Origin of the sequence: Kitasatospora sp. NPDC051984, from assembly GCF_044593455.1 — a bacterium.
GTDB lineage: Bacteria > Actinomycetota > Actinomycetes > Streptomycetales > Streptomycetaceae > Kitasatospora.
In genome coordinates, this window is record NZ_JBIUCB010000016.1 from 1 (window position 1) to 55,826 (window position 55,826).

51 protein-coding genes and 1 pseudogene (1 of these 52 running past the window's edge) are annotated in these 55,826 nt (G+C 72.2%); 23 read left to right on the plus strand and 29 right to left on the minus strand.

From position 1 onward, the window contains the following. Positions 1–213 precede the first annotated feature (213 nt). Complete coding sequence (locus ACIHEI_RS26560) at positions 214–1,155, minus strand: nucleotidyl transferase AbiEii/AbiGii toxin family protein (RefSeq protein ID WP_396608355.1); 942 nt, start codon at positions 1,153–1,155, stop codon at positions 214–216. Between the two features lie 247 nt (positions 1,156–1,402). On the opposite strand from ACIHEI_RS26560, the gene ACIHEI_RS26565 reads away from it, so the two are divergent. The 5 genes from ACIHEI_RS26565 to ACIHEI_RS26585 all read left to right on the plus strand — a co-directional run bounded on the left by ACIHEI_RS26565 (position 1,403) and on the right by ACIHEI_RS26585 (position 6,763). Next, positions 1,403–1,558: a hypothetical protein gene (locus ACIHEI_RS26565; RefSeq protein WP_387641214.1), complete on the plus strand. Its 156-nt coding sequence runs from the start codon at positions 1,403–1,405 to the stop codon at positions 1,556–1,558. Between the two features lie 112 nt (positions 1,559–1,670). Continuing rightward, entirely contained in the window at positions 1,671–1,814 is a 144-nt protein-coding gene (locus tag ACIHEI_RS26570; protein WP_387641212.1) for a hypothetical protein, read from the plus strand. A 106-nt stretch (positions 1,815–1,920) separates the two neighbouring features. Beyond that, positions 1,921–4,290 carry a DUF4135 domain-containing protein gene (locus ACIHEI_RS26575; RefSeq protein WP_396608356.1) on the plus strand — a complete coding sequence of 790 codons (2,370 nt, stop codon included), beginning with the start codon at positions 1,921–1,923 and terminating at the stop codon, positions 4,288–4,290. Then, positions 4,287–5,483, plus strand: a complete 1,197-nt coding sequence (locus tag ACIHEI_RS26580; RefSeq protein WP_396608357.1) for a hypothetical protein — start codon at positions 4,287–4,289, stop codon at positions 5,481–5,483. Before ACIHEI_RS26575 ends, ACIHEI_RS26580 begins: the two co-directional genes overlap by 4 nt. Further along, complete coding sequence (locus tag ACIHEI_RS26585; protein WP_396608358.1) at positions 5,480–6,763, plus strand: JmjC domain-containing protein; 1,284 nt, start codon at positions 5,480–5,482, stop codon at positions 6,761–6,763. The genes ACIHEI_RS26580 and ACIHEI_RS26585 overlap by 4 nt, the downstream gene beginning before the upstream one ends. A 7-nt stretch (positions 6,764–6,770) precedes the next feature. Here the strand turns inward: ACIHEI_RS26585 and ACIHEI_RS26590 are convergent, their stop codons facing one another. The 7 genes from ACIHEI_RS26590 to ACIHEI_RS26620 all read right to left on the minus strand — a co-directional run bounded on the left by ACIHEI_RS26590 (position 6,771) and on the right by ACIHEI_RS26620 (position 14,299). Beyond that, complete coding sequence (locus ACIHEI_RS26590; protein ID WP_396608359.1) at positions 6,771–7,574, minus strand: hypothetical protein; 804 nt, start codon at positions 7,572–7,574, stop codon at positions 6,771–6,773. Positions 7,575–7,807: 233 nt separating this feature from the next. Then, positions 7,808–8,734, minus strand: a complete 927-nt coding sequence (locus ACIHEI_RS26595; RefSeq protein WP_392951488.1) for a Gfo/Idh/MocA family protein — start codon at positions 8,732–8,734, stop codon at positions 7,808–7,810. 103 nt (positions 8,735–8,837) lie between these two features. Then, positions 8,838–9,119: a hypothetical protein gene (locus tag ACIHEI_RS26600; protein WP_396608360.1), complete on the minus strand. Its 282-nt coding sequence runs from the start codon at positions 9,117–9,119 to the stop codon at positions 8,838–8,840. 95 nt (positions 9,120–9,214) lie between these two features. Then, the gene (locus ACIHEI_RS26605; protein ID WP_396608361.1) at positions 9,215–10,147 is read right to left on the minus strand and encodes a LysR family transcriptional regulator; all 933 of its coding nucleotides are present in this window, start codon (positions 10,145–10,147) and stop codon (positions 9,215–9,217) included. 254 nt (positions 10,148–10,401) lie between these two features. Further along, positions 10,402–11,592, minus strand: coding sequence for a glycine C-acetyltransferase (locus ACIHEI_RS26610; protein WP_396608362.1), 1,191 nt, complete (start codon positions 11,590–11,592; stop codon positions 10,402–10,404). Positions 11,593–11,639: 47 nt separating this feature from the next. Further along, positions 11,640–12,671: an L-threonine 3-dehydrogenase gene (tdh, locus tag ACIHEI_RS26615; protein ID WP_387641191.1), complete on the minus strand. Its 1,032-nt coding sequence runs from the start codon at positions 12,669–12,671 to the stop codon at positions 11,640–11,642. Positions 12,672–13,012: 341 nt separating this feature from the next. After that, positions 13,013–14,299: a hypothetical protein gene (locus ACIHEI_RS26620; protein WP_396608363.1), complete on the minus strand. Its 1,287-nt coding sequence runs from the start codon at positions 14,297–14,299 to the stop codon at positions 13,013–13,015. A 59-nt stretch (positions 14,300–14,358) separates the two neighbouring features. On the opposite strand from ACIHEI_RS26620, the gene ACIHEI_RS26625 reads away from it, so the two are divergent. Next, complete coding sequence (locus ACIHEI_RS26625; RefSeq protein ID WP_396608364.1) at positions 14,359–14,742, plus strand: hypothetical protein; 384 nt, start codon at positions 14,359–14,361, stop codon at positions 14,740–14,742. Between the two features lie 117 nt (positions 14,743–14,859). Here the strand turns inward: ACIHEI_RS26625 and ACIHEI_RS26630 are convergent, their stop codons facing one another. Beyond that, positions 14,860–16,077, minus strand: a complete 1,218-nt coding sequence (locus tag ACIHEI_RS26630) for an FAD-dependent monooxygenase (RefSeq protein WP_396608365.1) — start codon at positions 16,075–16,077, stop codon at positions 14,860–14,862. Positions 16,078–16,247: 170 nt separating this feature from the next. Between ACIHEI_RS26630 and ACIHEI_RS26635 the strand changes: the two genes are divergently transcribed. After that, positions 16,248–17,213, plus strand: a complete 966-nt coding sequence (locus tag ACIHEI_RS26635) for a TetR/AcrR family transcriptional regulator C-terminal domain-containing protein (protein WP_396608366.1) — start codon at positions 16,248–16,250, stop codon at positions 17,211–17,213. On the opposite strand, the gene ACIHEI_RS26640 is transcribed toward ACIHEI_RS26635, so the two are convergent. Then, positions 17,186–18,250 carry an ATP-dependent DNA ligase gene (locus ACIHEI_RS26640; protein ID WP_396608367.1) on the minus strand — a complete coding sequence of 355 codons (1,065 nt, stop codon included), beginning with the start codon at positions 18,248–18,250 and terminating at the stop codon, positions 17,186–17,188. The two genes, ACIHEI_RS26635 and ACIHEI_RS26640, sit on opposite strands and share 28 nt — an antisense overlap. 118 nt (positions 18,251–18,368) lie before the next feature. Here ACIHEI_RS26640 and ligD point away from each other — a divergent pair, with 118 nt between their 5' ends. Continuing rightward, entirely contained in the window at positions 18,369–19,361 is a 993-nt protein-coding gene (ligD, locus tag ACIHEI_RS26645; protein WP_396608368.1) for a non-homologous end-joining DNA ligase, read from the plus strand. A gap of 7 nt (positions 19,362–19,368) precedes the next feature. On the opposite strand, the gene ACIHEI_RS26650 is transcribed toward ligD, so the two are convergent. Continuing rightward, positions 19,369–20,163, minus strand: coding sequence for a class II aldolase/adducin family protein (locus tag ACIHEI_RS26650; protein WP_387641173.1), 795 nt, complete (start codon positions 20,161–20,163; stop codon positions 19,369–19,371). Positions 20,164–20,319: 156 nt separating this feature from the next. On the opposite strand from ACIHEI_RS26650, the gene ACIHEI_RS26655 reads away from it, so the two are divergent. After that, a complete protein-coding gene (locus tag ACIHEI_RS26655; protein WP_396608369.1) occupies positions 20,320–21,420 on the plus strand; it encodes a helix-turn-helix domain-containing protein in 1,101 nt (366 codons plus the stop codon). A 61-nt stretch (positions 21,421–21,481) separates the two neighbouring features. Here ACIHEI_RS26655 and ACIHEI_RS26660 read toward each other — a convergent pair whose 3' ends face one another. The 4 genes from ACIHEI_RS26660 to ACIHEI_RS26675 all read right to left on the minus strand — a co-directional run bounded on the left by ACIHEI_RS26660 (position 21,482) and on the right by ACIHEI_RS26675 (position 25,467). After that, on the minus strand, positions 21,482–21,718 hold the full coding sequence (locus ACIHEI_RS26660) for a chaplin (protein ID WP_392951463.1): 237 nt from the start codon (positions 21,716–21,718) through the stop codon (positions 21,482–21,484). 187 nt (positions 21,719–21,905) lie between these two features. After that, positions 21,906–22,634 (minus strand): succinate dehydrogenase/fumarate reductase iron-sulfur subunit, encoded by a 729-nt coding sequence (locus tag ACIHEI_RS26665; protein WP_387641164.1) that lies wholly within the window; start codon positions 22,632–22,634, stop codon positions 21,906–21,908. Then, entirely contained in the window at positions 22,631–24,574 is a 1,944-nt protein-coding gene (locus ACIHEI_RS26670; RefSeq protein ID WP_392951586.1) for a fumarate reductase/succinate dehydrogenase flavoprotein subunit, read from the minus strand. Before ACIHEI_RS26670 ends, ACIHEI_RS26665 begins: the two co-directional genes overlap by 4 nt. Positions 24,575–24,735: 161 nt before the next feature. Then, the gene (locus ACIHEI_RS26675; protein WP_396608370.1) at positions 24,736–25,467 is read right to left on the minus strand and encodes a succinate dehydrogenase cytochrome b subunit; all 732 of its coding nucleotides are present in this window, start codon (positions 25,465–25,467) and stop codon (positions 24,736–24,738) included. A gap of 84 nt (positions 25,468–25,551) precedes the next feature. Here ACIHEI_RS26675 and ACIHEI_RS26680 point away from each other — a divergent pair, with 84 nt between their 5' ends. The 3 genes from ACIHEI_RS26680 (at position 25,552) to ACIHEI_RS26690 (ending at position 27,660) form a co-directional block, all read left to right on the plus strand. Beyond that, on the plus strand, positions 25,552–26,475 hold the full coding sequence (locus ACIHEI_RS26680; RefSeq protein WP_392951459.1) for a LysR family transcriptional regulator: 924 nt from the start codon (positions 25,552–25,554) through the stop codon (positions 26,473–26,475). A 63-nt stretch (positions 26,476–26,538) separates the two neighbouring features. Further along, on the plus strand, positions 26,539–27,069 hold the full coding sequence (locus tag ACIHEI_RS26685) for an MOSC domain-containing protein (protein WP_392951583.1): 531 nt from the start codon (positions 26,539–26,541) through the stop codon (positions 27,067–27,069). 9 nt (positions 27,070–27,078) lie between these two features. Then, complete coding sequence (locus ACIHEI_RS26690) at positions 27,079–27,660, plus strand: hypothetical protein (RefSeq protein ID WP_396608371.1); 582 nt, start codon at positions 27,079–27,081, stop codon at positions 27,658–27,660. Positions 27,661–27,666: 6 nt separating this feature from the next. Here the strand turns inward: ACIHEI_RS26690 and ACIHEI_RS26695 are convergent, their stop codons facing one another. Next, positions 27,667–28,233, minus strand: coding sequence for a Uma2 family endonuclease (locus tag ACIHEI_RS26695; protein ID WP_387866362.1), 567 nt, complete (start codon positions 28,231–28,233; stop codon positions 27,667–27,669). Between the two features lie 107 nt (positions 28,234–28,340). Then, positions 28,341–29,102 carry a PP2C family protein-serine/threonine phosphatase gene (locus ACIHEI_RS26700; protein WP_396608372.1) on the minus strand — a complete coding sequence of 254 codons (762 nt, stop codon included), beginning with the start codon at positions 29,100–29,102 and terminating at the stop codon, positions 28,341–28,343. Positions 29,103–29,584: 482 nt separating this feature from the next. Here ACIHEI_RS26700 and ACIHEI_RS26705 point away from each other — a divergent pair, with 482 nt between their 5' ends. Continuing rightward, the gene (locus ACIHEI_RS26705; RefSeq protein WP_396608373.1) at positions 29,585–31,732 is read left to right on the plus strand and encodes a M4 family metallopeptidase; all 2,148 of its coding nucleotides are present in this window, start codon (positions 29,585–29,587) and stop codon (positions 31,730–31,732) included. 60 nt (positions 31,733–31,792) lie between these two features. On the opposite strand, the gene ACIHEI_RS26710 is transcribed toward ACIHEI_RS26705, so the two are convergent. From ACIHEI_RS26710 to ACIHEI_RS26730, 5 genes are all read right to left on the minus strand, one after another. Next, positions 31,793–32,455: an HD family hydrolase gene (locus ACIHEI_RS26710; protein WP_396608374.1), complete on the minus strand. Its 663-nt coding sequence runs from the start codon at positions 32,453–32,455 to the stop codon at positions 31,793–31,795. A gap of 143 nt (positions 32,456–32,598) precedes the next feature. Further along, positions 32,599–32,859: a hypothetical protein gene (locus ACIHEI_RS26715; RefSeq protein WP_396608375.1), complete on the minus strand. Its 261-nt coding sequence runs from the start codon at positions 32,857–32,859 to the stop codon at positions 32,599–32,601. 329 nt (positions 32,860–33,188) lie between these two features. Then, a complete protein-coding gene (locus ACIHEI_RS26720; protein ID WP_396608376.1) occupies positions 33,189–33,458 on the minus strand; it encodes a hypothetical protein in 270 nt (89 codons plus the stop codon). Between the two features lie 538 nt (positions 33,459–33,996). Then, positions 33,997–36,765 carry an AAA family ATPase gene (locus ACIHEI_RS26725; protein ID WP_396608377.1) on the minus strand — a complete coding sequence of 923 codons (2,769 nt, stop codon included), beginning with the start codon at positions 36,763–36,765 and terminating at the stop codon, positions 33,997–33,999. Positions 36,766–36,898: 133 nt separating this feature from the next. Further along, positions 36,899–39,052, minus strand: coding sequence for a M4 family metallopeptidase (locus tag ACIHEI_RS26730; RefSeq protein ID WP_396608378.1), 2,154 nt, complete (start codon positions 39,050–39,052; stop codon positions 36,899–36,901). A gap of 459 nt (positions 39,053–39,511) precedes the next feature. On the opposite strand from ACIHEI_RS26730, the gene ACIHEI_RS26735 reads away from it, so the two are divergent. Continuing rightward, positions 39,512–40,564 (plus strand): DUF2599 domain-containing protein, encoded by a 1,053-nt coding sequence (locus ACIHEI_RS26735; protein ID WP_396608379.1) that lies wholly within the window; start codon positions 39,512–39,514, stop codon positions 40,562–40,564. Here ACIHEI_RS26735 and ACIHEI_RS26740 read toward each other — a convergent pair whose 3' ends face one another. Both ACIHEI_RS26740 and ACIHEI_RS26745 read right to left on the minus strand, forming a co-directional pair. Continuing rightward, complete coding sequence (locus tag ACIHEI_RS26740) at positions 40,565–42,082, minus strand: APC family permease (RefSeq protein ID WP_396608380.1); 1,518 nt, start codon at positions 42,080–42,082, stop codon at positions 40,565–40,567. It abuts the gene before it with no gap. Between the two features lie 66 nt (positions 42,083–42,148). Next, positions 42,149–42,610: a MarR family winged helix-turn-helix transcriptional regulator gene (locus ACIHEI_RS26745; protein WP_392951418.1), complete on the minus strand. Its 462-nt coding sequence runs from the start codon at positions 42,608–42,610 to the stop codon at positions 42,149–42,151. Between the two features lie 77 nt (positions 42,611–42,687). Between ACIHEI_RS26745 and ACIHEI_RS26750 the strand changes: the two genes are divergently transcribed. Beyond that, the gene (locus ACIHEI_RS26750) at positions 42,688–43,551 is read left to right on the plus strand and encodes an SDR family NAD(P)-dependent oxidoreductase (protein ID WP_396608381.1); all 864 of its coding nucleotides are present in this window, start codon (positions 42,688–42,690) and stop codon (positions 43,549–43,551) included. A gap of 321 nt (positions 43,552–43,872) precedes the next feature. Continuing rightward, complete coding sequence (locus tag ACIHEI_RS26755; protein WP_396608447.1) at positions 43,873–44,760, plus strand: chitosanase; 888 nt, start codon at positions 43,873–43,875, stop codon at positions 44,758–44,760. Between the two features lie 76 nt (positions 44,761–44,836). Here the strand turns inward: ACIHEI_RS26755 and ACIHEI_RS26760 are convergent, their stop codons facing one another. Together ACIHEI_RS26760 and ACIHEI_RS26765 are read right to left on the minus strand one after the other, a co-directional pair. Beyond that, entirely contained in the window at positions 44,837–47,194 is a 2,358-nt protein-coding gene (locus ACIHEI_RS26760) for a glycoside hydrolase family 9 protein (protein ID WP_396608382.1), read from the minus strand. 97 nt (positions 47,195–47,291) lie between these two features. Then, positions 47,292–47,438, minus strand: a pseudogene (locus tag ACIHEI_RS26765) (UTRA domain-containing protein); the annotation flags it as partial. 53 nt (positions 47,439–47,491) lie between these two features. On the opposite strand from ACIHEI_RS26765, the gene ACIHEI_RS26770 reads away from it, so the two are divergent. Further along, positions 47,492–47,665, plus strand: coding sequence for a hypothetical protein (locus ACIHEI_RS26770; RefSeq protein ID WP_396608383.1), 174 nt, complete (start codon positions 47,492–47,494; stop codon positions 47,663–47,665). 6 nt (positions 47,666–47,671) lie between these two features. Here ACIHEI_RS26770 and ACIHEI_RS26775 read toward each other — a convergent pair whose 3' ends face one another. The 3 genes from ACIHEI_RS26775 to ACIHEI_RS26785 form a co-directional block, all read right to left on the minus strand. Beyond that, positions 47,672–48,847 (minus strand): 8-amino-7-oxononanoate synthase, encoded by a 1,176-nt coding sequence (locus ACIHEI_RS26775; RefSeq protein ID WP_387641110.1) that lies wholly within the window; start codon positions 48,845–48,847, stop codon positions 47,672–47,674. Positions 48,848–48,947: 100 nt separating this feature from the next. Then, positions 48,948–49,172, minus strand: coding sequence for a translation initiation factor IF-1 (infA, locus tag ACIHEI_RS26780; protein ID WP_043911924.1), 225 nt, complete (start codon positions 49,170–49,172; stop codon positions 48,948–48,950). 52 nt (positions 49,173–49,224) lie between these two features. Then, on the minus strand, positions 49,225–49,986 hold the full coding sequence (locus ACIHEI_RS26785) for a GNAT family N-acetyltransferase (protein ID WP_396608384.1): 762 nt from the start codon (positions 49,984–49,986) through the stop codon (positions 49,225–49,227). Between the two features lie 242 nt (positions 49,987–50,228). Between ACIHEI_RS26785 and ACIHEI_RS26790 the strand changes: the two genes are divergently transcribed. The 6 genes from ACIHEI_RS26790 to ACIHEI_RS26815 form a co-directional block, all read left to right on the plus strand. Beyond that, complete coding sequence (locus ACIHEI_RS26790) at positions 50,229–50,375, plus strand: hypothetical protein (RefSeq protein ID WP_396608385.1); 147 nt, start codon at positions 50,229–50,231, stop codon at positions 50,373–50,375. Further along, on the plus strand, positions 50,375–51,025 hold the full coding sequence (locus tag ACIHEI_RS26795) for a hypothetical protein (RefSeq protein ID WP_392951400.1): 651 nt from the start codon (positions 50,375–50,377) through the stop codon (positions 51,023–51,025). The genes ACIHEI_RS26790 and ACIHEI_RS26795 overlap by 1 nt, the downstream gene beginning before the upstream one ends. 324 nt (positions 51,026–51,349) lie before the next feature. Further along, complete coding sequence (locus tag ACIHEI_RS26800) at positions 51,350–51,796, plus strand: RrF2 family transcriptional regulator (protein ID WP_387641097.1); 447 nt, start codon at positions 51,350–51,352, stop codon at positions 51,794–51,796. Positions 51,797–51,880: 84 nt separating this feature from the next. Next, on the plus strand, positions 51,881–53,344 hold the full coding sequence (locus tag ACIHEI_RS26805; RefSeq protein ID WP_396608386.1) for an MFS transporter: 1,464 nt from the start codon (positions 51,881–51,883) through the stop codon (positions 53,342–53,344). Between the two features lie 95 nt (positions 53,345–53,439). Next, a complete protein-coding gene (locus ACIHEI_RS26810) occupies positions 53,440–54,279 on the plus strand; it encodes an SDR family NAD(P)-dependent oxidoreductase (RefSeq protein WP_396608387.1) in 840 nt (279 codons plus the stop codon). Positions 54,280–54,466: 187 nt separating this feature from the next. Continuing rightward, a protein-coding gene (locus ACIHEI_RS26815; RefSeq protein WP_396608388.1) for a hypothetical protein crosses the window boundary here: on the plus strand, positions 54,467–55,826 show its 5' portion. 401 nt of this gene lie beyond the right edge of the window; 1,360 of the gene's 1,761 nt are visible here — the first part of the coding sequence; its start codon is at positions 54,467–54,469; its stop codon lies off the right edge, out of view.

Here is a 55,826-nt window from a genome sequence, read left to right on the forward strand (position 1 = left end):
GATGACCCGGCGGCACGCGCTCGGCAAGATCGGCCGGCCAGGCCGCCCCGGCGCAGCACGGCAGGGCCGCGGACTGCTGCTCGACCGACTGACCGGCCCGGGCACGGCAGGGCCGCGGACTGCTGCTCGACCGACTGACCGGCCCGGGCCTAGCCGACCGGTCCTGCCGGATGACCCGGCGACGCGCGCTCGGCAAGATCGGCCGGGCAGGGCCTACGGATGGAGCGGGGCGAGGGCGGTCCGCAGTCGTCCGAGCCACTCGTCGGCGGTGCCGGTGATCCGGGGGTCGGCGGCCCGCAGGTCCGCCCAGTCGGACGGGGCGACGGCGAGGGTGTCCAGCCGCAGCCGCCCGGGGTGGCCGGGTTCGCGGGCGAGGACGCGGCGGAGGAGGCCCGGGGTGAGGGTGCACACTTCGGCGAGCAGGACGGCGTCGTACAGGTCCTTGGCCCGGGCCCGGCCCTCGGCGCCGTGGCTGTCGGCGTGCAGCCACAGCAGCTTCCAGGCGAGCGAGAGTTCCCTGCTCGCCGTCCGCACCACCGTCGCCCCGGCGCCGTCACCGCGCGGCAGGGCCGTCAGCACGGGCGGCTCGGGCAGCCGTTCGTCGCGCGCGAAGTCGATGCTCACCTCGCCCGCCGGCCGCCCGTCCGCCGTCCACCGCACGGCGATCCGCACGCCCGGCACCTCGCCGTCGTCCTGGTACGTCCACCCGCCGTCGACGCGGACGGAGTCGGGGTCGAGCGCGATGCCCGGGGCGGCGACCGGGTGCCGGGCGATCAGTTCGCGCAGCACCGCCTCCGGCCCGTCGGTGTCGGTCTCGGCCTCCGGCACCCAGTGGCACCCCTCGGGTGGGAGGTGTGCGCGCAGGCCGCGCGTTTCGAACTCCTCGAACGCCCACATCTCGTACCGGGCCGCGCCGTCCGCCGCCTCGGGCCACTGCTGAACCGCCGTCAACTCCTCGACGTACGGGTGGGGGTCGGCCAGGTCGACGGGCACCAGGGTGGACGGCTCCACGACCCAGTCCAGGTCGGCGGGTTCGCGTGCCGCCTCCCCCACCCAGGCGGGCAGCACCATGCTCCCGCGCAGCACCAGCGCGTCGCCCCAGGCCGACTCCGCCAGCAACGCCACCAAGTGGTCGAGCACCGCCCGCCGTCCCACCCGTCACTCCCTTTTCCGTCCCGTTCCGCGCGGGCGACAGTAGCGGGCCGCACGGACACCGGGCCGGGCTGTGACAGCCAATGCTGGTGTTACGTGTGGAAGTTGTGTTGACGAACCGGTTCCACTGGGTAAACACTTGCTGACGCGGTCACGTCATGCGCGGCCACGGCTGATTCAGTCCACCGCACGACGCCCCGTCACCGGATGTTGCGGTGGCCAGTCGTGCACTCTTGCCAGGAGGACTCTCGTGGAAGCTCCTACCCTGCAAGCGCCCAAGGGCGAAACCCTCGTCACCGACGCGGAGTTCGACCTCATGGTCGGCGAACTGGAGCTGGACGCTCCGGAGCACACGCCGAGTGCCTCGACCTGCGCCATCAACCACATGTACTGCGCGCTGCAGTAAGAAATCCCGGCGCGCCGCACCTGGAGCAACTCCCCCGAAAGAACGTCGCGGTGCCGCCGGATCCGGCGGTGCCCGACTCCTGCTGTGCCACTTCTACCGACAGGAGAAATCGATGGAGACGACCGTTGCTTCCACCCTCACCGTGGACGAGGAGTTCGACCTGGTGATCGGCGACCTGGAGCAGAGCCTTCCGGCGGACAGCGCCGCGCCGACGGCCGGGACGTGCGCCCGCATCTACTGCAGCCCGTACCTCTAGGCCTCACGGCCGAACAGGCCTCAGGCACCACGCAGCACCACGACGCCGCGCGGCCGGCCCGACCGGCCGCGCGGCGTCGCGCATCGACCACCCGACCAGGAGCCGAATGGAACTGCGCGACCACGGCGACACCGGCCGTGCGCCCGAACTCCCGCCCGTGACACGCCGGTTGCTGACGGCGCTGGCCGAGGGCGGGGCCGGCCGGGCGTTCCCGCCGGTGGCCGTCCCCGGGCCGGACGGCACGCTCGCCGTCGAACGCCCGCTGGGCGGCCCGTCCGAGGCGCGGGCCCTGGAGCACGCACTGGCCGACGCCCGCTTCGCGCCGCTGCACGAGGTGCTGCGGCAGATCGACGCCTGGTCCGCGCGGGCCGGCGCCGACCCCCGGCTGATCGATCCGCAGGCACTGCGGCCGGAGAACGCGGACCTGTTCGGGCCGCTGCTCACCGAGACCCTGGAGAGCTGCGTCGGCGGACCGCCCGAACGCGCCGCCGCCTTCGCCGCCGGGCGGGCCGGGCAGTTCCTGGAGTTCCTCACCCTGTTCGTCGAGCGGCTGACCCGCGACCGGCCCTCCGAACACCGGGTCACCGGCCTGTGGGCGAACGGCGACGAGACCCACAACGGCGGCCAGCGGGTGCTGCGCGTCGAATTCGCCGACGGCGCCCGGCTGGCGTACAAGCCGCGACCGGCGACCGGCGAACTGCTCTTCCTGGCCACCGAGGGCTCGGTGTTCGCCCTGCTCGACGCGCTGCCCCCGGCGTCCGGCCCGGTCCGGCTGCCGACCATGCGGATCCGCCCGGGCAGCGGCCCGGACCGGGCGTGCTACTCCTGGCAGGAGTGGATCGAACCGCCGGACGCGTGGGGCGTCCTGCGCGCCGACGGCGGGTTCAGCCTGCGCGGTGCCATCCTCGACTCCACTGCGGCAGACCGCTACTGGCACCGCGCCGGGTCGCTGGCAGCCGCCGCGTTCGCCTTCGGGATCACCGACCTGATCGGCGGCAACCTGCTGATCGGGCAGCGCCCGGAGGACGGCGAACCGCTGCCGTTCCCGGTCGATCTGGAGGCGTACTTCGCCGACACCAAGCGTCTGTTCGAGACCGGGCTGCTGTTCGATCCCGCGGTCTCCGCGCAGCACCACACCGGCCTGGAGAACCTCGCGCGCTGGTGCGACCTGGACGGCCCCGCGACCTGCTGGCGCCCCCAACCGGACGGCTCGCTGCGCCTGGAGCGGCGGACCTTGCCGCTGACCCGGACCGAGACCCGCACCGTGGTCGGGGACACCGAGGGCCGCACCGGATACGGCCCCCACCTGACGGCCATGCTGCGCGGCATGTTCGACGCCTGGACGCTGATGTGCCGAAACCGGGCCAGGATCGCCGAGTTCCTCGCGGAGCGGGCCGCCGGCCACGTCGTGCGGGTGATCGCCCGCCCGACGGCCGAGTACCCGGACGGCGGCGAACTCCCGTTCAGCGAGAGCGAGTCGGAGCAGCTCGCCCGCGGCGACGTCCCGTACTTCTTCCGCACCGCCGACGGCGGCCCGCTGCTCGCGATGCGGATGCCGCCCGGCCGCGCACCGCGCACCGACCCGGCCGGCGCCCCGCAGTGGAACGCGGACCGCCCGTGGCCGCCCGTCGCCGCCGTCCGCGAGGGCGGCAAGCTGGACCTCGCCGGCCTCGGCATCGCCCTGCGCGACGCGGTCGAGCACGTGTACGGCGACCTGGATCCGCAGCGAGAAGACCTGTACGACCCCGGGCGCGGAGTGCGGCTGAGCCTGCGCGGCCCGCGCGAGGGCGAGGCGTCCTTCGACTGGCCCGGGGCGGCCCGCAGCATCACCTACCTGTGGAACGAGACGACCCTGCGGCTGCGCATCGACCCGCTGAGCAGCCCGGCCGCCGAGGTCCGCGAACGGCTGCTGCGCCTGGGCCGGATCGACGCCTCGCTGCGCGACCCCTGGGCCCGCGGGGGCTTCACCGACACCGACCTGGAGGCGAAACTCGACCGGCTGACCGCCACCGGGATCGCCTGGCTGCGCGGCGTGGTCGCCGAGCACGGCTGGCCCGGCCACGGCCTGGTCGGCAGGGAGGCCGCCACGGTCGCGAGCGCGCTGCTCCAGCACCACACCGGCGACCTCGCCTTCGCCCGCGAGTGCCTGGCGCTGATCGAGGCGGCGGCCGAGCGCGGCGACATGCACCGGCGCGACGCCGCCTACCTCGCCGACTCGCTGCGCCGGGCCGAGGGCCGCCCGCAGCTGTACGGCACGAAGTTCGAACGGGTCGCGGGCGGCGAACTGCGCCCCTGCCCGATCGAGGACGAGGACCGGGTGGACGAGCGCCGCGCGACCGTCGGCCTCCCCCCGCTCGCCGACTACGCCGCCCTGCTGGCGGAGAAGTACCCGGCGCACGAGAACCACCCGGCGCCCGAGAACCACCCGGCGCCCGAGAGCTGCCCGGCGCCCGAGAACGAAGGGGTCAAGGCGTGATCGCGACCGACTGGACCGAACTCCTCGCCCGGGTCTGGGGCAAGGAGCCCGCGCTGCTCCCGGCACCCGCCCCGGCGGACCCGGCCCACCTGCACCGCACGATCGTCGCCGCCTGCGAGCCGTTCCGGGCCGGCACGGTGTTCCGGACGCTGCCGCAGGTCCGCCTGCACACCGCGCTCGGCTGGCTCGGCGCGCCGGGGCGGCTGCTGCCCGACGCCGCCGACGCGAGCCCGGCCGACTACCGGGCCCGGCTGCGCGGCGAACCAGCCGGCAGCGGGCCGGACGCCGGATTCCTGCTGAGCGTCCGCCAACCCCTGCACACCGACTGGCCGTTGTGGTCGGCCGTTCGCGACACCCTCACCGAGCTGTGGCACCAGGTCGGCTGGCCGTGCCTGCCGGTCGAGGCCGAGCTGACCGAGGGCGACGGCTTCACCCGCGCCCGGGGCCTGGGCCGCGCCTCCGACCACGCGGTCCTGACCTGGGTGCTGGCGGGCACCATGGAGGCCGAACTGCCCGAGGCGGACGGCGGGTTCCGCGTCCTGCGGGCCACCGCCGGCGAGCTGCTGTACTGGCCGGAGGGCTCGCGCTGGCGCGAACACCACCACGACGGCTGCATGACGCTGCGGATCTCCGTCCCCCGCGCCCAGCGCCTGGCGACCGGCGCGGTCAAGAACCTGCTGGCCGAGGACGTCCGGAACCGCCTGGAGTACGACGGCACCGTGCCCCACCTGCCCTTCCCCCCGCCCACCGACCGGCCGCCCGGCCCGGCCGCCCCGATGGTCGCCGTCGGCGAGGCGGCCCGCGCGGCGGCCGGGGGCGCGGAGCTGCCCGCCGCGCTGCGCACCCGGTGGGCGGCCTGGTACTCCACGGCCGGACTGGAACCCGCACCCGAGCCCCGCGCCGACGTCCCCGTCACCCCCGGGCACCGTCTGCGGGTGGCGGGCGGGATCGTCCGGCTGCCCGACGGGCCCGGCCGCTGGATCTGGGCCGTCAACGGGCACACCTTCCCGATCGCCGGGGCCGCGGGCGAGCGGATCGCCCAGCAGCTGCGGCCCGGCCGCGAACTGACGGTCGGCGAACTGTGCCGGGCGGTGGGCGCGGACGAGCACAACGGCGCCGTGACCGCGCTGCTGCGCAAGCTCCACCGGCTGCGGGCGATCGACCTGACCGGCAGCGAGAGGACGGACCGATGACGACGGCACACGCGAGCGACCTGGCCGTCGTCCAGGGCCCGCTCGACTGGGACGAGTTCACCACGCACTACTGGGACCGGCGACCCGTGCTGATCAAGGGCGTCCTCCCGGCGCCCTACGAGCTGCCCGAGGTCTTCGCCGCCGCCACGATCGCCACCCGGCCGCCCGGCCCGCACCTGATGCCGCCGAGCGCCCAGTTCGCCGTCGGACGCTTCCAGCAGTCCGAGCCCGCGGCGTGGTTCCCGCGCGCCGAGGACGGCACCTTCGACGGCTACCGGCGGCGGCTGGACGCCGAGTTGGCGGCCTTCTCGCGGGAGACCCGGTACGCGCTGATCGTGCACGCCTTCCACGCCTTCCACGCCGGTCAGTGGGAGCGCCAGCGGGCTTTCTTCGAACCGCTGTGGCAGCGCACCGGAATGCCGCTGTCGGGGGCGATCACCACGCTCTTCCACGGCAGTTACGACCACACCCCGGTCGGCGTCCACAAGGACCGCTTCGCCACCTTCCTGTTCGCCCTCGAAGGCCACAAGCGGATGCGGTTCTGGCGCGAGCGCCCGTGGACCGAGCCGGTGACCACCAAGCTGGACTACCAGGCCCACCTGGACACCTCGTTCACCGCCGAACCCGAGCCCGGCGACCTGCTGTACTGGCCCTCGAGCTACTACCACGTCGGCGAGAGCGTCGACGGCAGGGCCGCGACCAGCGTCAACGTCGGCGTGCCGCGCGAATCGCACCGCGCGGTCTACGACGTGGACGACCTGCTGCTGGGCCTGGACCCGGACACGATGGTCGATCCGGACGCCGCCCTGGTGCGGCTGCCCGCCGCCACCGCCCCGCTGTCGGTGCCCGAACCACCGGCGGACGGCACGCTGCCCGAGGCGCTGGAGCAGACCCTGCGGGTCTTCCAGGGGTACCGCGACCCCGGTCTGATGGCGGAACGGGTCGCCTCGCTCTCGCTCCGCAACATGAGCGCGTCCGGTCTGTGCCCCGTCCCGCCGCCCGAGCCGCCGCGGCCCCTGGACGACGGCACGGCGGTGCGGGCCCGCGCCCGGGTGCTGTACGAGCCGGTCGGCGGAGCGCTGCTGTGCGCCGCCAACGGGCACGTGCTGCGCAGCACGCTGACGCCGCCGCAGGCGCAGCCGCTGCTGCGCCGGCTCGCCGAACGGGAGCCGGTGCCGGTCGGCGAGTTGCTGGCCGCCCTGCCGTCCGCCGCCCGCGCGGAGGCCCGCCGCCTGCTGGAGGCACTGGAGAGCTTCCGCGCCCTGACCCGCGACCAGTAGGAATCTCTCACCAGATGGTGACGTCGAGCTTGACCAGGCCGAGGTCGTACGGGATGTCGGCGATCCGGAGGGCGATCACGGCGCCCTGGCTGCTGGTCAGGCAGAGCGTCGCGCCCGCCCGGATGCCCTTGGCGTCGTTGGCGGGGCGTTCGGCGGCGGTGGCGTAGCGGAAGCTCTTGATGGTGCCGGCCCGGGCTGCTTCCCGGCAGGTGGCCTCGGTGACCCCGGTGCCGGGCGCGAGCACGGCGGCGAGGTTGCCGAGCACCAGGGTGGGCGCCGGGTGGTCGTGGGCGACGAGCTCGTAGGACTTCTGGTCGGCCTCGGACATCGCGTTCCAGTCCTCGTCACTGACCAGAGCGGAGAGCGGCTTGTCGTTCGGGGCGTCCAGGTCGATCAGCTCGTACCCGGTGCTGACCACGTCGATCTGGAACGAGACGGTGCGCGGCGCGGGGACGCTCGGACTCGGCTCGGCGGACGGCGACGGGAGCGGCGGCGACGGCACGGGCGTGGAAGCGGGTGGTGACGGTGGTGCGTGGGGGGTGCTGACGGCTCCGGGGGACTTGATGCCGATGGGGAGCGCCGTGATGATGCCGGCCGCGTTCATGGCGAGGACGGCGATCGTGGCGACCGTCCCGATGATGGCGAGCGACAGCAGCATGGCGCGCCGGTCGGCCGGGGTGTCGGGGGCCTCCCAGGAGATGCCTTCGCGGCCGGCGTGGAACGTCACCCGGTCCGGGTGGCCCGCGGCGGGGTGCGGGCCGTCGGGCTGCTCACCGTCGTGAGGCGGGTGCCCGGAGTCGGGTGCGGTCACGTGGCTCTCCTGCGGTCAGATCTCGTCCGCCACCGTACAGTTGCGCCGCCGGCCCCCGGCCGCCGTCCGATGCCTGGTCAGGGGCTCGTCGGCGGCCGGTCGGCGGCTGCTCTGCTGGGCGGATGCCCCGTCCCGCGGCCGGTGGAACTGATCCTTTCGGGGTGCGCACCGATCGGGTGAATCGCTCGTTCGAGCGACCCGTGCAGGGGCCAGGGCGGTTCGGGATCCGAACGTCAGGCGGTCTCGAGGCGCTCCACGATCAGTTCGCACAGTTCGTGGGTGCGCAGCGCGTCGGTGGCGTCGAGGGTCTTGCCGGCCCGCAGCGCGTCCAGGAAGTGCAGCACCACCTGTTCGATGCCGCGCTGGCGGGCGACCGGCACCCAGTCGCCGCGCCGGCGGACGGTGGGCTGGCCCTTGTGGTCGACGATGTCGGCGAGGTTGTGGACCTCGCGCTTGGAGTCGGCGCCGGACACCTCGAGGATCTCCTCGGTGGAGCCGGAGACCCGGTTCATCAGGCCGAGCGCGGTGAACCCCTCGCCGGCCAGCGTCAGCACGACGTGCTCGACCAGGCCGCCCCGGACCCGGGAGCGGACGTCCACGTGCTCGATCTCGCCGGGGGCCAGGAAACGCAGCGTGTCCACCACGTGGATGAAGTCGTCGAAGACCAGGGTGCGGGCCTGCTCGGGCAGTCCCTCGCGGTGCTTCTGCAGCACGATCAGGTCGCGCGGGCGTTCGGCGGCCAGCAGGTAGCCGGGGGCGTGGCGCCGGTTGAAGCCGACCATCAGCGATCGCCCGGTGCGCCCGGCCAGGTCGACCAAGTGGCGTGCCCCGTCCAGGTGGTAGGCCAGCGGCTTGTCCACGTACACGTCGACGCCCCGGGTGAGCAGCTTCTCCACGATCGGGACGTGCTGCTCGGTGGCGGCGTGCACGAACGCGCCCCGGATCCCGGAGTCGATCAGCTCGTCCAGGTCGGTGGTCCGGAACGGGATCCGGTAGGCGTCGCCGATCCGGTCCAGCTTGGCCCGGTCCCTGGTCATCAGCCGCAGGTCCAGGCCGGGTTGCGCGGTGAGGACCGGCAGGTAGGCCTTCTGCGCGATGTCACCGAGCCCGATGACACCGATCGGAAGGGCGGCGGTGAGGTCCGTCTCGTTGTCGCTCATTCTGGGCACTCCTGCAAGGTGGTTGACGGCCGGCGCGGGCCACCCGGCAGCATATGTCAGACCGCTGTTGAGCAGTCAGGACGCGGGTGGCCCGGCCGGTTCGTCAGCCCTCCCGACCGCCCGCCACCGCCGCCGGCACGCCCAGCATGCGGCGGAAGTCGGCGACCGCGCCGGGCAGTTGGCCGGCGTAGCCGCCCTGCGCGAGGCGCAGCACGAAGGCGACGGCGTCGTCCGGGTGCGGGTCGGTGTAGGGCTGGTGGTTGTAGTCCCGCGCCGCCAGGGCGGCCCGCCGCTCGGCGCGCTGCGCGGGCACCCAGGCGTGGCGCCGCGGATCGTGCTGCTCGTCCTGTTCCTGCCTGCCCTGCTGCTCGTGCTGCTGCTCCATCGCGGCGCGCCCCCTCCCGGTTCCGGCGGTTCGGGCACCGACGGTAGTGAACCGGAAGCACTCCGTCCACCGATTTAACGGCGGCGGATCAGCCGTCAGACGGCTTGCCCGGCGCGGCGGTCGAGGTGCCCGGCGGCTTCGGCGAGGGCGTGCAGGACGGGCCGGATCAGCGGGTGGAGTTCGGCGCCGGCCCGGGTCGCGGCGAACACCTTGCGGGTGGCGAGGGCGCTGGTGACGGGGCGGACGGCGACCCGGCCGCGGTCGGCGGCGCGCAGCGCGGAGCGGGGGACGAGGGCGACGCCCGCGCCGGCCGAGGCGAGTGCGGTGACGGCGCTGAAGTCGTCGGAGGAGTGCATCAGCCTGGGCTGGAATCCGGCGTTCTCGCAGGCCAGCAGGACCACGTCGTGGCAGGGGTTGCCGGGGTAGGGGCCGATCCACGGTTCGTCGGCGAGTTCGGCGACGGCGACGGGGCCGGTGCCGGCGGCGAGCGGGTGGTCGAGCGGGAGGACGGCGTCGAAGGGTTCGGCGTACAGCGGGAGCCGGGTGAGCCGCCGGTCGTCGGGGCGTGGCGCGCCGCGGTACTCGACGGCGACGGCGATGTCGGCGCGGCCGTCGAGCAGCATCGGCAGGCTGGCGTCGCCCTCGGAGTCGCGGGCCTTGACGCGCAGGCCGGGGTTGGTGCCGGCGAGTGCGGCGATCGCGGGGGCGAGGACCATGGCGATGCCGGTGGCGAAGGCGGCGACGGTGACTTCGCCGGCGGCGCCGGAGCTGTAGGCGGCCAGGTCGGCCTCGGCGCGTTCGAGCTGGGCGAGGACGGCGTCGGCGTGGCCGAGCAGGATCTCGCCGGCGGCGGTGAGGCGGACGCCCCGGCCGTCGCGGACCAGCAGGGTGTGGCCGGTCTCCTGTTCGAGGGCGGCGAGCTGCTGGGAGACCGCGGAGGGGGTGAGGTAGAGCGCGGCCGCCGCGGCGGTCACGGTCCGGTGGTCGGCCACGGCCCGCAGGGTCCGTAGCCGTCGTGCGTCGATCACGGGTCAATTCTGCCAGCGCCGCGGGACTGCTCCGTACGGGTGGCCGGAGGGTGGCGCGGGGAGCCGAGGAGGTTGGCTCCCCGCGCCTTTTGCGAGCCGCCCGGGGGATGGGATGGGGGCGGCACGAAGGGTGGCGCGGGGAGCCGGGGGGTTGGCTCCCCGCGCCTTCGGCGGGCCGCCCGGGGGATGGGATGGGGGCGGCCCGTCGCGGATGGCGCGGTTGAGGGTTTGGCCCGCGCCAGGCTGTAGGGGTCCTACTCGCCGAGCGCGGCGCGGGCGTCGATGAACGCGGCGATGGCGCGCTCGACGTCCTCGGTGCTGTGCGCGGCGGACAGCTGGACCCGGATCCGGGCGGCGCCGTGCGGCACCACCGGGTAGGAGAAGCCGATGACGTAGACGCCGCGCTCCAGCAGCAGCTCGGCGAGGCGTCCGGCCTTGGCGGCGTCGCCGACCATGACGGGGGCGATCGCGTGCTCGCCGGGCAGGATCTCGAACCCGGCCTCGGTCATCCTGGTGCGGAACAGCTCGGTGTTGGCGGCGAGCTTGGCCCGCAGGTCGTCGCTGGTCTCCAGCAGGTCGAGCACGGTGAGCGAGGCGGCCGCGATCACCGGGGCGAGCGAGTTGGAGAACAGGTAGGGGCGGGAGCGCTGGCGCAGCAGGGCGACGATCTCGCGGCGGGCGGCGACGTAGCCGCCGGACGCGCCGCCGAGGGCCTTGCCGAGGGTGCCGGTGATGATGTCCACGCGGTCCATCACGCCGTGCAGTTCGGGCGTGCCGCGGCCGGTGGGGCCGACGAAGCCGACGGCGTGCGAGTCGTCGACCATGACCATCGCGTTGTAGCGGTCGGCGAGGTCGCAGATCTCGGCGAGCGGGGCGATGTAGCCGTCCATGGAGAACACGCCGTCGGTGACGATCAGCCGGCGGCGGGCGTCCTGGGTGGCCTTGAGCTGCTGCTCCAGGTCGGCCAGGTCACGGTTGGCGTAGCGGTGGCGGCGGGCCTTGGAGAGCCGGATGCCGTCGATGATGGAGGCGTGGTTGAGGGCGTCGGAGATGACGGCGTCGCGCTCGTCCAGCAGGGTTTCGAAGACGCCGCCGTTGGCGTCGAAGCAGGACGAGTAGAGGATGGTGTCCTCCTGGCCGAGGAACTGGGAGAGCCGCTGCTCCAGTTCCTTGTGCACGTCCTGGGTGCCGCAGATGAAGCGGACGGACGCCATGCCGTAGCCCCAGCGGTCCAGCGCCTCCTTGGCGGCGTCGACCACCTTGGGGTGGTCGGCGAGGCCGAGGTAGTTGTTGGCGCAGAAGTTGAGCACCTGGCCGCCGGTGCCGGAGGTGACGGTGATCTCGGCGGACTGCGGGGTGCCGATGACGCGTTCGGGCTTGAAGAGGCCGGCTTCGCGGATCTCGGCGAGGGTGGCGGCGAGGTCGTCGCGGACGGTGTCGAACACGGGGGTGTCGCTCCTAACGAAAAGTCAGCGGGTCTGCCGAGAAGGGCTTACAGCGTGGTCCAGTCGAGGATGACCTTGCCGCAGTTGCCGCCGGCGGCCTCGTCGAAGGCGGCTTCGAAGTCCTGGGCGGCGTACCGGCCGGTGATCACCGGGCTGAGGTCGAGTCCGCCTTCGAGCAGCACGGACATCGCGTACCAGGTCTCGAACATCTCGCGGCCGTAGATGCCCTTGATGGTGAGCATCGAGGTGACCACGGCGGACCAGTCGATCGGGAACTGGTCGGCGGGCAGGCCGAGCATGGCGATCTTTCCGCCGTGCGTCATGTTGGCGATCATCGACTGCATGGCCTCGGGGCGGCCGGACATCTCCAGGCCGACGTCGAAGCCCTCGCGCAGGCCGAGCTTGTGCTGGCCGTCCTCGATGGTGTGCTGCGAGACGTCCAGGGCGAGGGTGACGCCGAGCTTGCGGGCCAGCTCCAGGCGGTACTCGGAGACGTCGGTGATCATCACGTTGCGGGCGCCGGCGTGCTTGGCGACGGCGGCGGCCATGATGCCGATCGGGCCGGCGCCGGTGACCAGCACGTCCTCGCCGACCATCGGGAAGGACAGCGCGGTGTGCACGGCGTTGCCGAACGGGTCGAAGATGGCGGCCACGTCGAGGTCGACGGGGACGCGGTGCACCCAGACGTTGGAGGCGGGCAGGGCGACGTACTCGGCGAACGCGCCGTCGCGGTTGACGCCCAGGCCGATGGTGTTGCGGCACAGGTGGCGGCGGCCGGCCAGGCAGTTGCGGCACTTGCCGCAGACCAGGTGGCCCTCGCCGCTGACCAGGTCGCCGACGTTGATGTCGGTGACGGCGGCGCCGAGCGCGGCGACCTCGCCGACGAACTCGTGGCCGATGGTCATCGGGGTCTTGATGGTCTGCTGGGCCCAGCCGTCCCACTTGCGGATGTGCAGGTCGGTGCCGCAGATGCCGGTGCGCAGGACCTTGATCAGGACGTCGCTCGGGCCGATCTCCGGTTCCGGGACGTCGGTCATCCACAGGCCGGGGGCGGCGTCCAGCTTGACGAGTGCCTTCACTGCGAGGGCTCCTGACGCGAAGTGCGGGCGGTCCTGCGGTCGGCAGGCCCGGGGTCGGCCCGGCGTGCGGCGGTGGACCGCCCGGGCAGGGTGAAATCTGCCTGGTCACGGGGGGTGCGGTCCATCGAGGAATTCTTAACGGGTGCCACAGCTGGGCTGAACGATCGTGCCCGAGCAGGGTGGCGGGGCGGCCTGCGGCGTGCCGTGATCCACCCGGACGGAGCAGCGCGCCGTGCCGCTGGCGGCCGCGCTGCGCGCCGTCCACTCCTTGACCTGGTCTTGACAGTCTGGATTGCACCGCCCCCCCCCCCCCCACACCCACCGGGACCGGTGCCGCCTCGTCAGAACGGCGGCGCTCCCCAACCGGCCTCCGGCTCCCCCGAGTTGACCCCGGCTCCCCGCCGCGCTCCTGCGCCGCCGCTCACGACCGGCAGGTAGTGCGCCAGGTATGCGAGGTGCTCGGGGTCCACCTCGTCCGGCCGCCTGCGCTCCCCGATCGCGTCGATGAGGCTGCCCTCGACGAAGAAGCGGTAGGCGAAGATCTCGGTGCTCGGCGCATTCCAGAACAGCTCCGGGGGCTTCGGCACGACCAGCTCGCCGTCCGGCCCGTAGTAGTCGCCCGGGGCGCTGGTGAGGTCGCGGTCCGAACTGACCACCGCCGACTGCCCGTTGTGGTGCAGGTACAGGTACCAGACGATGCAGCTCTGCTGGTCCCGGAAGAACGCCACCAGCCGGTCGGCCGGATCGAGCGGGCTGGGCACCGGGCCGGCCACGTCCGTCCAGGCGCCGCCGCCGACCCGGTCGAGGCAGCGGTGCAGACCGGACCTCGTGATCAACGCCAGGAAATCCGCCGGGAGTTCGAGCCCGTCCCGGGCCAGCTCCGCCGCGATCGGGTCCGTCACGGCGGTACGGTAGTCCAGCGGTTCGCCGATCTCGCCGAACCACGCGTAGTCGCCGACGAAGGACGCCTCGTCCAGCGGCGGCACGCTGTCCAGGGCGTAGGCCTGGAACCAGGCGAAGGTCCGGTCCCGCCCGTCGTACGGCCGGTAGGGCCCGATCCCGTACCCGGCCCAGCACGCCGGCAGCCGCACCGCCTCCGGGCCGTCACCGATCACGCCGTGCGCCGCCGCGACCACCCGCGCGGGCGGGCTCCGCCGCACCTCCGGCAACTGGACGTCCGGGTGGCCGAGTTCGCCCGGCAGCGGGTCCCGCTCGGACGGGTGGACCGGCGCGGGCCCGGTCGCGGGCACCAGGATCCGCCCGAGGTCGTCGCGCCGGTCCTCCGGCCACCGGTCGTCGATGGCCCGGGCGGCGGCGGTGCAGTCAGGACACTCGTCCCGGCCGCCGCCCCACATCCCGAACGGCGACCCGGCCAGGTCCGGCCGCTCGATCCCGCACAGCGTCCGCCGGAAGTACCCGTACGCGTGCCGCCCGGCATCCGGCACCATGTCCGTCCAGGCCGCCTCCCACCGCAAGTCCCACTCGCTGTACGCCTGCCGAACGATCGCGCCGTCGCCACCGACCCGCACGACCGCGAAGCACCAGGTACAGATCCAGACCTCACGCGTCCACCGCGAAGGCGGCAGATCCCACTTGGCCAGGTCGTGCTCACAGATGTCACAGCGCATGACGCATGATCATGCCGCCCGCCCCCGACAGCCGCTGCCCGGACACTATGCTGCGCCGCGTGACCGAGCCATCGAACATACGTCTCGCCGAGCTTCTCGACAGCCGGGACGGGCACGCGCCCGCGCCCGAGGCCGTGATCTCCGCGCTGTTCGAGGGCGGGGCGTTCATTCCCGTCACCGCCGACTGGAAGGTGATGTTCCTCCCTGACGACGAGATGCCCCCCACGCTGCTCGGCTTCACCGGCGCGGACGTCGGCGCGGAACTGCTGCCGTCGGCCTCCGCGATGGTGCACTGCGACGCGGCACGGCTGCGGGACATCCTCGAGAAGACCGGCGTCGCCCGGCTCGGGATCCGCTCCCGGAACTGGCAGGCATTCTTCACCGCGCAGATGCTGCGTGAGTGGGCGTCCTACGGATCCGAGGCGGAGCTGAAGCTCGACTGACCCCGAGTCCGGCCAGGTCCGGGTGATCTCCCGCGAGTACGACAACCCACCGGCGGACAGCCCCGCGCCCCAGCCCCTGGCCAGGCGCCGCTGGTTCGGCCGCTCCTGACGGCGAGTTCAGCTCCGCTGCGAAGACAGCACGTCGGCGTAGTCCGGCAGTTCGACGTCGCCGGCCTTCGCGGCCTGGGCCTCCATCAGGGTGCGCAGCGGGCGGCGGGTCATCCAGCGCATGGAGGCGGCGCGCAGCGCGATCATCGTGCGGCCGTTGGGGGCGTAGCCCGCCATGCCGCCCGGGGGGAGTTCCTGGGCCTTGGCGGCGTAGGGCTTCATCCGGTCCTGGTAGCGGGCGAAGGCGGTGGTGAAGTCGCCGTTGGCGGTGGCGAGTTCGCCGGCCAGCAGGTAGGCGCCGACCAGGGCGAGGCTGGTGCCGAGGCCGGTGAGGGGGGTGGGGCAGCAGGCGGCGTCGCCGATCAGGGCGGTGCGGCCGCGGGTGTAGCGGTCGAGGCGTACCTGGCCGATGTGTTCGAGGAAGAAGTCGTCGGCCTCGGCCATCGCGGCGAGCAGCCGGTCGACCTCCCAGCCGGCCCCGGCGAAGCGGTCGGTGAGCAGGCGCTGCTGGGCGGCGCGGTCGCGGCGGTCGTGGGCGAGGGGGGCGGAGCGGAAGCTGAGTCCGGCCTTGACCTCGCCGGGCGCCCGGCCGGGGCGGGCCATCGCCACCCGCCCGCCGGGGGCGTTGTACATCAGGAACCAGTCGTCGAGGTCGAATTCGAGGCGGGCGGTGAACCAGGCGGTGTAGCCGCCGATGGGGACGAAGTGCTCGCTCTCGGGGCCGAAGGCGAGGCGGCGGACGGTGGAGTGCAGGCCGTCCGCGCCGACCACCAGGTCGAAGCGGCGGGGCGGGGCGTTCTCGAAGGTGACGTGCACGCCGTCGGCGTCCTCCCGGAGGGAGGTGATGGTGTCGTCGAAGAGGTATTCGACGTCGTCGGCGGTGGCCCGGTAGAGCACGGTGGCGAGGTCGTCGCGGAGGATTTCGAGGTCGGAGACGATGCCTTCGCCGCCGAAGAGTTCGGTGAGAAGCCGGGCGATGTGCTTGCCGTTCCGGTCGACGAGTGCGAGGCCGCGCTGGTACACGGCGACCTGCCTGGCCTGGTCGAGCAGGCCCATCCGGTCGATGACGGTGCGTCCGGCGCCGCGCAGGTCGACGGCCTGTCCGCCGGGGCGGGGCGCGGGGGCGCGTTCCACCACGACGGGACGGAAGCCGGCCTTGCGTAGCCAGTACGCCAGGGTGGGTCCGGCTATGCCGCCGCCGGAGACGAGGATGTCCGCGTTCTTCATGACACCGAACGTACGCCGTACGCTCCGCACTACGCAACCTGCAACGCCCGGGCTTCAGCGATTGCTGCACTAGTGCACTAGTGCGCTCCGGGGCCGCCCGGACCCTGGTACGGTGCCGAGTCCGGCAGCTAGCATGGGCCGACTGGTGCACTAGTGCGGAGGTGGAGCGGGTGGACCGCTACGAACAGATCGCGGGCGAACTCCGGCAGCGGATCGAGCGCGGCGAGTTGCGGCCCGGCGACCGGGTGCCGTCCACCCGGGAGATCACCCGCCGCTGGAACGTGGCGATGGCCACCGCCACCAAGGTGCTGGCGGAGCTGCGCGGCCAGGGCCTGGTCCGGGCGGTCCCCGGCGTCGGCACGGTGGTCGCCGAGGCCGCCGCGCCCGCTCGGGCGCAAGCGCCGGCCCGGCCCGCCGCGGGCGAGCGGCAGATCCCCCGCCGGCTCACCGTGGAGGGCGGCCTGACGACGGACCGGATCGTCGCGGCGGCAGTGGAGATCGCCGACCACGAGGGCCTGGAGGCGCTGTCGATGCGCCGGGTCGCGGCCGAGCTGGACGCCGCCACCATGTCGCTGTACCGGCACGTCCCCGACAAGGACGGCCTGGTCAACCTGATGATGGAGCAGGTCTTCGCCGCCGTCAGGTTCTCTCCCGCCGACGCCGAACTGCCCTGGCGGGCCCGGCTGGAGCTGGCCGCCCGGCTGATCTGGGACCTGTTCCGGGCGCACCCCTGGCTGGCCTCCGCGCTGTCGATGACCCGCCCCCAACCGCTCTCCAACGCCCTGCCGTTCGGCGAGTGGGTGCTGTCCACCCTGGCCGCCGAGGGCCTGGATCTGCAGACGGTGCTCACCGCCTACCTGACGCTGTTCAACTACGTCCGCGGCACCGCGCTCAACCTGGAGATGGAGGCCGCCGCCGAGGCCGCCACCGGCCAGGACGCCGAGGCCTGGATGGACCAGCAGGAGCCCCAGTTCATGGAGCTGGTCGCCGAGTACCCCACCTTCCTCCGACTCACCACGGAGGGCTACGACTTCGACCTCGACCAGCTCTTCGACTTCGGCCTGCAACGCCTGCTGGACGGCTTCGCCGCGCTGATCAACTCGGCCGCTCAGCCCAGCAGTTCGCCCAGGTCGTAGGAGACCGGCTCCTCCAGCTGCGCGTACGTGCAGCTCTCCGGCGTGCGGTCCGGCCGCCAGCGCTTGAACTGGGTGGTGTGCCGGAACCGGGTGCCCTCCATGTGGTCGTAACCGACCTCGGCGACCCGCTCGGGGCGCAGCGGCACCCAGGACAGGTCCTTCTTGCCGGTCCAGCGGCTGACCGCGCCGGGCAGCCGGCTGCTCGCCTGGGCCTGCTCGTCCGCCCAGGCCCCCCACGGGTGGCCCGCCAGGTCGTCGGCGTCGATCCTCAACGGGGCGAGTTCTTCGGCGAGTTCGCGGCGGCGGGCCATCGGGAAGGAGGCGCTGACGCCGACGTGCTGGAGCCGTCCGTCGGGGTCGTACAGGCCGAGCAGCAGGGAGCCGACCACGGGGCCGCTCTTGTGTTCGCGGTAGCCGGCCACCACGCAGTCGGCGGTGCGGGCGTGCTTGACCTTGAACATGGTGCGCTCGCCGGGCCGGTAGGGGGCGTCGAGCGGTTTGGCGACCACGCCGTCCAGTCCGGCGCCCTCGAAGCGGGAGAACCAGCCGCGGGCGGTGTCCAGGTCGGTGGTGGCGGGGGCCAGGTGGACCGGCGGGGCGGCGTCGGCCAGCAGCTGGGCGAGTTCGGCGCGGCGTTCGACCAGCGGGCGGGCGGTGAGGTCGTCGTCGTCGAGGGCGAGCAGGTCGAAGGCGACCAGCGAGGCGGGGGTGCGCTCGGCGAGGGTGCGGACCCGGGACGCGGCGGGGTGGATGCGTTCCAGCAGTTCCTCGAAGTACAGCCGTCCGTCGTGCGCGACGACGATCTCGCCGTCCACCACGCACCGCTCGGGCAGCTGCTCCCGGACGGCCTCCACCACCTCGGGGAAGTACCTGGTCAGCGGCTTGCCGGTGCGCGAGCCGAGTTCGATCTCGTCGCCGTCGCGGTACACGATCGCCCGGAAGCCGTCCCATTTCGCCTCGTACTGCATGCCGGGCGGGATCGCGGTCACGGCCTTCGCGAGCATGGGCGAGACCGGTGGCATCACGGGTAGCTGCATGCCTCCGATGGTCCCCGGCCCGCCCGCGGCGCCACGGCGTGTCGGGGCGCCCGGCGTGTCGTCCACCCTGCCGTACCGCGACGCGCGGTGCACGGGCGGGCCGCCTAGCGTTGACGGCATGGCTTCTGCTGTGGAACTGGAGGTCGGCGGCCGGACGGTGCGGCTGTCCAACCCGGACAAGGTGTACTACCCGGAGCCCGGGTACACGAAGCGGGACGTCGCCGAGTACTACCTGGCCGTCGCCCCGGGGGTGCTGCGCGGCCTGCGTGACCGGCCGACCACGCTGCAGCGCTTCCCGGAGGGCGTGGACGGCGAGTTCTTCTACCAGAAGCGCGCGCCGAAGGGCCGCCCGGAGTGGCTGCCGACCGCGCGGATCGCCTTCCCGTCCGGTCGCAGCGCCGACGAGATCTGCCCGACCGAGGAGGCCGCCGTGCTGTGGGCGGCCAACCTCGGCTGCCTGACCTTCCACCCGTGGCCGGTGCGCCGCGCGGACACCGAGCACCCCGACGAGCTGCGCATCGACCTCGACCCGCAGCCCGGCACCGACTTCACCGACGCCGTCCGCGCCGCGCTCCAACTGCGGCCGCTGCTGGAGGAGTTCGGCCTGACCGGCTGGCCGAAGACGTCCGGCGGCCGGGGCCTGCACGTGTACGTGCCGATCGAGCCGCGCTGGACGTTCACCGACTGCCGGCACGCCGTCATCGCGCTCGGCCGCGAACTCGAGCACCGCACCGGCGGCGAGGTCACCACCAAGTGGTGGAAGGAGGAACGCGGCGAGCGGATCTTCGTCGACTACAACCAGATGGCCCGCGACCGCACCATCGCCTCCCCGTACTCGCTGCGCCCCCGCCCGCAGGCCACCGCCTCCACGCCGCTGCGCTGGGAGGAGATCGAGCAGGTCTCCCCCAGCGACTTCACCCTGCGCACCGTGCCCGAGCGGTTCGCCGAACTCGGCGACCTGCACGCCGACATGGAGCGCCGACCCGGCTCCCTGGAACGCGTGTTGGAGCTGTACGCGCACCAGGACGCGGGCGACCTGCCCTACCCGCCGGACCACCCGAAGATGCCGGGCGAACCGCGCCGGGTGCAGCCGAGCCGGGCCAGGAAGTGACCCGCCCTCACTCGAAGAGATCGGGCTGTTCGCGGGTGATCTGGTCGTACAGCGGCTGGTAGTTGACCCAGCCGGCCAGGTCGTTGCCGATCTGCCGGTAGGTGAGGGCGGCGTTCTCGGGCGAGATCGGGATGGTGGGGCCGGCGGCCTGCGCGAGCAGCTGGACCTGGCAGGAGCGCTCCATGGTGATGAACCACCAGGCGGCGGCGTCCACGGTGCTGCCGACGGTGAGCAGGCCGTGGTTGCGCAGGATGACGGCCTTGTGCGGGCCGAGCGCGGTGGCGATCCGCTCGCCCTCCTCCAGGTCGGTGACCAGGCCGGTGTAGTCGTCGAACAGGGCGTGGTCCTGGTAGAAGGCGCACACGTCCTGGGTGATCGGCTCCAGTCGGCGGCCGAGCGCGGACAGCGCCCGCCCGTGGGTGGAGTGGCTGTGCGCGGCGGCGACCACGTCCGGGCGGGCCCGGTGGATGGTCGAGTGGATGACGAACGCGGCCTGGTTGACCGGGTAGCGGCCCTCCACCACGGTGCCGTGGTGGTCGACCAGCACCAGGTCGCTGACCTTGACGTGCTTGAAGGACATGCCGAACGGGTTGACCCAGAAGTGGTCGGTGAGTTCCGGGTCGCGGGCGGTGATGTGCCCGGCGACGCCCTCCTCGAACCCGAGCTTGCCGAAGATCCGCAGGGCGGCGGCGAGGCGTTCCTTGCGGTGGCGGCGCTCCTCCTCGACGGTGTCGAAGGTCGGCGGCAGCCGGAAGATCAGGTCGCCGGGCAGGCGGTCGAGCAGGGATTCGGTGTCGGACATGGCGGGTGACCTCTCCGTGGGGTGCGGGGCGGGCACAGCTCACCAGGGCAGGGCGGGCCGGGCATAGGCTTGCGGCGCCCAACGTGGACGGCACCGGTTGTCCGCCGGGGCCAACCACAGACGGGGGCCGGGCAAGCGCAGGAGGGGGGACGGCCGGTGGAGGCGTTCGTGCGGCTGGTCGCCGGGCGCACCGAGGACCCGGAGGTGCTCGCGGCGGCGGTGCGGGCCGCGCGCGCCGCGTCCGAACTGGTCGCCGCGCTGCCGGAGCGCGAGGTGCGCCGGCACACCCGGGCCCTGCTGGACGGGGTGCGCTCGGCGTTGCAGGGCGACGGCGAGCCGGGGGTGCAGGCGCTCGCGGCGGCTGCCCTGCTGGGTTCGGACCGGGCGCGGCAGGGGGTGCCGGTGGCGGCGCTGCTGGACGGCTTCCAGGCGGGGCGCTCGCACCTGGTGGAGGCGGTGATCGCGGAGGGCCGCCGGTGCGCCGTCCCGGCGGACGAGCTGTTGGACGGCGTGACCCGGATCGATCACATCACCATCACGCTGGCTCGCCGGATGGTGCAGGAACACCGGGCGGCGGAGCTGGCGGCGGCCCGCACCGCCCGCGAGGGACACGCCCTGGCGCTGCGTCAACTCCTGCACGGGGAACCGGTGGAGGCGCTCGGAGCGCCGCTTTCGCCGACCGGCCGGTACCGGTGCGTGGTGACGGCGGTGAGCGATCCGGCGCTGGCGGGGCCGCTCGAGCAGGCCCTCGTCGCGGCCGGTCCCGGCCTGTGCGGTTTTGTGGACGGCCGGCTGGCGGCGCTGACCGGACCCATGCCTGTCCTGCCGTTCGACGGCCCGACCACCGTCGTCACGCCGCCTGCCGAACCGTCCGGTCTGGCCCCCCTGTACGCGCTGGCCCGGCGCGCCCTGCGGGCCGCCGAGTCGGCCGGCCTGACCGGCCTTCACCGGCTGGCCGACCTCGCCCTGCTCACCGCCACGCCCGCCGACGGCGAGTTCGGCGCCCTGCTGGCGGGCGACCTGCTGGGCGCCCTGGACCGGGCCGATCCCTTCCACCGGGAACTCGCCGTCACCGCTCTGGCCCAGCTGACCCACGGTGGCCGCACCGACCGGACGGCCGCGGAGCTGCACGTGCACCCCAACACGGTGAAGTACCGGCTGCGGCGGCTGCGCGAGCTGACCGGCGCCGACCCGCTGACCGGCGGCATCGAGCCCACCGCGCACTGGTGGTGGGCGCTGCGGAGCTGGCTGGCCTGACTGCGGGGTACCGTCCAGGGCCCGCCCGCAGGACGCGGCGGGCCCGGAGCGGCCTGGTCACTTACCGGTTGATGCAGACGTTCCCGAACGCGGCGTTGCCGAGGCCGATGACGTCGATCGAGTTGCCGCAGACGTTGAGGTCGAGGTCGATCGGCACCTGGATCAGGTTGCCGGAGAGGACGCCCGGCGAGCCGATGGCAGCGCCTTCTGCCTCGGCATCGGCGGCGGCGGAACCGGCCCCGCCGAGCAGACAGGCTGCGGCCAGGCCGGAGGCGACGAGGGACGCACGAATACGCATGATTTCTCCAGGTGTGATGATCCGATAATCGGGCCTCGATCACACCTGTTCGGACCGCCCCAACGCCCACATTGCACAGATCGTGGGCGTGTCCATGGCCACCCGTACGGCCCCCGTCAGGCAGCCTGCGAGGGGCAGTCGTACGGGGAGCCGGCCGGACTTCGCCGGTCCGGCCAGCCGGTCCCCGTCAGCTCCGCAGGAACTCGCGGTTGAGCCGGGCGATTCCGGTCAGCGGGATGCCCTTGGGGCAGGCCGTGGCGCACTCGCCGGTGTTGGTGCAGCCGCCGAAGCCCTCGTCGTCCATCGCGCCCACCATGTTCCGTACCCGCGAGGCGCGTTCGGGCGCGCCCTGCGGGAGGACGTTGAGGTGGACCACCTTGGCGGCGGTGAACAGCATCGCCGAGCCGTTGGGGCAGGCGGCGACGCAGGCCCCGCAGCCGATGCACTCGGCGTGCTCGAAGGCGAGGTCGGCGGCTTCCTTGGGGACGGCGGTGGCGTGCGCCTCGGGGGCGGCGCCGGTGGGTGCGGTGATGTAGCCGCCGGAACCGATGATCCGGTCGAGCGCGGAGCGGTCCACCACCAGGTCGCGCACCACGGGGAAGGCGCCGGCCCGCCAGGGTTCGACGTCGATGGTGTCGCCGTCGTTGAAGTGCCGCATGTGCAGCTGGCAGGTGGTGGTGCGTTCGGGGCCGTGGGCCTGGCCGTTGATGACCATGCCGCAGGCGCCGCAGATGCCTTCGCGGCAGTCGTGGTCGAAGGCGACGGGGCGCTCGCCGCGCAGGATGAGTTCCTCGTTGAGGGTGTCCAGCATCTCCAGGAAGGACATGTCCTCGCTGATGCCGGAGACCTGGTAGATCGTCATCTCGCCCGGGGTGTCCGGGCCCTGCTGGCGCCAGATGCGCAGGGTGAGGTTCACGCGTAGCTCCGCTGGGTGGGGTGGACGTGCTCGAAGGCGAGCTCTTCCTTGTGCAGGACGGGCGCTCCGCCGGTGCCGGCGAACTCCCAGGCGGCGGCGTAGCTGAACTCCTCGTCCCGGCGGGCGGCTTCGCCCTCGGGGGTGGCGGATTCGGTGCGGAAGTGGCCGCCGCAGGACTCGCTGCGGTGCAGCGCGTCCAGGCACATCAGTTCGGCGAGTTCGAAGTAGTCGACCAGCCGATTGGCCTTCTCCAGCGCCTGGTTGAGCTCGGCGCCGGTGCCCGGGACCTTGATCCGCCGCCAGAACTCCTCGCGCAGTTCGGGGATCCGGGCCAGCGCGTGCCGCAGGCCGGCCTCGTCGCGGGCCATTCCGCAGTTGTCCCAGAGCAGTTCGCCGAGTTCGCGGTGGAAGGAGTCGGGGGTGCGGTCGCCGTCCACGGACAGGATCAGGTTGAGCCGGTCCGCCACCTCGGCCTCCACCTCGGCGAGTTCGGGGTGGTCTCCGGGGACGGGGTCGAGCGGGGTGCGGCCCAGGTAGTCGTTGAGGGTGGGCGGCAGCACGAAGTAGCCGTCGGCGAGGCCCTGCATCAGGGCGCTCGCGCCGAGCCGGTTGGCGCCGTGGTCGGAGAAGTTGGCCTCGCCGATCGCGAACAGGCCGGGGACGGTGGTCTGCAGGTCGTAGTCCACCCACAGGCCGCCCATCGTGTAGTGGATCGCCGGGTAGATCCGCATCGGCACGGTGTACGGGTCCTCGGCGGTGATCCGCTGGTACATCTCGAACAGGTTGCCGTACTTGGCCTCGACGGCGGCCCGGCCGAGCCGGGCGATGGCGTCGGCGAAGTCCAGGTACACCCCCTGCCCGCCGGGGCCGACGCCGCGGCCCTCGTCGCAGACCACCTTGGCGGCCCGGGAGGCGATGTCGCGGGGCACCAGGTTGCCGAACGCCGGGTAGATCCGCTCCAGGTAGTAGTCCCGCTCGTCCTCGGGAATCTGCCCGGGCGGCCGGGTGTCGCCCTTCGCCTTCGGCACCCAGATCCGGCCGTCGTTGCGCAGCGACTCGCTCATCAGCGTCAGCTTGGACTGGTGGTCGCCGGAGCGCGGGATGCAGGTCGGGTGGATCTGCGTGAAGCACGGGTTGGCGAAGTACGCGCCGCGCCGGTGCGCGCGCCAAATGGCCGTCGCGTTCGAGTTCTTGGCGTTCGTCGACAGGTAGAACACGTTGCCGTAGCCGCCGGTGGCGAGCACCACGGCGTCCGCCAGGTAGGAACGGATCTCGCCGGTCACCAGGTCCCGGGCGACGATTCCGCGGGCCCGGCCGTCGATCACGATCAGGTCGAGCATCTCGGTGCGCGCGTGCAACTCGACGTTCCCGGCCGCGATTTGCCGTGACAGCGCCTGGTAGGCGCCGAGCAGCAGCTGCTGGCCGGTCTGGCCGCGGGCGTAGAAGGTGCGGGAGACCTGGACGCCGCCGAACGAGCGGGTGTCGAGCAGGCCGCCGTACTCGCGGGCGAACGGCACGCCCTGGGCCACGCACTGGTCGATGATCTCCACCGAGACCTGGGCGAGGCGGTGCACGTTGGACTCGCGGGCGCGGAAGTCGCCGCCCTTGACGGTGTCGTAGAACAGCCGGCGGATCGAGTCGCCGTCGTTGCGGTAGTTCTTCGCGGCGTTGATGCCGCCCTGCGCGGCGATCGAGTGAGCGCGCCGCGGGGAGTCCTGGAAGCAGAACTGCACGACGTGGTAGCCCTGTTCGGCCAGTGTCGCACCGGCCGCGCCGCCGGCCAGGCCGGTGCCGACCACGATCACGGTGTGCTTGCGGCGGTTCGCCGGGTTGACCAGCTTGGCCTCGAACCGCCGCTGGTCCCAGCGCTGTTCGATCGGCCCGGCCGGGGCCCGGGTGTCTGCGACGGGCGCGCCGACGGTGTAGTCGAGGTAGCTCATCGGGGCCTTCCCGGAAGTCGTGTCGTGGGCGGTCTGCCCGTTGTCGTGGGCGCTCGCCGGGCCGGTCCCGCCGGCGTCGTGGGCGGTCTGCCCGTTGTCGCGGGCGCTCGCCGGGCCGGTCCCGCCGGCGTCGTGGGCGGTCTGCCCGTTGTCGCGGGCGTTCATCGGACCAGTCCGGTCATCACGGCGACCGGCACCGACGCGAAGCCGACGGTCAGCAGCAGCGCCAGCGCGTTCGCCGCGAACTTCAGCACCCGGTCGCGGCGCGGGTTGTTGACGCCGAGGGTCTGCGCGGCGCTCCAGAACCCGTGCCGGACGTGCAGCCCGAGCGCGAGCACCGCCAGCAGGTAGATCCCGCCGCCGTACCAGGTCGAGAACGAGGCCACGATGTTCTGGTACGGGCGGCCCTCCTCGGCGGCCGGGTTCACCGTCAGCGTGGTCAGGTCGAGGATGTGCCAGACGATGAACAGGCCGAGGATCACCCCGCCCCAGCGCATCGTCCGGGTCGCGTAGCTGGCCCGCCGCCGCCGGTGCACGTACTGCTGCGGGCGGGCCTTCAGGTCGCGGCGGGAGAGCTGGTAGGCGGCCACGCCGTGCGCGACCACGGCCGCCAGCAGGACGGCGCGGGCCAGCCAGAGGAACCAGCCGAAGTGCAGCAGCGGCTGGCCGATGGTGCGCAGCCAGTGCGCGTAGCCGTTGAGGTCGTCCGGGCCGAAGAACACCTTGAGGTTGCCCAGCATGTGGGCCACCAGGTAGGCGAGCATCAGCAGCCCGCTGACGGCCATCACCGCCTTCTTGCCGACGGAGCTGCGCCACAGTGCCGCCGCGGCGGACGGATGCCGACCGGGAGTGGGGGTCCGGTTCACCCGGTTTGTCCGGGTAGCAGAAGCCATGGGCATGACGGTAGGCCCGGTGCGCAGGTGCTGTCCAAGACATGAAAGCGCTGCCCACGATAGGAGATGCCTATGATGGCTGCTGTGCAGTTGCAACAGCTCGCCTACTTCGTCGCCGTCGCCGACGCCCGGCACTTCACCCGGGCCGCCGAACTGACGCACGTCTCACAGCCGTCACTCTCGCAACAAATCCGTTCACTGGAACGCGAGTTGGGAGCGGAGCTGTTCCACCGCTCGCGCTCCGGCACCTCGCTGACCGATGCCGGGCAGGCACTGTTGCCGCTCGCCCGGCGCATCCTGGCCGACGCGGAGAGTGCCCGGCGGGCCGTCGCCGAGACGGTGCAGCTGCGCCGGGGCCGGGTCCGGTTCGGGGCGCCGCCCTCGCTCTGCGCCAGCCTGGTGCCCGAGGTGCTGCGCGCCTACCGGGCGCTGCACCCCGGGGTGGACCTGCGGCTGACCGAGGGCGGCTCGCGCGACCTGGTCCGCGACCTGGAGGCCGGCGAACTCGACCTCGCCCTGATCATCGCCGCGCCGTCCGCCGCGCCCCCCGGCCTCTCCGTCACGCCGCTGCTGCACGAGGACCTGGTGCTGGTCTCCGCCGAGCCGCTCCCCCGCCGCCGGGCCCGGATCACCGACCTGCGCGGCCAGGGCCTGGTGATGTTCCGGGAGGGCTACGACGTCCGCGAGACCACCCTCGCCGCGTGCCGGGCCGCCGGCTTCGAACCTTCCTACGCCGTCGAGGGCGGCGAGATGGACGCCGTGCTGGCCGCCGTCCGGGCCGGTCTCGGGCCCGCCGTCGTCCCCGGCATGGTCGCCGCCCGCTCCGGCCTGTGCTCCGCCCCCTTCGCCCCGCCCGGCCTGGGCCGCACCATCGCCCTCGCGCACGGCCGCGACCTCCCGCTGACCCGCGCCGCCACCGCCTTCCGCGGCACCCTGCTCGCCTACCTGGTCGACGCCGACCGCGCCGGCTCCCTCCCGCCGGGCACCCGCCTGCTACCGCCGGACTGACCGCGGCCTACCCTTGTGCTCCGCGTGTTCGTTCGACGAGAGGCGGTCCGGGTGTCCGGCAGCGTGGTGGCGGTCAGCAGCAACGGCGAATACTCCTTCAGCAAGCCCAACCGGGCGGGCATCCGCCTGCTCGAGGGCCTCGGCGTCGAGGGCGACGTGCACTCCGGCGTCACCGTCAAGCACCGCTCCCGGGTCGCCCAGGACCCGACGGTGCCGAACCTCCGCCAGGTCCACCTGATCCACGCCGAGCTGTTCGACGAGCTGGCCGAGGCCGGATTCACCGTCGCCCCGGGCGAGTTGGGCGAGAATGTCACCACCCGCGGCATCGACCTGCTCGGCCTCCCGGTCGGCACCCTGCTGCACCTCGGCCCGGAGGCGGTGGTCGAAGTCACCGGCCTGCGCAACCCGTGCGCGCAGATCGACAACTTCCAGCACGGCCTGCTCAAGCAGGTGGTGTTCCGCGACGAGAACGGCGGCACCGTCCGCAAGGCGGGCATCATGGGCATCGTCCGCACCGGCGGCCCGATCCACCCCGGCGACACCATCACCGTCACCCTCCCGGACGGCCCGCACCGCCCGCTCGAACGGGTCTGACGGCCCGGCATGAACGTTCCCGAACTGCTGGAATCCGCCGGCCTGTTGGTCCCCGAAGGGATCGCCACCGAGAACGACCTCACGATCAACGACGTCTGGGAGTACCTCGCCCACGACGAGTGGGAGATCGCCCTCGACCTGCTCGAGGACCTCGGCGACGCCCACCCGCTGCCGCTCGCCTTCTGGGAGACCCTCGGCACGGCCGCCGAGCAGATGCGACTGAAGGCCAGCGCGGCCTGGTGCCACTGGCGCCACTACGAAACCCGCCACGGCATCATCCGGGTCGACCTCACCCTCCTCCCCGCCACCGAGAGCCGACGCCAGACCCCCTTCTCCGGAGCCGGCGCCCTCCGCCCCATGTGGAACATCGGAAACCGCACCCCCACCGGCGACCCGACCCTCGACATCGCCCGCCTCTGGATCGAACACACCCCCACCCTCGGCCCCGGTGAACGCTCCTCCGCACGCCTCGCCCCCCTCACCCCCACACAGTGGCGACACCTTCAGCCCGGCGCGACGATCACCATGCACGAAGACCGCGCCGTCGCCGGAACGGCCGTCGTCCTGGAAGTGCTGCCGCCAACCGCATAGCTCCCGTCAGAACCGGCTGGTGTCGAGCTCCAGATCGAACGGCGCGGGCAGCCGAACGGCGCTGCCGAAGGGGTGCGGGCCGTCGATTTCCTGGTAGCCCAGACGTCCGGGGGCGGAGAAGACGGTGCACTCGCGCTGTTGACGGTCCACCAGCAGGTAGATCGGGGCGCCGTACTGGCCGTAGCGGCGGCGTTTGGTGGTGCGGTCGGTCTCGCCGTTCGACGGCGAGGTGACTTCGACCACCAGCAGGGTCTGATCGGGCAGCAGGGCACCCTCGGTCTTCGCGGCGAGCTCGGCCGGGACCACCGCCAGGTCGGGGATGAACCAGTTCTCGCTGCCCGGCAGGTCGAGGTTGCCCGACCCGGAGACCAGGCCGAGCTCCTCCAGACGCGGGGTGAGCTGCCGACGAACCACCTCGGCGGCGTTCTCGTGCGCCCAGGACGGCGACATGGGCGTGATGACTCCCTCGATGATCTCGGCGCGATCACCCGCGACGTGCTGAACGGCGTACTTCAGAGCCCTCTCGGGGTCACTGACGCGGTAGTCCCGGGGGACATGGGCTGCCGTGCTCATGGCGCACCTCCTCTGTTCCCGCCCGATTCTCCTCCGAAAGCCACGCCCACGCGTCGAGCCAGCAGGCCGTTCACCGTTTCGGGTTCGCGGCCTCGGGCGGTCTCTCGTCAGTCGTCGATCCGGACCAGCGCGAGGGTGATGTTGTCCGGGCCGCCGGCCCGGATCGCGGCGCGCCAGAGTTCGACGACGGCGTGCTGGTCGTCCTCGTCCGCGTCGCCGTCGGTGATCAGGGCCGTCCACTCCTCCGGCGGGACGGGGTCGCTGAGGCCGTCGGTGCAGAGCAGGTAGCGGGCGCCGGGGCGGACGGGCAGGCGGGTGACGTGCGGGGCGAGGGCGTCGCGCGGGGTGGCGCCGCCGAGGACGCTGGTGACCAGGTGGGTGGTGCGCTGGCCTTCGGCGAGCGGCGGGCTGTCGTCGGTGGTGAGCAACTCCGGTTCGGTGTCGGTGAGTTCGTAGACCCGGCTGTCGCCGACGTTGAACACGAACACGGACTCGGCGGTCAGCGCCAGCCCGGCCACGGTGGTGCTCATCCCGGTCAGCGCGGGGTCGGCGTCGGCCGCGTCGTGGAGGGTCTCGTGGCCGGCCTGCAGCGCGTCCCGGACGGCCTGCTCGTCGGTCAATCCCCCGCCGGCGGAGGCGAGTTGCCCGGCGATCAGCGAGGAGGCCAGGTCGCCGCCCGGGTGGCCGCCCAGTCCGTCGGCGACCGCGACCGTCAGAGCGGTGGCGCCGAGCGGGAAGTAGAAGGTCTGCGGGCTGTCGGTGGCCGTCGCGCAGAGCGTCCACGGCCCGACCGCCACGCTGTCCTCGTTGTGCTGACGCACCACTCCCGTGTGGCTGAGCACGCTCACCGCGATGATCGGCACGACCATCCACCTCTCTCCGAACTCTCCCGCTCGCGCGATCCGTTGCGCGGCCGTGACGTCAAGCCAAGCACACCCGGACGGACACCTTCCGCCGAGGGGCCCGGGCGCAACTCCGGCCGGCCCGCGCGGACCCCGTTCCCCGGGCATTCCCTTCGTCAAGAGAATCCGGCGGAATGCCCCCGCTCTCGCCTGGTGCGGGAATTGCGGGCGTCAAGACTCCTTGCCCCTTGACCGGTTCCCGGGGTAGCTTGGCGCGACCGTCAACTTCCTTTTCCGGAAGCTTTACTGGCCGCACTCCCGGTGGGTTCCCCTACGAAGTGACGGCCACTCCCCTTGCCATTCCCTTGCCTTTTGTCGGTGCCATGTCGCAAGGGTGGGCAACGGTCCTAGCGTCCTGCCGCCGAGCCGAAATCCGGCCGCGACACCACAACCCCTACGGTGTCGCCGGTCGTCCCCCAACCGACCCCGGCCCGGCGGGAGGAATTGCGATGAACCGCAAGACCGCTCTGGCGGCAGCTGTCGCGGCCGCCCTCACCCTGGGCACCGCCGCGATGGCCACTTCGCAAGGCGTCGCGCAGGCCAGCCCCACCGCGCAGTCCGGTGCCGGGTTCCAGGCGATGAGCGCCGTGGGCCGGCTCGCGGCCATGGACCAGGCCGGCAAGGAGGCCGCCGCCACAGCGAAGGCGCTGGGCCTCGGCCCGGACGAACGCCTGGTCGCCAAGGACGTCCTGGTCGACAACAACGGTGCGCGGCACGTCCGTTACGACCGCACCTACCGCGGGCTGCCGGTGGTCGGCGGCGACCTGGTCGTGCACCGCGCGAAGAACGGGACGATCACCTCCACCACCTGGGCCCACCAGGGCGCCGTCCAGGTCGCGGGCGTGACGCCGAAGCTGACCGCCAAGGACGCCTCCGCCACGGCCGAACGCAGCGCCAAGCACGTCAAGCAGGCCCGCACCACCAACCTGGACACCAGCCAGCTGGTGGTCTGGGCCGTCGGCAAGACCCCCGTCCTCGCGTACCGCAGCACCGTCACCGGCGCGGGCGAGGCCGGCGCCAACTCCCGGGAAGCCGTCGTGGTGGACGCCGCCACCGGCACGGTGCTGGACCAGTACGAGACCGAGCAGGGCATCTCCGGCACCGGCAACGGCGTCAACGTCGGCCAGGTCACCCTGGAGACCAGCCAGGACGGCAGCGGCACCTACACGCTGACCGACGCGCTGCACGGCTCGACCATCGTCTACGACTCCAACAACAGCCCGCAGTCCAACCCCGCGCAGAACGCCAGCACCTTCACCGACACCACCGACAACTGGGGCGACGGCACCACCTCCAACCGCGAAAGCGCCGCCGTGGACGCCTCGTTCGGCCTCGCCAAGACCTGGGACTTCTACAAGAACACCTTCAACCGCTCGGGCATCCGCAACGACGGCCGCGGCGCGCCGGCCTATGTGCACGTCGACAACCAGCTGCTGAACGCGTTCTACGACGACAGCTGCTTCTGCATGTCCTTCGGCGACGGCTCCTCCCAGAACAACAACACCCCGCTGACCGCACTCGACGTCTCCGGCCACGAGATGACGCACGGCGTCACCGCCGCCACCGCCAACCTCGACTACTCGGGCGAGTCCGGCGGCCTCAACGAGTCGACCAGCGACATCTTCGGAACCATGGTCGAGTACTACGCCAACGACCCGGTCAACCCCGGGAATTACTACATCGGCGAGAAGCTCAACATGGGCAACGGCTACCTGCGCCGGATGGACGACCCGACACTCGACGGCAGTTCGCTCGGCTGCTACAACAGCAACGCGGGCTCGGTCGACGTGCACTACTCGTCGGGCATCGGAAACCACTTCTTCTACCTGACCTCCGAGGGCACCGGCGCCAAGACCATCGGCGGCCTCCCGCACAACGGCACCACCTGCAACGGCGACAACTTCAGCGGCATCGGCAAGGACAAGGCCGCGGCGATCTGGTACCGCGCCCTCACCACCTACATGACCTCCACCACCGACTACAACGCCGCCCGCACCGCCACCCTGCAGGCCGCCACCGACCTGTACGGCGCCAACTCCCAGGAGCAGTACATCGTTTCGAAGGCCTGGGCCGCCGTCTCGCTCGGCACCGCCCTGCCCAACCCCGGCGGCGGCACACCCACGCCGACGCCGACCCCGTCCCCGACCGGCACCCCCGGCGGGGGCAACGCCCTGGTCAACGGCGGATTCGAGCAGGGCACCACGGGCTGGACGCAGAGCGCCAACGACATCACCAACTCCAACCAGCAGACCCCGCACGGTGGTTCCTGGTACGCCTGGATGATGGGCTACGGCTCCACCGCCACCGAGACCCTCTCGCAGAGCAACATCGCGGTGCCCGCCGGAACACCCAAGCTGACCTTCTGGCTGAAGGTGACCACCCAGGAGACCGGCACCACGCCGTACGACACCCTGAAGGTCAACGTCAACGGCACCACCGTCGCCACCTACTCCAACGCCAACGCCAGCGCCGGATACGTCCAGAAGACCGTCAACCTGAGCGCCTACGCCGGGCAGACCGTCAGCCTGCAGTTCGCCGGCCAGGAGGACGCCTCGCTGGCGACCACCTTCCTGGTCGACGACGTGAAGATCGGCTGACCGGCCGCCGGTGATCGGGAGGGTGCCGTGCGGGACGGCACCCTCCCGGTTGTTCCCCCCTCAGCCCTGCTCGCCTCCGCTGCCGCTCCTTGACCAGCCGCGCCGCTCGCCCTCGTCGATCAGCCGCCGCCCCGCCGCCCACAGTGCCGACGACGCGTCACCGATCACCGCCTTGCGGGCACGTACATCGTCCGCCGTCACCCCAGGGGTGCGCCAAGTACCGCCGTGCGCCATCCAGTTGAGCAGCAGCGGCTGCAACCGGTCCATCGCCTTCGCGAACCGGGCCTCCGGGGTACGGCGTTCCTCGAACTCGTCCCACAACTCCCGCATCCACCGGGCCTGATCCTTCGGCAACAGCCCGAACAACTCGTCCGCAGCCGCGGACTCGCGCTCCGCCTGATCAACGCCCGCCTCCGCGTCGTACAGCGGCGTGTCCCCGGCGTGGATCTCCACCAGGTCGTGCAGCAGGACGAGTTGGACGGTGCGGCCCACGTGGATCGGCTCGTCCGCGTACTCGGCGAGGAGGGTCACCATCATCGCCAGGTGCCAGGAGTGCTCGGCGTCGTTCTCGCGGCGCTCGGCCGCCACCAACGGCGACTGCCGCAGAATGGTCTTGAGCCGGTCGATCTCGACCAGGAAGGTCAGTTGGGCACGCAGACGCGCGTCGATGCCGTCGGGGAAGGGCGTGCGGTCCACCAGCAGGGGGTGCGGAGCGTCACTCATGAGGCCCATCGTGCCACGGCATGCCATTTGACGCTCAATCAGTTTGCGGGATTCCCAATGGGATCCGGTCGCCTCGCGCCGACACGCGGCGGTGCCCGGCGGGAACCCCGACCGCCGGGCACCGCTCCGCAGTTCTGGCCGTTCTAATAGGAGGCACCCGCTCCGTTGAACCCGCCGGAGACGCCGCTGTCGTCGGCCCAGATCATGAAGTCGGTGTGCTGAACGCCATAGGGGGACACGACGGAAGTCGTGTCGGCCTCGCCGGCACCGCTCTGGTTCGCGGCGAACTGGCCCTGGTCGAAGTTTGCGCTCAGGTCTTCCTGGGCGGACGCGAGGCCGGCGCAGCCGACGACGAGCGGGGCGGCGAGGGCGCTGACGGCCAGAACACGCTTGAGAGCACGCATGAGAATCTCCTCCGAGAAGACGGTCGATGGCGGGGCGCGGTGGTGGCCCCGCCGGCTCCAGAACGCCACGGGATCCGGAGGCCCGCAAAAGGGTGCTGCCTCCGTGTGGTCCCGACGATCCGTCAGCCGCCCTTGCGCCAGCACGGGAGGGGCGCCTCGCAGGTTCACCCCTGAGTGGTCGCCCGGGCGGCACAGGCGCCCGGGGCCCCGTCCCCTGTCGAACAAGTGGTCGACCCGCCCGGCGGTGATGCCCGCTGCCGCGACACACGAAGGTGCCCGGCGGGTGGGGTTCCCGCCGGGCACCTGAATGTGAGTCTTCCGGTCAGCCCTTAGAAGTGGGCACCGGACTCGGTGTGCGAGCCTTCGACGCCCTCGTCGCCGGCGAAGACACAAGCCTCACCGTGCTCGACCTCGCCCGGCTCGACCTCGGAGAACACCTTGGACTCGCCGGCGACCTCCTCGTTGGCGACGAACTGGCTCTTCGAGAAGTGGGCCTCGGGGCCTTCGTGGCCCTCGTGGGCGGAGGCGAGTCCGGCGCAGCCGATCACCAGGGGGGCGGCGAGGGCACCGATGGCCAGAACACGCTTGATAGCACGCATGAGAATCTCCTCCGAGTAGTTGTTTCGGCGGCGGGGCGCGGTGGTGGCCCTGCCGAGATCCAGACAGCCACGGGATCCGGAGGCCCGCAAAGGGAACATGCGTCCGTCTGGTCCTGACGCAGCGTCAACAACCCTTGCGCGGTCGAGGGAGCAGCGGTCCGAAGGTTCACCCCTGGGTGGTCGCCCGGGAAGCGCACGCAGCTCCGGATCGACCGTTTCCCAGCTTCTGTGACGATCCGTCAGAGCACGCCCCGCGCAGCGACGGGCGGGGCGACGCTCCCCGGCAAGCGCCCACGTCGAACATGCGGTCGGTCGTCGGCATTGGGCTGTCCCGATCCCGATGTCCGGACCGAAGGCCGAACCCGAGCCGTTCTGACCAGCCTCGGCGAGCTCTGGCTGCTCGACTTCCGGACGGGCGAGATGCTCGACCACGTCGCCCTCACCGACCGGCTGCACGGCGCCCGGTTCTACGCGGGACGCCCTCGCCACCATCGTCCGGCTCGGCGGCATCATCGTCGACGGCTGACCAACACCCCACCTACTCCTGGCACTTCGCCAACTCCGCCCGCCCCCGCACCCCGTACTGCCGGAACATCCGGGTCAGGTTCGCCTCGACGGCCTTCACCGACAGGTGCAGCGTCGCCGCGATCTCCCGGTTCGTCGCCCCGGTGCGGATCAGCCCGAGGATCTGCTGCTGGGTCGGCGTCGGGTCGGCCTCCAGCGCGTCGAGCGAAGCCAGCACCGTCTCGACGTGCCGCAGCCACGGCAGGCACCCGGCGGCGGTGTACAGCGCCTGGGCGTCCTGGAGGGCGGTGCGGGCGGCGGCGCGGCGGCGGGCGCGGCGTTCCAGAACTCCCAAAGCCAAGTGGGCGCGGGCGAGTTCGAGGGGGTAGGGGTGGGCGGCGGGGAGGAGGGCGCGGAGGGTGTCGGCGGCGTGGCGGGGGTCGGTGAGGGCGGTGAGGTGGGCTTCGGCGCGGTGCAGGCCGAGGAGGACGACGTCGCGGCCGAGGCGGGTGGCGCGGTCGCGGGCGTCGGCGAGGGTGTCGGCGGCGTCGGCGGGGCGGCCGGAGAGAGCAAGTGATTCGGCGAGGTCGGCGTCCACCAGGAACAGGCTGGGGTCGGTGAACTGCATGCGGCGGAGCAGGAGTTGGCAGCGGGTGAGGTGGTGGACGGCCATCGGGAGGTGGCCGAGCAGGAAGGATGCCCGGCCGCGCAGTCCGTGGGCGTAGGCGAGCCATTCGTGGTCGTGGTCGTCCTCGGCGGCGCGGATGGCGGAGTCGAGGAGGTGGGCGGCGCGTTCGGCGGTGCCGCCGTTGAGTTCGGCGGCGCCGCCGAGGACGCGGGCGGGGCCGGGGGTGGGTTCGATGCGTTCACGCAGGTCGTGGGCGGCGCGGCCGGCGGCGTAGGCCTCGGTGCAGCGTCCGGCGCGCTCGAGGACGGAGGCGGCGATGTAGAGGACGTTGGCGAGGTCCTCGGTGCGGCCGGCGGCTTCGGTCTCGGTGCGCAGGGTCTCGACCTCGGCGAGGGCGCGGTCGGTGTCGCCGCTGCGCAGGGCGGCGACGGCGAGGCCTTCGCGGCAGACGACGGCGGCGGCGGTGGGGGGTCGGCCGGCGGCGAGGCGGCAGCCGCGTTCGAGCAGGGCGAGGCCGTGGGCGGGGTCGGTGAGCAGGGTGATGGGGCCGCGCAAGGCAAGGAGTTCGACGAGCAGGTCGGGGTTGTCGGCGTGGTCGGCGTGCTTCTCGGCGGTCTCGAGTTCGGCGAATCCTTCTGCCCGGTCGCCGCGGTGCAGGGCGCGGACGGCGCGTTCCTGGTGGACGGCCGCGGTGAGGGCGGGGTGGCCGCCGGTGTCGTGGGCGGCGGCGGTGAGCAGGGCTTCGGCGCCGGGGTGGTCGGGTCCGAGCAGGCGGGCGAGCAGGAGTCGGGCGTGCACGCGCAGGTCTGCGGCGGGGGCGGTGAGCAGGGCTTCGGCGCTGGCGCGGGCGAGGTCGGGCAGTCCGGCGGCGGCGGCGTTGCGGGCGGCGGCGAGCAGGCGGCGTCCGGCGGTGTCGGGGTCGGGGGTGTGGTGGGCGGCGTGGCGGAGGAGTTCGGCGGCGGTGCCGGGGGCGCCGCGGGTGAGGGCGGTGTCGGCGGCGCGGGTGAGCCGGGAGGCGAGCTGCGGGTCGGGGTGTTCGGCGGCGAGGGCCTGGTGGCGGACCTGTTCGACGGGGTCGGCGGTGAGGGCGGCGAGCAGGCGGTGGGCGTCGCGCAGGGCGGCGGGGGTGGCGTCGGCGAGGACCACTTCGGCGATCAGGGGGTGACTGAACTGGGGTGTACCGGACGGGATTTGGCGGACGATGCCGTGGCGGTGGGCGGCGGCGAGGGGTTCGGTGACGGTGGCGGGCAGGCCGGTGCCGGTGCGGGCGGCGGCGAGCACGGTGAGGGCGGCGCGGGCGGTGTCGGGGAGTTCGGCGAGGCGGGCGGAGACCAGGGCGCGCAGCCGGTGCGGGACGTCGAGTGGGCGGGCGGGGTCGGCGGCGAGTGCGGCGTCGCTGCCGCCGGCGGCCAGTGAGCGGCCCAACTCCAGGGCGTAGTACGGGTTTCCGCCGCTGACGGCGTGCACCCGGCCGAGCGTGAGGCCGCTGAGGCGCAGGCCGAGTCGTTCGCGCAGCAGGGCGCCGGTGCCGCGTTCGCCGAGCGGGCCGACGGGGAGGTCGAGGGCGGTGGGCGGGCAGAGGGCGCCCATGGTGGGGGCGGCGTCGGCGTGTTCGGTGCGTTCGGTGACGGCGAACCGGACCCGGCGGTCGGTGAGGCGGCGGGCAACGAAGGCGATGACCTGGCGGCTGGCTTCGTCGAGCCACTGGGTGTCGTCGAGCAGGACGAGCACGGGGCCGCGTTCGGCGAGCCGTCGCAGGGTCTCCAGGACGGCGACGCGGACGGCCAACGGGTCGGTGGCGGCGCCGGGTTGGGGGGCGCGGTGCAGCAGCGCGCATTCGAGGGCCTGGCGCAGGTGGCTGGGGAGGAGTTCCTCTGCGAGCGCGGGGAGGGTCTCGCCGAGCAGGTCGATCAGGGCGAGGTGCGGCAGTTCGGCCTCGGCGGCGGTGGGGCTGCTGCGCAGGACCGACTCCCCTGCCGCGTCGGCCTGTTGGGCGAGTGCGTCGAGCAGTGCGGTCTTGCCGATGCCCGCCGGGCCGTGGAGCAGGACGCCGCCGGTGGCGGCGAGGGTGGCACGGATGTCGGCGAGCAGTTGCGCACGGTCGACGAGTGCGGGCCTGGCCGGACCTGCCGTGGTGTTGGCTGGTCCGGCCGGGCCGGGGAGAAAGCCGGTCATGGCGGTCAGTGTGCCGCCTTCGCCGGGCTTGCGCGAGGGTGTCACATGAACACGACACTGTCGCGACTCAGCGTTAAGTCCCCTTTAAGACTGGCCGATCGGGGGCCGACCGGGCAGTGGGCAGGTGGCCTGGTCAGCCGATGCTGACGTCGTCGAGCAGGAAGGTGGTCGCCAGGTAGGCGTCCTCCTGGCCGGCGAACTGAAGGTTGACGGTCTGGCCGCGGTAGGCGCTCAGGTCAATGGTCTTCTGCACGTATCCGGCGCTGGCGTTGGCGTTGGAGTAGGTGGCCAGGGTGGCGCCGTTGACGTTGACCTTCAGGGTGTCGTACGGCGTGGTGCCGGTCTCCGCGGTGGTGACCTTCAGCCAGAAGGTGAGCCTGGGGCTGCCGGTGGCGGGCACCGCGATATTGCTCTGCGAGAGGGTCTCGCTGTTGGCGGAGCCGTAGCCCATCATCCAGGCGTACCAGGAACCGCCGTGCGGGGTCTGCTGGTTGGAGTTGGTGATGTCGTTGGCGCTCTGCGTCCAGCCGGTGGCCCCCTGTTCGAAGTCGCCGTTGGTGAGGGCGTTTCCGGGGTTCGGGTTGCCGGTGGGCGAGCCGGACGGGGACGGGCTCGGGCTGCCGGTAGAGCCGCCCGGGTCGGGCAGGGCGGTGCCGAGCGAGACGGCGGCCCAGGCCTTCGAAACGATGTACCGCTCCTGCGAGTTGGCGCCGTACAGGTCGGCGGCGGCCTGCAGGGTGGCGGTGCGGGCCGAGGAGTAGTTGGTGGTGGAGGTCATGTAGGTGGTCAGGGCGCGGTACCAGATGGCGGCGGCCTTGTCCTTGCCGATGCCGTTGAAGTTGTCGCCGTTGCACGGGGTGCCGTTGTGCGACAGGCCGCCGATGGTCTTGGCGCCGGTGCCCTCGGCGGTCAGGTAGAAGAAGTGGTTGGCGATGCCGGAGGAGTAGTGCACGTCCACCGAGCCGGCCCGACTGCTGTAGCAGGACAGCGAGTTGCCGTCGGCGGCCGGGTTGTCCATCCGGCGCAGGTAGCCGTTGCCCATGTGCAGCTTCTCGCCGATGTAGTAGTCACCGGGGTCGGTGCTGTTGTTGGCGTAGAACTCGACCATGGTGCCGAAGATGTCCGAGGTGGCCTCGTTCAGGCCGCCGGACTCGCCCGAGTAGTTCAGGTTGGCGGTGGCGGCGGTGACGCCGTGGCTCATCTCGTGGCCGGACACGTCGAGGGCGGTGAGCGGCGTGTTGCCGTTCTGCGAGGAGCCGTCGCCGAACGACATGCAGAAGCAGCTGTCGTCGTAGAACGCGTTCAGCAGCTGGTTGTCCACGTGCACGTAGGCCGGCGCGCCGCGGCCGTCGTTGCGGATGCCGCTGCGGTTGAAGGTGTTCTTGTAGAAGTCCCAGGTCTTGGCGAGACCGTAGGAGGCGTCCACGGCGGCGCTCTCTCGGCTCGAAGTGGAGCCGCTGCCCCAGGAGTTGGTGGACTTGCTGAACGTGCGGGCGTTCTGCGCCGGGTTGGACTGCGGGCTGTTGTACGAGTCGTAGACGACCGTGGAGCCGTGCAGCGCGTCGGTCAGCGTGTAGCCGCTGCCGCCCTGGCTGGTCTCCAGGGAGACCTGGCCGACGTTGACGCCGTTGCCGGTGCCAGAGATCTCCGGGTTGACCTCGTACTGGTCGAGGACGGCGCCGCTTGCCGCGTCGACGAGGACCGCCTCACGGGTGTTCGCGCCGGCCTCGCCCGCGCCGGTGACGGTGCTGCGGTAGGCGAGCACCGGGACCTTGCCCACCGCCCAGACCACCAGCTGGCTGCTGTCCAGGTTGCTGGTGCGGGCCTGCTTGACGTGCTTGGCGCTGCGCTCGGCGGCCTTCGACGCGTCCTGCGTGGAGAGCTTGGGCGTCACACCCGCGACCTTCAGCGCACCCTCGTGCGCCCAAGTGGTGGACGTGACCTTGCCGTTCGCGGCGCGGTGCACCATGAGGTCGCCGCCGACCACGGGCAGGCCGCGGTAGGTGCGGTCGTAACGCACGTGCCGGGCACCGTCGTTGTCGACCAGGACGTCCTTGGCCAGCAGGCGCTCGTCCGGTCCGAGGCCCAGCGCCTTCGCCACGGCCGGGGCCTCCTTTCCGGCCTGCTCCATGGCCGCGAGCCGGCCCGTCGTGCTCATCGCCTGGAAGCCGGCACCGGGCTTGGTGGTGGGGCTGGCCTGCGCGACGCTCTGCGAAGTGGCCATCGCGGCGGTGCCCAGGGTGAGGGCGGCCGCGACAGCTGCCGCCAGGGCGGTCTTGCGGTTCATCGGGTATTCCTCCCACCGAGCCGGGGTCGTTGGTGGGGGACGGCCGCCGACACCGAGGGGGTGTGGTGTCGCGGCCGAATTCGGCTCGGCGGCAGGACGCTAGATCCACCGGGGGCTCCCGCGACACTCCCTCGCCGACCCCACAAGGGCGACGCAAGGGTGATCCTTGGCCTTTCACGGGGCGACCCCTGAGGCGCTGTCAGGGTGCGCTTTGCCCCGGCGCGTCGCCCCTGCGCGCGTCGACCCTGCGAGTTGCCGAGTTGCCGAGTTGCCGAATCATTCAGCGCAGCGACAACCCGAGCCCCCACCGGTCGAGCCCCTCGTAGACCACCGCCGTCCGGCTCCGTCCATGCACACGCTCACCGGGCCGGCCCCACCCCGGCAGATTCTCAAGTGACCGCGAACTTTGGCTCTTTCTGATCCTGCGTACACCATCCACCTCCACGGATACTGCTGGTCATGAACGGACCAGCAGCTCCGCGGTTCCTCGCCACCCTCGCCGCCTTCGCGGCCGGCGTCTCCCTGCTGACGACCATCCAGGCCACCCCCGCAGCCACCGAAGTCATCTGCGGCACCTACTCGGTCGACGGCGCGATCTGGACCGAGTACACCCAGGCGCCCGGCGTACGGCAGGCCCTCGGCTGTCCCAGGAGCGAGGAACTCGGGCTGCCGGACGGGGTCGGCCGCCGGCAGGTGTTCGACAACGGCTCGATCTACTGGAGCCCGGCCACCGGGGCGCACGCCGTGTGGGGGCTCATCGGGCAGAAGTGGGGCCAACTCGGGTGGGAGGGAGGGTACTTGGGGTACCCGCTCAGCGACGAGTTGAAGAACCCCGACGGGGTCGGCGTCCGCCAGCAGTTCCAGGGCGCGACGGTGTACTGGTCCCCCGGCACGGGCGCGCACGCGGTGCACGGCAACATCGGCTGGTGGTGGGGGCAGTACGGGTACGAGCGCGGGACGTACGGCTACCCCACGAGTGACGAGTACAGCACCGGAAACGTCGGCGGCAACGTCGACGACAACAAGGGCGTGCGGCAGGACTTCCAGTCCGGCAAGTACCTGCTGTGGAGCGGCGGTCAGGCCGACGCCTTCGAGGCCTGCCAGTCCGCGTGCATCGGCTACGGCGGCATCACCAACACCAAGTGGGTGTCCAAGACCGAGGTCTACGTCAACTGGAACGACAGCCGCTACACGTCCGTCCACGTCACCCCGACGCCCGCCGCGTTCAAGAAGGTGCTGGGCGGCGACGACGCCGCGAGCGACGTGAACGAGGACTGGCGGCAGGTGTGGTCCAACACCCGGATGTTCCCGGGCGCCACCCAGACCGCGCAGAACTCGACGTACCAACAGCTGCTGTGCCACGCGGAGTTCTCCTACCCCGACACCAGTGGCGGCCACCTCGGCGGCCCGACCTGGGACTTGGAGACCTGGCGCCCCGTCCTCACCGGGAACAGCGACGCCGTCCTCAAGAAGATGCTCGCCTCCAAGTGCAACTGGGACACCGACGGCTGACTACGCGGGCGGCTCGGCGGCCGGGTGCTGCTGGGCCGTCAGGAACTCCTCGCGGATCTCCTTCTCCCCGAACGGCCACGCCCGTTCGAGCTTCGCCCAGACCAGGTACGCGGCGCCGCCGAGCGCGACCCAGGCGAGCGACCATTCGATCGGGTGGATACCGGGGTTGGCCCGGTCCGCCCAGCCGTAGATGACCAGCCAGCCGATCGCGGCAACGACCGAGGGCACCGGGTAGAGCCACATCCGGTAGGGGCGGGCGAGGGTCGGCTGGCGGCGGCGCAGCACGGTGACGGCGGCGATCTGGGCGAGTGCCTGGACGATCACCATGACGGTGGTGAGCAGGGTGATCAGGACCGTCAGCGGCGGGTGGGCGGCGGAGTTGCCGAGGTGCCGGGCGATCAGGAAGCCGGCGGCGGTGACGGCTCCCATGGTGAGCAGGCCGAGCACGGGGAAGCCGTGCCGGGGGTGGAGCCGGCCGAAGGCGCGGAAGAACATGCCGTCGCGGGCGGCGTCGTAGGGCACCCGGGAGCCGCCGAGCAGTCCGGCGTACACGGAGGCGAAGGCGGTGATCAGGATCAGTCCGGTGACGGTGGCGGCGGCGGCCTTGCCCCAGGTGTGCTCAAGTACGGCTGCGGCGACGGACTTTGAGGCGACGTTGTCCGGGTCGAGCATGTCCTGCCAGTGGACGACGCCGAGCACGCCGATCTGCATCAGCAGGTAGATGGTCATGATGGCGAGGATCGAGAGGATGATCGCCCGGGGCATGGTGCGGCCGGGGTTCTTGATCTCGGCGCCGAGGTAGGAGGCGGTGTTGTAGCCGAGGTAGTCGTAGATGCCGACGGTCAGGCCGGCAGCGAAGCCGATCCAGAACTGTCCGTGGGTCAACTCGACGGCGTGGGTGGGCCATTCGAAGGCCATCGAGGGGTGGAAGTCGGTGAACGAGGCGAGGATCACCGCGCCCACCGAGACGATCATCACGCCCCACAGCGCGACGGTCAGCCGCCCGATGTTCTCGACCTTGCGCCACAGCAGCAGCACCACCAGCGCCAGCACGGCGACGCCGACCACGTCGCCCTGCACGGTCGTCATGCCCGGCCACAGGTAGGTGAGGTACTGCACCAGGCCCTGCACGCCGGTCGACATGATGAGCGGGATGAACAGCATCGCCGTCCACACGAACAGGAACGGCATCAGCCGTCCGGTGCGGTACTGGAACGCCTCCCGCAGGTAGACGTAGGTACCGCCGGCGCCGGGCAGCGAGGCCCCGAGTTCGGCCCAGACCAGGCCGTCGACCAGGGCGAGCAGCGCGCCGGCGATCCACCCGATGACTGCCTGCGGGCCGCCGAACGCGGCGACCATCAGCGGGATGGTGACGAACGGGCCGATCCCGCACATCTGGCTCATGTTGATCGCGGTGGCCTGGAACAGGCCGATTCTCCGGCTGAAACCTGCGGACACTGGACGCTCCGGGGGTGCGGGCGAGTGAAGTGTCCGCCTCAAGTTAAGGACGTTGACCATACCCGTCAATAGTCCGCACAGGAACGCGGAACCGATTCGCCCATGGCACCGCTCCGCCCGCGGCGCCTACGACCGCTCGCGTCGCTTGAGCTTCGCCCAGATCCGCTCCAGCGCCTCGATGTCCCGGTCGTCGAGCCGGTCGTCGAAGGACTCGGCGAGCGCGGCGCGGCGGGTGGCGTCGGCCTCGGCGAAGGTGTCGCGGCCGGCCGCGGTGAGCGCGATCCGGACGGAGCGGGCGTCGGTCGGCGACGGGAGGCGCTCGACCAGGCCGCGTGCCACCAGCGCGTCGGTGACGCGGGAGACCTGGCTGCGGCTCAGCAGGGTCTTCTCCCCCAGGTCGGAGGCGGCGACCGGCCCGTCCTGGCCGTCCAGCCAGAGCATCACCTCGAACCAGGACAGCGGCAGGTCGTGCGCGCGCCGCAGGGCCCGGTCGGCCTGCGCGGTGAGGGTCACGCCGGCCCAGACGAGGCCGTAGAAGGCGTGGTCGCGGGCGGTGAGTTCCCCCAGGCTGAGGTCGGAGCGCTTCATTCCCCCACCGTACCAATTTGCGTGTGCGCACACACACTCCTATGGTGTGTGCACACACACGCATATGGAGGCCCCTCGTGAACGAGACCCGCACTGTTCTGATCACCGGCACCTCGTCCGGCATCGGCCTGGCCGCCGCCGTCGCCGCCGCCTCGGCGGGCTTCCAGGTGGTCGCCACCATGCGCGACCCCGCGAAGGCCGGTCCGCTGCGCGAGGCGGCCGAGGCGGCGGGGGTGGCCGGGCGGGTGCAGGTGAAGACGCTGGACGTCACCGACCCGGCCTCGGTCGCCGACTGCGTGGCAGAGGTGGTGGCCGAGCACGGGCGGCTGGACGCGCTGGTCAACAACGCGGGTGCCGGGGTGGTCGGCACCGTCGAGCAGAGCGGCACCGAGCCGTTCCGCCGGGCGATGGAGGTGAACTTCTTCGGCGTGGTGGAGGCGACCCGGGCGGCCATGCCGCACCTGCGGGCCTCCGGCGGCCGGGTGGTCACCGTGACCAGTGTCGGCGGTGTGGTCGGGCAGCCGTTCAACGAGGCGTACTGCGCGGCGAAGTTCGCCGCCGAAGGCTTCCTGGAGTCGCTCGCCCCGGTCGCGGCGAGTGCGGGCGTCAGCGTGACCGTCGTCGAACCGGGCGCGGTGGCCAGCGAGTTCGTCGCGAGCCAGCAGCTCGACATTCCCGCCATGCTGGCCGAGGCCGGCCCGTACGCCCCGGCCATGGAGGCGTACCTCGATCGCGCCCGGGCCTCGTTCGGCAACGCACAGAGCCCCGCCGACGCGGCCGCCCCGATCGTCGCGGCGCTCACCGCCGAGCGGCCGCCGTTCCGGATCCAGACCTCCGAGTCGGCCCGCGGCTTCGTCGGCACCAAGCTGTCCGACCTGGACGGCGCGGCCGTTCAGGAGTTGACCGAAGGCTGGGTCGGGAAGACGTCGTTCCGTTTCTGAGATAACGTCAGGGCCCGTCCGGATCCGGACGTCCCGAGCCGGTGGGTGGAACCTTCGGACGTGCGACGGCTGTTGGTCCGGCCGACCGTCACCCCGCTCCCCCGGGCGGGGCGGTAGCCGACAGGAAACGGAGCCCGACCCATGCAGAGCGGCGCGAACCGCACCAGATCCGGTAGAGGGCCGCGGCCCGTCCAGGTGGCGCTGGCCGTGGGGGTGGCCGCGGCAGTGACCGCGGGCATCGCCGTGGTCGGCCCCGAGGGCGAAGCCGCCACCGGCCGGCGTCACGGCGCGGCCTCGGCCCCGCCGTCGACCGCCGGATCCATATCGAACTCCCCTTCCCCGGCGGCGAGTTCGTCGACCTCACCGTCCGCGACCGCGCTCCCGTCCGCACCCGGCTCTTCCCCTTCCACCGCCCTCCCGAGCGCGACCGGCACCGCCACCGCCGCCTACCAGGCGGCGCCGAAGCCGTCGCCGACCGCGGCAGCGACCACCGCGCCCGCCACCACCCGGCCGGACCTCACCGACCCGAAGTGGAAGGAGTACGCGCAGGAGTTGGTCTCCAGCGCCGAGAACTCCACCCTCGACTGGCGCTCCCAGTACCCGTACATCGAGGACATCGGCGACGGCAACGGCTACACCGCCGGAATCATCGGCTTCTGCTCCGGCACCGGCGACCTGGCGGACGTGATCACCCGCTACACCGCCCTCAAGCCGGGCAACATCCTCGCCAAGTACCTGCCGGCGCTGGCGCTGCTCGACGGCAGCCCCTCGCACCAGGGCCTCGACCCGACCTTCGTCGGCGACTGGCAGCGCGCCGCGCAGGACCCGGCGCTCCAGCAGGCCCAGAACGAGGAACGCGACCGGCAGTACTTCACTCCCGCGGTGAGTCAGGCCAAGACGGACGGGCTGCACGCGCTCGGCCAATTCGCCTACTACGACGCGCTGGTGGTGCACGGCCCGCAGGGCTTCGCCGCGATCCGCGCCACCGCCCAGACCAAGGCCAGGACGCCCGCAAAGGGCGGCGACGAAACCGCCTACCTGGACGCCTTCCTGGACGCCCGCAAGGCCTACATGCTGGCCGGCAACCCGAACCGCAACACGTCCAGGATCGACACCGAGCAGCGGGTCTTCCTGCGCGCCGGCAACCTCGACCTCCAGCCCCCGCTGAACTGGCAGGTGTACGGCGACAGTTACACCATCCCGGCCTGACAGCTCCGCCATCCCGGCCGGACAGCTCCGCCATCCCCGCCTGACAGCCCCACTGCTCCGCCGGCACCCCGGGACGTCACCCCGGGGTGCCTGGCACCACCAGCCGGTCCAGGTCGGGCGCGGCGCCGGACGGGTTGGCGAAGGTGACGCTGTTGCTGCCCGCCGCCAGCGCGAGCGCCACCGTGACGGTGCCGGGCGCGGTGAAGGCCCCGGTCGGTGCGAAGCTCACGCTCTGCACCGGGCCCCCGTTGACGGAGAGTTCGGCGGTCCGGGCGCCGGCCGACCCGTTGGTGTAGGCGATCTGCACCCGGTACGTCCCGGCAGTGGCGACGGTGATGCCGTTGACGGTCAGCGCGCCCGTCCCGGCGGTGACGGTGCCCAGGTAGCCGACCCGGTTCCCGCCGGAGCAGTCCGCGCAGGCGATCACGGCGGCCCGCCCGGTGCGGGTGTTGGCGGTGGCCTCGGCCTCGTAACTGCCGGAGCTGCCAGGGGTGGTGGGCGCGTTCACGGCCTGCTGTAGGGCGGCGCCGATGATCGCGGAACCGGTCATGTCGATGGCGGGCTCGGAGGTCTGCCAGGAGCGCACGTCGTCCACGTACCGGCTGCTGTGGCCGGTGAACGCGTTGAACGGGTCGGCGCCGCCGGGCGGGCAGGCCTTCATGCCGTCCTGGTAGCTGCCGAGTCCGCCGCTGAAGATGCTGGACGCGTTGGGCCCGTTGACCACCGCGCCGATCGGAATGGCGCCCGTCCCGTCGGTGGAGCCATTGAGGTTGGCGACCTGATGCTGGATGCAGTGCGGGAAGGTGGCGCCTTCGCCGACCATGAAGCTGGTGCCCCACGGGTTCGCGCCGAACAGCCAATTGCGTTGCTGAGTGGCGTAGTTGTCGAAGGAGGTGTCGCCGCTGGCCTGCTTGTAGAGCGCCTCGGTGGCGAGCAGGCCGAAGCTGTGCGAGTCGGCGTCGAAGTCGGTGTAGACCCCGCCCGCGTGGAAGATGTCGGCGGCGGCGCGGTCGGCGCCGGTCTTGGTCTGCCGCTTCAGGTCGGCGACCAGATCGGCGGAACTGACGGCCAGCCCGCCGGGGTTGCCCGCACCTGCGATGGCCCGGATCAGGTCGGCGTGGGCGAGCGCGCTGGTGTCGTACAGGTTGAAGGTGTCACCCTTGTCATTGGCCAGGTAGCCCTTGGCCCAGTTGGCGGCGGCGGTCAGATAAGGCGTGGCGTTCTGACCCAACTGCTGGGCGGCGAGGGCGAGTTCGGCGCCACCGAACTCCATGTCGTCGCGCCAGGTGGACTCCGGGTAGTAGTCGTTCGGCGCGGCGGTGGTGAGCGGGTTCGGCGGGGCGGAGGTGTTCGCCAGCGCGTACAGCGAGGTCGCGGCCTGGTAGTACGCCTGCGCCTGGGTCGGGTTGGTGGCCGTGTTCACCTGGGCGGCCAGCGCGAACGCGGCGGAGACCCGCCCGGCCAGGTTCGGACTGACCTGCCCGCCGGGCGTGTTGGCTCGGAACACCGGCCGGTGCGCGGCGGCGTAACGGTCGGCGGACGCACTGTCGGAGTCGTCCCTCTCGGGCAGCCGCCACAGGTCGTGGTCGCCGACGAAGCTGCCGCTCGCATTGCCGGACCCGATACCGACCTGCAGGTACAACGTCTTGCTCGACTGGTCCCACATCCGGTTCAGCCACGCCGCACCGAACTGCGCCTCCGCACCGAGTGCGGCAGGCGCGCCGCTGCCGAGTGCCCGCTGGGCGGCGAGCAGGACGGCGTCCGCATAGGCCGTGGTGTGGGTGAACTTCAGATAATCACCGGCGTCGAACCACCCACCGCTGACGTTCACCGGCCCCGCGATCTTCGACAGGTCGCTGTTGGTGATGACGTCGGAACCACCGCTCTGGAACGACGGGACGGCGTAGACGTTCGCGCTCGCGTCATTCAGGTGAGCCGGCTTCCGGCCGAGCGGGCCGGCGACGGTGTCGGCGCCGTCGCGCTGGGTCTGGAAGAAGGTGACACCGTCCGCGACGAACTTGCCGTACAGCGCGGCCGGGTCGGCGACCTTGAAGTTCGGCGAGGTGGCGCTGACACCGCCGGCGACCACCACGCGGTAAGTACCGGGCGCGGTAAGGCCGGTGAGGGTGATCGGGTAGACGGCCGGATACGCGGTGTTCCACGAACCGAGACTGGTCGTACCGACAGTGCCGGTCCTGACGGTGGCGCCGGACGCATCGACCACGCTGTAACTCGCGGACGAGACCGCGGCGCTGGTCATCAGATACGCCTGCTTCGCCTCGCCGGGCAGGAACCCCGCCTGATCGATCCGCACCACTCCGGTGGTGGCGGCCTGCGCGGGGCCGGCGGCGAGGGTGAGCGGGGTGGCAGTGAGCGCGGCGGCGAGAAGGCCGCCGAGGGCGGCGCGTCGGGCTGGTCTCCTGGGCGTGACCATCAGCAGCTCCCAACAGTTAGGAAGTATTCCTTACCGTCCCAGGAAGCTAGAGCGCTGGCCGGACGCGGTCAAGACTCGAAGCCGAGCCGACGCCCCGTCAATCCGTCGTCGGAGCGGTCAGGTCGAGCGTGAAGCTGAACCGATCGCCGCGATACAGCGCACGAACCAGCTCCAGCGGCCGGCCGGCGTCGTCGCGGCTGCGGCGGTGGAGCAGCAGCATCGGAAGAGCGGGCGGGGTGCCGAGACGGCGCTCCTCTGCGGTCTCGACCGCCCCGAGCGCGACTTGATCGGCCGAACGTGGTGTTCGACAACGGCGCCCCGCAGCTGGTCAAGTCCTGCCGGGCCGATCTGAACACCGTCGAGCACCTGGCCGTCACCGTTCCGGCGGGCGCGTCCACGGCGCGCTTCCAGTTCCGCTGCACCGGCACCAACTCGGCGTTCTGGAGGGTCGACCAGGTCGTCTTCAACTGACCGGGCCTATCGCGTCTTGACCACCACGCCGACCGCGAACGCGATCTGATCGTCGGTCAGGTCGGCGCGGGCGGTCAGGCGCAGCCGGGGCACGCCGTCGGGGACGGACGGGGGGCGGAAGCAGCCGACCGCGAGTCCTTCGTCGCGGCAGGCGGCGGCCCAGCGCACCGCGTGCTCCGGGTCGTCGGCCCGCACCGACACCACCGCGCCGTCGGGTGCGGTGGCGTCGAGGCCGAACTCGGCCAGGCGGGTGGAGAGTTCGCGGGCCACCCGGAGGGCGTCGTCGGCCCGGCCGGGTTCGGCGCGCAGCAGGCGCAGCGCGCCGAGGGCGGCGCCGACCGCGGCCGGGTTGAGGCCGGTGTCGAAGATGAAGGTGCGGGCGGCGGAGATCAGGTGCCGGATCACCCGTTCGGGGCCGAGCACCACGCCGCCCTGGGAGGCGAGCGACTTGGAGAGCGTCGCGGTGGCGACCACATCGGGCTGGCCGGCGATGCCGAAGGCCGCTCCCGCGCCCGCGCCGCCGGGGCCGAGCACGCCGAGGCCGTGGGCGTCGTCGAGGACGAGTGCGGCGCCGAACTCGCGGGCGGCTTCCAGGTGTTGGTCGAGCGGGGCGGCGTTGCCGTCGACCGAGAACACCGAGTCGGTGACCACCAGGGCGCGCCGCTGAGTGCGGACGGCGAGCGCTTCGCGGACGGACTGCGGGTCGCAGTGCCGGGCCCGGGCGACCTGGCCCTTGGCGAGGCGGCAGCCGTCGATCAGCGAGGCGTGGTTGTGGGCGTCGGAGACGATCAGGGTGTCCGGGCCGGCGAGTGCGGTGAGCACGGCCAGGTTGGCGGTGTAGCCGGAGGAGAACACCAGGGCCGCCTCGTAGCCGCAGAACTCGGCGAGTTCCCGCTCGAGTTCGGTGTGCGCCGCGGTGGTGCCGGTGACCAGGCGGGATCCGGTCGACCCGCCGCCCCAGCGCAACGCGGCCTCGGCGGCCGCGCCCGTGACCGCCGGATGCCTGGTCAGCCCGAGGTAGTCGTTGGACGCGAGGTCGAGCACCTCGTCCTCGGCGGGACGGCTGCGCAGCCGCCTGGTCAGCCCGGCGGCCTCCCGTTCGGCGGCCGCCGCGTCCACCCAGTCGAACACCGTCTCCGGGCGCGCGCCCCGCGTCCCCGTCCTGACCTGCGACTCTTCCATGCCCGGCACTCTGTCACCCTCCCCCGCCCGGGGGCAACGGCCGCCACCCCGATGTGCGCCTTCGCACACGCCGGGGTGGCGGCCACTGCCCGACGGCGAGTCAGTTGCGGTAGCGGAACAGGATCCGGCCTCGGGTCAGGTCGTACGGGCTGACCTCGACCAGCACGCGGTCGAACGGGAGGATCTTGATGTAGTTCTTGCGGATCTTTCCGCTGATGTGGGCGAGCACCTGGTGGCCGTTCTGGAGTTCCACCTTGAAGGTGGCGTTGCGCAGGCACTCCAGTACGGTGCCCTCGATTTCCAGGCCTTTGGCGATACGCGGCAAGACAGCTCGTTTCTCGAGTCGGTGAAGCGAAATGTGGTGGGTGGTGCCGGTGTCAGTGCGGGCGGCGCACCAGTTCGGCGAGGTGGCCCGTGCGCCGGGCACCGAAGTGCTCGAACAGGGTGGTGGCGGCGGTGTTGGCCTGGTCGATCTCCGTCCACGCGGATTCGATGCCGGCCTCGTCGAGCGCGGCCAGCGCGTGCCCGAGCAGGGCCCGCCCCGCCCCGCGCCGCCGGTACTCGGCACGCACGGCGAGCAGCCCGATCCGGGCCCGCCTGCCCCGCGACACCACCCGGATCAGCCCCGCGTACTGCCCGTCCACCAGGGCGACGGCGTACAGCGAAGGATCCACCAACGTGTCCCCCGCCGGGCCGGACCTGAGCTCGACGGGCATCGTGTGCCAGCCGACTTCAGCCTCGACCTGTGCCCGCACCTCACGGTCGAGCTCACGCAGCAGCCCTTCGTCGGCCGTACCGGCAGGAAGAATCGTCACGCCCTCCGGGGCCTGACCGCCACCGTCCGTGCGGGTGGGCAGCAGGTACTCCCACTCACGCCGCCCGACGGCGAACCCGGCCCGCTCCCAACGGGACGCCAGCTCGGCGTCCCCGCCGCCGACCAGCGTGTGCAGCACGGTGCCCGACAGCTCGCCCAGCATCGCCTCGGCAAGCGGTTCGAACGCCTCGTCCTGCCACACGTCGATACTGACGAAGAGTCGGCCGTCGGGCCGCTCGGAGACATCACCGTGGCCGACGATCCGCTCGTCCGCCACCGCCTGCCACTGGGCCTCGTCGACCCGGGAAATCATCACAGTGTTCATGGCTGTCGCCCTTCGAAAGTGCCTGCATACCAAGGCGCTCCCGACAGCAGCTCAATCAGCCGCACACCGTGAGGAAAAGGGGGAGCACCCACCTTGGTCCAGCTCTCATGGGTGTTCACCTCCTCGCGTCCTGTCACGGTGATCCGTACGTTAGCAACCGCCCTTCGCCCCCGCCAAGCGATTTAATTTCCCACCGCGCTGTCCTGTCTCACGTGAGGTTGCCGCTGCCTCACCGGACCTTGGTGGCTCCGGACTTGGTCCCGGTCGTTGTTGCCGGTGAGGGCCAGGCCGGTCGGGCGGCGTTGGCGGTGACCCAACAGTTCGACGGCGAGAAGCCGGCGCCCGCCTACCGGGTGCCGAAGACCCGGATCGAGGAGGCGTTCGGCTGATGGCACGGCGGGGTCCCAAGGCGGAACAGGCGTACCGCGAACACCTGGTGGGCTGGATGCGGCTGCCGGAGGCGCACCTGGAGCCGGGAGAGCGGCTGTTCGGGGTCTGCGACCTCGGGCTCGACCCGTACGTCCGGCGGGAGCTTCCCCGACGGTACCGGGTCGAGAAGCCGCCGGTGCCCGGCCGCGAGCCGGCCCGGCCCGGCAAGGGGCGGGGCTGTCTGACCGTCCTCCTGCTGCCGTTCCAGCTGCTCAACGTGGCGGGTTGGGTCGAGGAGCTCGGCGAGGCGCTGTTCGAGAAGAGCTTCAAGGGGCTCCGCCGGGCGCTTCACGGCAGGCCGCTCGTGGGCGGATGGGGTTCGCTGGCCGGTCGGTTCGTGATCGCGGTCCGCACCGGGCCGCTGCGCCACCGTGCCTTTCGGCACAACCGGGCGCTGCTGGCGGTCACCGAGCGGCGGGTGCTGCTGGTGGACCACGACAACGGTGAGCTGATGGGTGCCTTCGGCCGCGCGGAGCTGCACCGCACCGGCGTCCGCCGCTCCCGCCAGCCCGAGCGGGTGGACCTGGTCTTCGCGGACGGTTCGCTGCTCGCCGTGGTCGCCGACTCCCCGGCCGACGCGGATTCCCTGTCCGCACTTGTCCGGGGTTAGGGAAGTGAGATGCAGAATCAGCCGCCCGTGAGTGCCGACAGGATCTTGCGGGCGGTTTGACGGTTGGAGGCGGGTGACGGGTCGGCAGCCCCACGAGCGTCCGCTCGGCGAGGTCGCTCCGCTCCGTCCCGGTCAGTACCCACAGCCCGGCCTGCTGGGCGTCCACAGCGGCGTCGGTCCAGTCCTCGGCCGCAGCCGGCCGCGCCGCGAAGCATGGTCCGCCGGGCGGTGACGGCCGCGCAGCGGATTGACGTCCGGATCGAACCGCTACTAGCGTGGTTGCAGTTGGATCGGTGAGGCGACCGTCGCGAGGGGATCATCACGGTGAGCATCAGCAGCAGGAGCGCGGTGGCGATCCACGCACTCACCATGCTGGGGCGCTGGGACCACTCGCTGACATCCGCGGAGATCGCGGAGAGCCTGGCCAGCAATCCGGTTCTGGTGCGGCGGATCCTCGGCAGCCTGCGGGACGCCGGCCTGGTCTCGTCCACCGAGGGGCGCAACGGCGGCTGGTCGCTCGCCCGGCCCGCCCGCGAGATCACGCTCTACGACGCCTACACGGCGGTGGAGGCGGGGCCGATCCTGTCGCGGCACCCGCACCCGCCGAGCGCCGAGTGCGAGGTGGGGCGGAACATGCAGAAGCTGCTCGAGGCGGAGTTCCAGGACGCGGAGCGGGCCATGAAGGAACGGCTCGGGCGGACGACGATCGCCCACCTCGTCCGGCAAGTGCTGGCCAGTGAGCGCGAGCTCGCGCAACGCGTCACCAGCTGATCGATGGCGGAGGCAGTGCCTCCGCCGCTTTTTTGCCCAAACTGTAACTATCATGGTGGCGGTAAGTCACCCGAAGGGCCTCGAATGACTTCCACGTCGACAACGACCGGGCGGACCGGCTCGGGGATGGGCTTACTCGCCGTCCTGATGCCGGCGATCCTCGTCACGGTCATGGCCAGCGACATGGTCAACCTGATGCTTCCGACGATCGGGTCCGAGTTCGGCGCCTCCGAGGCGGAACTCGCCTGGGTCGTCACCGGCTTCCTGCTGATGTTCTCCGTCGGGATCCCCCTGTACGGCCGCATCTCGGACCGGGTGAGCCTGCGCCGGCTCTTCGCGTTCGCGCTCCTCGGCTACGCCCTCGGGAGCCTGATCTGCGCGCTCTCGCCGAACCTGGCCGTGCTCGTGGCCGGGCGGATCGTGACGGGCATCGGCGCGGCCGCGATCCCCGTGCTGTCGGTCATCGCCGTCACGACGCTGCTGCCGCCGGAGCGGCGCGGTGCCGGGATCGGCGTCGTCTCGGCCGGTGCGGGCGTCGGCACCGCCGCCGGGCCGGCGCTGGGCGGCGGCATCGGGGAGGCGCTCGGCTGGCCCGCACTGTTCTGGATCACGCTCGTGGTCTCGCTGCTGCTGGTCCCGGCCCTGCGGGTACTCCCGGACGAGGCTCCGCAGGGCTCGGGCCGACTCGACCTCCCGGGCGGCGTCCTGCTCGGCCTCGGGGCCGGTCTCGTCCTGTTCGGCATGACCCGGGCGCAGGTCTCCGGCTTCACCGACCCGCTGTCCTGGGGCAGCCTGCTGGTCGCCGTCGCGGCGCTCCTGGTCTTCGGGGTGCGCACCGTCCGGGTCGACCAGCCGTTCGTTCCGCCGTCGCTGTTCACCGACCGCGTCTACCGGACCGGCATCCTCGTCGCGTTCCTGGCGATGGCCGTCAATCTCGGCGGTCTGGTGTTCGTCCCGCTGCTGCTCGTGGAGGTCAACGAACTCACCCCGGGCAAGGGCGCGTTGGTCATGATCCCGGCCGGCGTCGTGACCGCGCTCCTCTCGCCGTGGATCGGACGCCTCGCCGGCCGCGTCGATGCGCGGGTCCTGGTGCTCCTCGGGCTCGGCCTCATCGGCCTGTTCTCGCTGTTCCTCTCGTCCTTCGCCGGCGGCTCCTCGGTGGTCTTCGCCGGTGCCGGGATCCTCGGGCTGAGCATCGGCTTCATGTTCGTGATGACCACCATCATCGGCGCCGCGGCGAGCGAACTGCCCCCCGAGCAGGTCGGTGCCGGCCTCGGGATCCTCCAGGGGGCCCAGTTCCTCGGGGCCGGTACCGGCCCGGCCGTGTTCGGTGTGCTGGTGTCCGCGAGGCAGCAGAGCGGCAGCGACGCCATCAACCCCCTCTTCTCCGGCCACCACGGCTCGGCCTACTCCGACGCCTTCCTGGCCATGGCCGTGGTCGTCGTCCTCACGCTCGTCCTCGCGTCCCGGATGCGTCCCGCACCGGCGGTGGAGGGCGAGGCGGCTCCGGCGGCCTCGTCGGCGCAGGAACTGAACAACGTCCAGTAGGAACAACGTCCAGTAGGAACGCGACTCGTCCCGTCCAGGGCGGGATCTCTTCTGCTGCGCAGAACCTCACGACCCGGTGTTCCGAGGAGGATCACGTGAAGACCGTTGTTGTCACGGGGGGCACTTCCGGTATCGGGCAGGCGCTCGCCAACACCTGTCTCGGCCGGGGCGACCAGGTGGTCGTCATCGCTCCGGACCCGGTGAAGGGGAAGAAGTACCTCGACGCGGCGCAGAAGTCGGGCGCGGCCGACCGCGCCTTCTTCATCGAGGCCGACCTCAGCCTCGTCAGCGAGAACCGGCGCGTCATCGCGGAGATCAAGGACCGGTTCGAGGCGGTGGACGTACTCGTGCTGTGCGCGCGGTACTTCCGCAGCCGTCGGCTGGTCACCTCCGAGGGGATCGAGCACAACTTCGCGCTCTACTACCTCAGCCGGTACCTGCTCGGGTACGGCCTGGCCGACCTGATGAACAAGGCCGAGACGCCGGTCGTGATGAACATCGCCGGTCCCGGCGTGGGGGCGCCGGGCATCCACTGGAACGACCTCGGGCTCGAACGGGGCTACGACGGCTGGTCGGCCATGTTCCAGGGCGGCCGGCTCAACGACCTCCTCGGTGTCTCGTTCGCCGAGGACGTGAGCGCGCGTCGCGCCCGGTACGTGCTGCTGTTCCCCGGTGGGACGCGCACCGGTTTCGCGGGCGAGTTCGACGCCGTCACCGCGGCGCACATCGACCGGATGAAGCGGGCCGCGCAGCCGGTCGAGTTCACCGTCCCGCCGATCCTCGAGATCCTCGACTCCCCGCCTCGGGAGCCGCTGAGCGCCTTCGCGGAGGGCACGCCCCTCAGCCTGCTGCGCCCTGCGTTCGACAAGGACGCCGCGGCGCGGCTCGACAGCATCACCAGGGAACTCCTGCGCGAGAAGGCGGGCGCCTCATGACGAACGGCCCGCAGCCGGTGCCCGCTCCGCGCTGAATCGCCGCCCGCCCCGCGACGGCTGGCACGAACCCCCGAAATCCTCCACAACATCCGCCACCGGCCGGCCGCAGGTGCTGTCGGGGGCACGTGGCAGGCTTGGCGGGTCCGCGAAGCGGGGAAGGTCCGGGGCGAACGGGAGGGGGCCGGAGATGCAGCGTCAGATCAGGTCGGCGACGGTGGGGTTGGCGGTGTGGTGGCTGTGGATGCCACTGACCGCCGGGCTGGTGTGGGTGGTCAAGCATGCGGTGTTCGGCGGGTTCGGGCAGCAGGACCAGAGCTATGCGCTGTGGCTGAAGCGGCAGTTCTTCCCGCACGGCGGGCTGGTCGATGCCGCGCCGCTGTTCTGGTTCTGGATCGCGGTGGGGTTGTGCGGCACGGTCTGGGCGGTGGTCTACATCGTGGACGAGTCCGGGGTGCCCTTCGGCGGTTGGCGGTCGGTGCTCTCCGTCTCGGTGGTGCTGCTGGCACTGGTCGGTTCGCTGGTGCGGGCCGGCACGGGCGTGTGGGACAACGACAAGGACGCGGGCCGGTTCTACGCGACGGCGACGATTCTCGACGTGCCGGCCGGCGGCTCCACGCCGCCCCGTTCGGTGCTGCCGGTGACGGAGCACTCCCGGCCCGGTGACGGCAGCCGGTGCGATCTGGTGGGTACGGCGGACGTGCCGGCCTGCGTGAAGACCGCGTCCATGCCGGCCTTCGACTTCGAGGCGCGCACCGCCTCGTACGCGGCGGCGACCAAGGCGCTCACGGACAGCGCCGGTCTCTCCTCGGGCGTCCACCTGATGAACCACAGCCTGCACTACCTGCCCGGCGCAGCCAGTGGCGGCGCGTGGACTGCGGTGCTGGACGGTTCGGGCGAGCAGCCGATGGAGGGCGTCGCGGTCTGGGACGGCAAGTCCAACTCGGTGGTCAGCTGCGCGTTCCGCGGCGACCACGCGTTCAACCGGGCGTTCGGCGGGACGGGCGCGGTCAGCCTGCGCAACCTGCTCGCCGAGAGGTTCCCGGGCCTGGTCTACAGCGACCAGGACATCTGGGGCTACTGCGACGGCCCCGACCCGCGTACCGCCCAGCCGGTGGTGGTCATCTCGGTGGCCCGGGAGACCGGTTGGAAGCAGCGCACCGTCCTGGCCCCGGCCGGGGTGCTGGTGCTGCGCGGGTCGTCGAACGGGAAGCCCGACGTGACGTACCGGGCGCAGGTCGAACCGGGCGAGCTGCCGGGGGCGGTGTACCCGGCGTCGGTGGTGCGCTCGCAGATCCACGAGGTGCAGTGGCTGGGCGGCCGCGGCGCGAAGGACGACCAGGGCTTCGGTTTCGCGCACACCTCGGCGGGCACCAACGCCACCAACCCCGGTGAGTTCCTGCTCCGTTCGAAGGCGGACGGCCACCTGTACTACGTGACGCCACTGGTCCCCCGCGAGAGCTCCTCCCAGCTGGTGGTGGCGTTCGCCGTCCTCCAGGCGGACCGGGCCGGCGGCGGCCTCAACGACCTGCACGTGTACGTCCGCAGCG

What these genes read in the sequence shown, in the direction of transcription:
- ACIHEI_RS26570 (WP_387641212.1), top strand. Translation starts at nt 1,671, where the DNA reads ATGGAGACGACCGTTGCTTCCACCCTCACCGTGGACGAGGAGTTCGAC.
- ACIHEI_RS26575 (WP_396608356.1), top strand. Translation starts at nt 1,921, where the DNA reads ATGGAACTGCGCGACCACGGCGACACCGGCCGTGCGCCCGAACTCCCG.
- ACIHEI_RS26585 (WP_396608358.1), top strand. Translation starts at nt 5,480, where the DNA reads ATGACGACGGCACACGCGAGCGACCTGGCCGTCGTCCAGGGCCCGCTC.
- ACIHEI_RS26595 (WP_392951488.1), bottom strand. Translation starts at nt 8,734, where the DNA reads ATGAGCGACAACGAGACGGACCTCACCGCCGCCCTTCCGATCGGTGTC.
- ACIHEI_RS26600 (WP_396608360.1), bottom strand. Translation starts at nt 9,119, where the DNA reads ATGGAGCAGCAGCACGAGCAGCAGGGCAGGCAGGAACAGGACGAGCAG.
- ACIHEI_RS26620 (WP_396608363.1), bottom strand. Translation starts at nt 14,299, where the DNA reads ATGCGCTGTGACATCTGTGAGCACGACCTGGCCAAGTGGGATCTGCCG.
- ACIHEI_RS26630 (WP_396608365.1), bottom strand. Translation starts at nt 16,077, where the DNA reads ATGAAGAACGCGGACATCCTCGTCTCCGGCGGCGGCATAGCCGGACCC.
- ACIHEI_RS26640 (WP_396608367.1), bottom strand. Translation starts at nt 18,250, where the DNA reads ATGCAGCTACCCGTGATGCCACCGGTCTCGCCCATGCTCGCGAAGGCC.
- ligD (WP_396608368.1), top strand. Translation starts at nt 18,369, where the DNA reads ATGGCTTCTGCTGTGGAACTGGAGGTCGGCGGCCGGACGGTGCGGCTG.
- ACIHEI_RS26650 (WP_387641173.1), bottom strand. Translation starts at nt 20,163, where the DNA reads ATGTCCGACACCGAATCCCTGCTCGACCGCCTGCCCGGCGACCTGATC.
- ACIHEI_RS26660 (WP_392951463.1), bottom strand. Translation starts at nt 21,718, where the DNA reads ATGCGTATTCGTGCGTCCCTCGTCGCCTCCGGCCTGGCCGCAGCCTGT.
- ACIHEI_RS26670 (WP_392951586.1), bottom strand. Translation starts at nt 24,574, where the DNA reads ATGAGCTACCTCGACTACACCGTCGGCGCGCCCGTCGCAGACACCCGG.
- ACIHEI_RS26675 (WP_396608370.1), bottom strand. Translation starts at nt 25,467, where the DNA reads ATGGCTTCTGCTACCCGGACAAACCGGGTGAACCGGACCCCCACTCCC.
- ACIHEI_RS26690 (WP_396608371.1), top strand. Translation starts at nt 27,079, where the DNA reads ATGAACGTTCCCGAACTGCTGGAATCCGCCGGCCTGTTGGTCCCCGAA.
- ACIHEI_RS26695 (WP_387866362.1), bottom strand. Translation starts at nt 28,233, where the DNA reads ATGAGCACGGCAGCCCATGTCCCCCGGGACTACCGCGTCAGTGACCCC.
- ACIHEI_RS26700 (WP_396608372.1), bottom strand. Translation starts at nt 29,102, where the DNA reads ATGGTCGTGCCGATCATCGCGGTGAGCGTGCTCAGCCACACGGGAGTG.
- ACIHEI_RS26705 (WP_396608373.1), top strand. Translation starts at nt 29,585, where the DNA reads ATGAACCGCAAGACCGCTCTGGCGGCAGCTGTCGCGGCCGCCCTCACC.
- ACIHEI_RS26710 (WP_396608374.1), bottom strand. Translation starts at nt 32,455, where the DNA reads ATGAGTGACGCTCCGCACCCCCTGCTGGTGGACCGCACGCCCTTCCCC.
- ACIHEI_RS26715 (WP_396608375.1), bottom strand. Translation starts at nt 32,859, where the DNA reads ATGCGTGCTCTCAAGCGTGTTCTGGCCGTCAGCGCCCTCGCCGCCCCG.
- ACIHEI_RS26720 (WP_396608376.1), bottom strand. Translation starts at nt 33,458, where the DNA reads ATGCGTGCTATCAAGCGTGTTCTGGCCATCGGTGCCCTCGCCGCCCCC.
- ACIHEI_RS26725 (WP_396608377.1), bottom strand. Translation starts at nt 36,765, where the DNA reads ATGACCGGCTTTCTCCCCGGCCCGGCCGGACCAGCCAACACCACGGCA.
- ACIHEI_RS26730 (WP_396608378.1), bottom strand. Translation starts at nt 39,052, where the DNA reads ATGAACCGCAAGACCGCCCTGGCGGCAGCTGTCGCGGCCGCCCTCACC.
- ACIHEI_RS26735 (WP_396608379.1), top strand. Translation starts at nt 39,512, where the DNA reads ATGAACGGACCAGCAGCTCCGCGGTTCCTCGCCACCCTCGCCGCCTTC.
- ACIHEI_RS26740 (WP_396608380.1), bottom strand. Translation starts at nt 42,082, where the DNA reads ATGGTCAACGTCCTTAACTTGAGGCGGACACTTCACTCGCCCGCACCC.
- ACIHEI_RS26745 (WP_392951418.1), bottom strand. Translation starts at nt 42,610, where the DNA reads ATGAAGCGCTCCGACCTCAGCCTGGGGGAACTCACCGCCCGCGACCAC.
- ACIHEI_RS26760 (WP_396608382.1), bottom strand. Translation starts at nt 47,194, where the DNA reads ATGGTCACGCCCAGGAGACCAGCCCGACGCGCCGCCCTCGGCGGCCTT.
- ACIHEI_RS26775 (WP_387641110.1), bottom strand. Translation starts at nt 48,847, where the DNA reads ATGGAAGAGTCGCAGGTCAGGACGGGGACGCGGGGCGCGCGCCCGGAG.
- ACIHEI_RS26785 (WP_396608384.1), bottom strand. Translation starts at nt 49,986, where the DNA reads ATGAACACTGTGATGATTTCCCGGGTCGACGAGGCCCAGTGGCAGGCG.
- ACIHEI_RS26795 (WP_392951400.1), top strand. Translation starts at nt 50,375, where the DNA reads ATGGCACGGCGGGGTCCCAAGGCGGAACAGGCGTACCGCGAACACCTG.
- ACIHEI_RS26805 (WP_396608386.1), top strand. Translation starts at nt 51,881, where the DNA reads ATGACTTCCACGTCGACAACGACCGGGCGGACCGGCTCGGGGATGGGC.